26 protein-coding genes are annotated in these 41,662 nt (G+C 51.2%); 6 read left to right on the forward strand and 20 right to left on the reverse strand.

Annotation, left to right across the window (positions count from 1 at the left end; translation table 11 throughout):
- Both KKH67_00810 and KKH67_00815 read right to left on the reverse strand, forming a co-directional pair.
- Positions 1 to 977, reverse strand: a 977-nt coding sequence (locus tag KKH67_00810) for an AMP-binding protein (GenBank protein ID MBU1317712.1), incomplete at its 3' end; no start/stop codon positions are given.
- A gap of 41 nt (positions 978 to 1,018) precedes the next feature.
- Positions 1,019 to 2,479, reverse strand: coding sequence for a DUF362 domain-containing protein (locus tag KKH67_00815; GenBank protein MBU1317713.1), 1,461 nt, complete (start codon positions 2,477 to 2,479; stop codon positions 1,019 to 1,021).
- 238 nt (positions 2,480 to 2,717) lie between these two features.
- Here KKH67_00815 and KKH67_00820 point away from each other — a divergent pair, with 238 nt between their 5' ends.
- Positions 2,718 to 3,917 carry a metallophosphoesterase gene (locus tag KKH67_00820; GenBank protein MBU1317714.1) on the forward strand — a complete coding sequence of 400 codons (1,200 nt, stop codon included), beginning with the start codon at positions 2,718 to 2,720 and terminating at the stop codon, positions 3,915 to 3,917.
- Between the two features lie 83 nt (positions 3,918 to 4,000).
- Here the strand turns inward: KKH67_00820 and KKH67_00825 are convergent, their stop codons facing one another.
- From KKH67_00825 to KKH67_00910, 18 genes are all read right to left on the reverse strand, one after another.
- Complete coding sequence (locus tag KKH67_00825; protein ID MBU1317715.1) at positions 4,001 to 4,366, reverse strand: response regulator; 366 nt, start codon at positions 4,364 to 4,366, stop codon at positions 4,001 to 4,003.
- Positions 4,335 to 5,510 (reverse strand): GTPase HflX, encoded by a 1,176-nt coding sequence (gene hflX, locus KKH67_00830; GenBank protein ID MBU1317716.1) that lies wholly within the window; start codon positions 5,508 to 5,510, stop codon positions 4,335 to 4,337. Before hflX ends, KKH67_00825 begins: the two co-directional genes overlap by 32 nt.
- Positions 5,511 to 5,651: 141 nt before the next feature.
- Entirely contained in the window at positions 5,652 to 5,897 is a 246-nt protein-coding gene (locus KKH67_00835) for an RNA-binding S4 domain-containing protein (protein MBU1317717.1), read from the reverse strand.
- Between the two features lie 6 nt (positions 5,898 to 5,903).
- Positions 5,904 to 7,196, reverse strand: coding sequence for a peptidylprolyl isomerase (locus tag KKH67_00840; GenBank protein MBU1317718.1), 1,293 nt, complete (start codon positions 7,194 to 7,196; stop codon positions 5,904 to 5,906).
- Positions 7,183 to 8,883, reverse strand: a complete 1,701-nt coding sequence (locus KKH67_00845; GenBank protein MBU1317719.1) for a peptidylprolyl isomerase — start codon at positions 8,881 to 8,883, stop codon at positions 7,183 to 7,185. Before KKH67_00845 ends, KKH67_00840 begins: the two co-directional genes overlap by 14 nt.
- Positions 8,884 to 8,958: 75 nt before the next feature.
- Complete coding sequence (mfd, locus tag KKH67_00850; GenBank protein MBU1317720.1) at positions 8,959 to 12,342, reverse strand: transcription-repair coupling factor; 3,384 nt, start codon at positions 12,340 to 12,342, stop codon at positions 8,959 to 8,961.
- Between the two features lie 204 nt (positions 12,343 to 12,546).
- Complete coding sequence (locus KKH67_00855; GenBank protein ID MBU1317721.1) at positions 12,547 to 14,874, reverse strand: M28 family peptidase; 2,328 nt, start codon at positions 14,872 to 14,874, stop codon at positions 12,547 to 12,549.
- Positions 14,875 to 14,936: 62 nt separating this feature from the next.
- Positions 14,937 to 16,931: a hypothetical protein gene (locus tag KKH67_00860; GenBank protein ID MBU1317722.1), complete on the reverse strand. Its 1,995-nt coding sequence runs from the start codon at positions 16,929 to 16,931 to the stop codon at positions 14,937 to 14,939.
- Between the two features lie 77 nt (positions 16,932 to 17,008).
- Entirely contained in the window at positions 17,009 to 20,191 is a 3,183-nt protein-coding gene (locus KKH67_00865) for a choice-of-anchor J domain-containing protein (protein ID MBU1317723.1), read from the reverse strand.
- Between the two features lie 434 nt (positions 20,192 to 20,625).
- Positions 20,626 to 21,786 carry a thrombospondin type 3 repeat-containing protein gene (locus KKH67_00870; GenBank protein ID MBU1317724.1) on the reverse strand — a complete coding sequence of 387 codons (1,161 nt, stop codon included), beginning with the start codon at positions 21,784 to 21,786 and terminating at the stop codon, positions 20,626 to 20,628.
- Between the two features lie 2,657 nt (positions 21,787 to 24,443).
- Positions 24,444 to 26,783, reverse strand: coding sequence for a M28 family peptidase (locus tag KKH67_00875; GenBank protein MBU1317725.1), 2,340 nt, complete (start codon positions 26,781 to 26,783; stop codon positions 24,444 to 24,446).
- A 95-nt stretch (positions 26,784 to 26,878) separates the two neighbouring features.
- On the reverse strand, positions 26,879 to 29,704 hold the full coding sequence (locus KKH67_00880; GenBank protein ID MBU1317726.1) for a dockerin type I repeat-containing protein: 2,826 nt from the start codon (positions 29,702 to 29,704) through the stop codon (positions 26,879 to 26,881).
- Positions 29,705 to 30,444: 740 nt separating this feature from the next.
- The gene (locus KKH67_00885; GenBank protein MBU1317727.1) at positions 30,445 to 31,410 is read right to left on the reverse strand and encodes an RluA family pseudouridine synthase; all 966 of its coding nucleotides are present in this window, start codon (positions 31,408 to 31,410) and stop codon (positions 30,445 to 30,447) included.
- Between the two features lie 76 nt (positions 31,411 to 31,486).
- Positions 31,487 to 32,068: a signal peptidase II gene (gene lspA, locus KKH67_00890; GenBank protein ID MBU1317728.1), complete on the reverse strand. Its 582-nt coding sequence runs from the start codon at positions 32,066 to 32,068 to the stop codon at positions 31,487 to 31,489.
- A 7-nt stretch (positions 32,069 to 32,075) separates the two neighbouring features.
- A complete protein-coding gene (locus KKH67_00895) occupies positions 32,076 to 32,462 on the reverse strand; it encodes a TraR/DksA C4-type zinc finger protein (GenBank protein ID MBU1317729.1) in 387 nt (128 codons plus the stop codon).
- Between the two features lie 14 nt (positions 32,463 to 32,476).
- Positions 32,477 to 35,653, reverse strand: coding sequence for an isoleucine--tRNA ligase (ileS, locus tag KKH67_00900; protein ID MBU1317730.1), 3,177 nt, complete (start codon positions 35,651 to 35,653; stop codon positions 32,477 to 32,479).
- A 4-nt stretch (positions 35,654 to 35,657) separates the two neighbouring features.
- The gene (locus tag KKH67_00905) at positions 35,658 to 36,482 is read right to left on the reverse strand and encodes a purine-nucleoside phosphorylase (protein MBU1317731.1); all 825 of its coding nucleotides are present in this window, start codon (positions 36,480 to 36,482) and stop codon (positions 35,658 to 35,660) included.
- Between the two features lie 8 nt (positions 36,483 to 36,490).
- Positions 36,491 to 37,219 carry a YggS family pyridoxal phosphate-dependent enzyme gene (locus KKH67_00910; GenBank protein ID MBU1317732.1) on the reverse strand — a complete coding sequence of 243 codons (729 nt, stop codon included), beginning with the start codon at positions 37,217 to 37,219 and terminating at the stop codon, positions 36,491 to 36,493.
- A 489-nt stretch (positions 37,220 to 37,708) separates the two neighbouring features.
- Between KKH67_00910 and KKH67_00915 the strand changes: the two genes are divergently transcribed.
- From KKH67_00915 to KKH67_00935, 5 genes are all read left to right on the forward strand, one after another.
- Complete coding sequence (locus KKH67_00915) at positions 37,709 to 37,924, forward strand: hypothetical protein (GenBank protein ID MBU1317733.1); 216 nt, start codon at positions 37,709 to 37,711, stop codon at positions 37,922 to 37,924.
- A gap of 49 nt (positions 37,925 to 37,973) precedes the next feature.
- Positions 37,974 to 38,156 carry a zinc ribbon domain-containing protein gene (locus KKH67_00920; GenBank protein MBU1317734.1) on the forward strand — a complete coding sequence of 61 codons (183 nt, stop codon included), beginning with the start codon at positions 37,974 to 37,976 and terminating at the stop codon, positions 38,154 to 38,156.
- A 40-nt stretch (positions 38,157 to 38,196) separates the two neighbouring features.
- A complete protein-coding gene (locus tag KKH67_00925; GenBank protein MBU1317735.1) occupies positions 38,197 to 38,802 on the forward strand; it encodes a thioredoxin family protein in 606 nt (201 codons plus the stop codon).
- 35 nt (positions 38,803 to 38,837) lie between these two features.
- Entirely contained in the window at positions 38,838 to 39,329 is a 492-nt protein-coding gene (locus KKH67_00930; GenBank protein MBU1317736.1) for an FKBP-type peptidyl-prolyl cis-trans isomerase, read from the forward strand.
- A gap of 196 nt (positions 39,330 to 39,525) precedes the next feature.
- A partial coding sequence (locus tag KKH67_00935; protein MBU1317737.1) for a hypothetical protein occupies positions 39,526 to 41,662 on the forward strand: 2,137 nt, incomplete at its 3' end.

The raw sequence follows: 41,662 nt of genomic DNA on the forward strand, positions 1-41,662 counted from the left end.
ATGAATGGCATGGCTCGATTGAGAAAACCAGTCCCGACAATCTCACCTTCGCATCCCGGTTCAGATGACAAATTACCCTCAGCATCCATTATTTCTGTTATGCCATATTGGGGAAAGACATGGTAGCTTGTCGATTTCTCGCATTCACCGGCAAGCACCGCCTTCTCCGTCATGCCATACCAGGAATAGAATCTGGTCCTGAATACTCTCTCGAGCATTTGTCTCAGCTCATCGGTAAATCCCTCGGAGCTGCAGAGCAGCGCAGTCAATTCCGGCAGATCGGTGATCTGATTCTGCTCGATGTATCTGGATAAGATCATCAGCGCCGACGGGTAACCTCGCAGAAATTTCGGTTTTTGCTTCTTTATCACTTTCACATATCGAGCAAGATTCTCATCAGTCATATCAAACGGGGACAAGAGTATTTCGTTGTAGACCGGATTCTGCCTGACAGTCGATTCTCTATCGTTCTTAAATTCAACACCCCGAAATGATACCCGTTTGTCACCGGGTCGATATCCCGCCCGCATCCATTGCGCAACCATATACGCCCACTCAATTTCAGCCACATCATTGTTCAGGAACATCTTCAGTGGATGGCCAGAACTTCCACCGGTGTAGGCGACGTAATGCTTGCCTCTCATGCTCTCAGGCAATACAAAGCTGTCGAGATCACGCTGAATTTCGCTCTTTGTGACCGGCTCAATCTCCCGGAGGATGTCAAAAGGAGGCCTCGAGAGGAGACTGTCGTAGCGTTTGTAATGTGGTACGTATCGGATCGCCAAATTCAGAAGTCTCGCCAGTTCTCGTTCCTGATAAGCCCTGTATTGATCGTGTCCCCACTTATCGGAAGCCACCAGAAACCGAAGGGTCCGTCTGTATGCCGCACCCATGCGAAATCCGAATGGTATCAGCCGAACAGATTCCTTCACAGGGCGGGGAGCCTTGAGATAAAGATTCTTGAATTTGATAATCATCGGTCCGCTGTCACTCCGACAATCGTGAAGCCGGTCAAATATTATCGGTCAATTTCTATATGCCCCTGCCAGCCGAAATGCGGCCTGAAATTCATCACGGCAGCTCGATCGATCTCACTGATGTTACCTTGCCAGCTACTGACATTGCTCGCTATATCTATCGTATCGAGAGTTTCCCCGGTTATCTTGAGACTGTCGAGCATGAAGCCGCCATTGATGACAGCCAGCTTGCGCGGATCGAGCCCCATTATGGTCGCGGCAACGGCATCCACGCAAACAGGATCGGTTCCGAACGCGAGAACCCCCGCAGCTACAGGATCAACATCTATCGGACCGTCACCTTCGCCTGCTACAATCCCGTCGATTATAGAGATATAGCGCCTTCGCTCAGCGTCTGACCGCCGGAAAGTTCCGTCGGAGTTGCCATATATGAGAATACGGTTCAAGTCGAGACACATCCTCCACGCGGTGTCGTTTCCGTACCAGTTTCCTGACCGGACCACATCAGTGGTCTTTCCCAGAAACCGCTGGCCGATTCTTTTGGCTTGTCTGTAAGCCCAGGGACCGACGCCGGGAGCTGTGAGCGCCGCCTTTCGAAATGTCCTCAGACCAGCCGCTTCGAGACTCCTTCCGATAGTGCCATCCGGAAACTGATCGCCGCCCGATGACGGTGTCCCCTCAGTGTAGTGTGGCAGGAAGTTCTTGTCGCCATTTATACCGACCAGATTTTTGAGGCTGATAGTGACACCGGTTTTCTTGTGAGTCTTGAGTTTCGGCAGGTTGATGAAAACATCACACTTGATCGCTGAGCCCGATATTACATACTCCTGCCTCGATCCGGAATGATGGATGTTGATTTCCGATGTATCGTAATCAGCGCCATAATAATGCCCTTCACCTGCATGACCAAAGAAGAGGCTGTCTTTGCCGAGATCGAACTTCACGTATCCTTCCGGATCGCCCACAAGATCTCTGCGAGACACGATGACATCATCTACCGATTTCCATTCGAACTTACGCAAATCTACGAGATCGAACTCGACGCCCTTCGATTTGTAGAACTGTTCCAATTCGCGAAGATCAAGCAGTTTGCATATTTCGGCGAAGGACGAGTCAGTCTGAGGAGCGTCCGCAATCACAATCTTGCCTATCCCCTCAAGCGCCTTCACCACATAATCGCAGACAGCCCTGATCACTGACCCATGCGTCATCATATAGAGCCAGCCTTCCGGATCCCTCGGATGATTCTCTTTGATCAGATTCGGTTTTATCAGGACAGTTTCGCCCGGACTGATTAACTCTCCCAATGGATTCCAGGAGGGCTGATTCTGATTGACCTTGTCGAGACCTTGCAGCCGGAATAACTCCCGCACCCCCCGGTAGATATAATTCGGCTCTTTCCCGATCTCAGAGAATATCATCTCCGGATAATTCTCTGATGGGTGGAACGGTGCTGCCCCGGGATAGAAGGCATCCTTATTCTGCCAAACAGATACCAACATATACAGCTCTTATAAGATTACTCAACGCATTCGGCAATATCAATTGTGCATCATAAGAGAGTTATCGAATAGATCGGGATATCCGATTTCGAGGCATGTTCGTCAAAACGCCATATCGCTTCCTTGCGGAAGATGATACAACTGAGTATCATGGCGGCGAAGTGTTGAGAGAAGTGAACTCTCCGCCGTCGATTCTGTTGCGGACGGAGACGATCTTACTGCTTAAGCAGAGGTGTTAATGCGGTTTGCACTATTTGGATTCGGAGTAATCGCCATAATCGGAGCGCTGGTAATTCTCCAGCTTCAATTTCTCAACAGGAACTGGTGGAATGTAAAGCTGATCAGGCGCCTGGTCTGGGTTGTGATAGTAATGGCGTTTCTCGGGTGGACCATATTGGGGATCGGTATGTACCTATCTTCCAATATCGCGATAGCCATCGGCGCAATTTGTGGATCACTGATGCTTGTGACTCTGGTCGCGCTGATAATATCTCTCCCATTCTCGGGAATTCTGAACACTATAGCGAATCGTCTGAAAAAGCGTGATCGTGCGTATGATGGAGCGGTCTCGGCCGGGCGACCCGTGAGCCGACGCACTTTCCTGCATAGAACCGCAGCGGTTTTTCCCATGGCCGCGCTCGGAGCCGGCTCAGGCGGGTTTGCAGCTTCGTTTTCAAATGTGAAAGTGTTCGAACTGCCGCTCTACTACAGCGATCTCCCCCCGCAGCTCGATGGCTTCAGAATTCTACATTTGTCGGACCTCCACCTCGGTCGATATTTCCAGTTGACAGATCTCGAGAATGTTCTGACAGATGCAGAGCAGTTCAGACCGGATCTCGTGCTTCTGACCGGCGATATATGTGACGTGCCGAAGCAACTTCCAGAGACTTTGCGAATGATATCCGCGTCGAAACCGCGCGCTGGTTGCGCCGCATCTATTGGCAACCACGAGTACTATCACGGTTTGAAGCTATCTTTGGATGTTCATGCCCACAGCGATGTACCATTATTCATAAACAATGGCTTTACTCTCGATATCGATGGAGCAGGTCTGTACCTGTGTGGTGCGGACGACCCGGCACGGCTTTTCGCGGACATCGACGACTTCCTGGGCGACACGGTCCGTCGGAGCCTCGACGGAGCACCATTTGATGCATTCAAGATCATCATGTCTCACCGTCCTCGCGGATTCGTCATGGCCGCAGATCTTGGAACGGAACTTACTCTCTCAGGTCACACTCACGGCGGCCAGATCGCCTTCCGCGGGAAATCCATGTTCGAGACCACCGATCCGCCAAACTTCTACTGGGGTCACTATAGAAGAGGCGGCTCACAGCTTTACACATCTTCCGGAGTTGGGCACTGGTTTCCGTTCAGACTCGGCTGTCCTGCCGAAGCGCCGGTGATTGTGCTACGGAATTCTGAGCAACTGACATAGATCGATGCAGAGCTGTCTACCGACTTATTCTGCAGATATCGAGTGAATTGATCTGATGATCGCATCCAATGCGATCGGAGGAGTTACGCGTTGAAGAACTTCTGTAGAACGCGTTCGATGTCGTCCATGCGAAATGGCTTGTTTATAAACTCGTCAGCAAGTTCCGCAAGCATGGTGTCCTCTTCTTCTGCAAGATTGTACCCGGATATGACGATAACAGGCAATCCCGGATACTTCTCCTTGATGGTCTGGAGAAGTTGTGAACCAGACATCTCAGGCATTCTGAGATCGGTAATCACCATTGAGAACTCACCCTTGGAAAGCATTTCAAGAGCTTGCACACCCCCAACTGCCTGCTCCGAACTGAAATCAAAAACGTCGAGCATATCGGACAGGAGTGCCGACATGTTCGGGTTGTCATCTACGATCAGCACTTGATTCTTGTTCATCCCGGCTTCCTTGATGCAATACTTTTCCCTTAGAGTTTTCGGCCAGATATGCAATTCTCTTAATCAGGAGATCGAGACCGATTCTTTTGGTCGCCGAGATAAAGAACTTATTCGATTCAGGCACAACAAGTTGACCGAAATCAAGATAGGCCTCGGATGAGGCGTCGATCTTGTTAAAAACTGTGATTCTCGGGATTGTCTGCGCTCCCAGCTCTGTAAGCACCTCATCGACATCAGAAATCCTTCTGACATAATGCGGATGCGCGAAATCGACGACGTGAACCAGAAGATCCGCATATCGAACCTCGTCAAGAGTCGCGCGAAATGACGCAACCAACTGATGCGGCAGTTTCCTGATGAATCCAACCGTATCGGTGAAGATGACTTTCCGCCCATCACCAATATAATAAGCTCTCGATGTTGAGTCGAGTGTGCAGAACAGCATGTTCTCGACCCATACTTTCTCATTTGTGAGCGCGTTAAAGAGAGTTGATTTGCCGGCGTTCGTATATCCGACGAGGCAAACATTGAAGAGATTCCTTCGCCGCCTGCGCTGAACCTCCCTCGCTCTGTCGATCTTCATAAGACGATCCGAAAGAGCCTGAATCCGTTTACGTGTCAATCTACGGTCACTCTCAAGCTGCGTTTCACCCGGCCCCCTTGTGCCGATTCCGCCAACATGTTTCGAGAAATGCGACCACTGCCGAGTAAGTCTGGGGAGCATGTATTCAAGTTGTGCCAGTTCGACCTGCACCTGAGCTTCATTGGTTGTCGCACGTCTTCCAAATATATCCAGGATGAGCGCGCCACGATCGATTACCTTGACGTCGAGTTCCCTCTCGAGATTCCTCACCTGAGCCGGCGAAAGCTGATCATCAAACACAACCAGATTTCCGCCATGCTCGGCTATGCCGTCACCGATCTCGTTGACCTTCCCCTTACCTACAAAAAACGTCGGATCGATCCGGGCTCTATTCTGTGTGACTGTGGAGACAACCTCGGCTCCGGCCGAGATAACCAGTGAGGAGAGCTCGCGCAGCGACTCCTGGAATTCGAAGTCAGACGCAGGCGGAACCTTCACGCCAACCAGAATCGCTTTCTCAACGAGCTGATCTTGCGTAGGGTAGTACAAATACCTCCTCATTCAACAATGTGACCAATACTGAGCACAGATAGGTGCCAGCCCAGCTCCAGCAGCTACCGTAATATACTGAAAATGCCAAAATTCGTTACAACTTTCTGCGTGGCAGGAGGCCGGAAATGTGATCTCATCGATGTCTGTAATTCAGATCAATCTCTTGTAGAACTTCTCGCATTCATCTTTGCGTACCGACCGCATAGGTATGTCGATCACCTCGATATCTATTTTGTTTTCCCCTGAGGTCACTCTGATGATGTCACCAATCCTAACCGGATGAGCAGGCTTTACAGACTTTCCATTAATCTTTACCTTTCCGCCTTCAATCATCAGTTTGGCCATAGTGCGCCGCTTGACAATTCTGACGGTCGAAATGTAGTCGTCGAGACGCATCGATGGCTACCGGATATCGACATAGGTTTCACTTCTGATCTCGGCGAGAAGTGAGGCGACGACAGTCTCGGTCTTCTGTCGCCTGGCAAGATCCTTAAGTCTCTCTCGGTCCTCATCAATGCTCCATGTGCGCGATTTCTGTCTGTCGAGCACCTTCAGCACGTGAATGCCGAACTGCGATTCTGTCGGCGGGGAGATATCGCCGACGTTCAAACCCCCTATTGCTTTAGCGAACTCCGGGGTCAGATCAGAAGTAACAAACCAACCGAGTTCTCCGCCCTGTTTCTTCGTTTCCTCGTCGACAGAGTATTCTTTGACAAGTTCTCCGAAATCCGCCCCGCCTTCGGCAAGCGACCTCAGACTGTCGGCAAATCTTATGATTGCTGCCTTATCGGAATCGGTAGCCTTTGCCATACAGAGGATGTGCTGGCAGCGGACACGGTCTCCCTGTTTGTCGATGCACTTTATGATATGGAAACCGTATTGAGTCCCGACAACGTCCGACACATCTCCAATCGGCAGCGCAAACGCAACATTCTCGAATTCCGGAACAAGATCGCCCTTGCCGAAGTATCCGAGATCCCCGCCATCGGCGGCCGACGGGTCATCGGAGTATTCTTTGGCAAGCTGTTCAAAATCGGCGCCGGCATCGAGCATTCCCTTGATACTGTACGCTTTCACCCGGGCCGAATCTATGGTTGCCTGGCTTGCCGTGACCCTTAACAGAATATGTGCGAGTTTGACTGCCTCAGGTTGGAGTGGGAGGCTGTCCTTGTATCTGCCAAAGAACGTCTGCAATTCAGTTGGAGAGATTGTGACCTTTGCCAATTCACGGGAGATGAGCTTGTCCTTATAAAGCTGATTCCGCATTTCTTCACGGAACTTGGTCTTCAGTTCCCGGTAGGTGAGACCCTCTGTGCGCATCTGATTCTCGAATTCCGACTGAGACGAAAACCTGCTCTTGAGTTCCTGGAGCTTGAGGTCGAGAGCCTCCTCTATTTGATCAGAGGATACCGTGATAGAGGTGTCCTTCAATGCTTTTACCAGGATGAGCTTGTCGTTCACCATCTGTTCGAGCAACTGCTCCTTCAGCTCCGCCGATTCTTCAGGACTAAGCCTCTGCTGCTGCTGCATTGCGTACAATTGCGCCTGGAAATCGACTTCCGACTTCAGAATCACATAGTCTCCAACGACAGCGGAGATCTCATCAATGACCTCGCTCGATGCCGCAATGCCCGACATGATCATTATCGCGGCAGTCACAAGGATCGCAAACCTCACTCCGTTAATTCTCTTCATACTTATCCTTATCGATCGTCTTCCATATCAAATCATAATTGACATCAATAGTGGTCTCGGCTCTCCGCTTCGACAGCCAGCTTTCCAGTGCAGTTTCACTCCGTTCCTTAGCGAGTCTGGTCCGGATCTCCTCGGCCACCTCTTCGATCGTGCTGGTCTTGGGGCTCTCAATTCCCTCGACCTTTATGATGGACCACTTATCGCCGTCCGTCTGAAATGGTCCCTTGACCTCTCCGACTCTCATATTCCCGGCGTTAGCGAAAATTGTCGGGTATTTGTAACCCGGGACAGCGCCGAGATCACCTTTCAGCTCTTTCATCCCAATTCGAACTGTGTGTTGCCCGGCGAGCATGCCGAAGTCCTGCCCCTTGTCGATCAATCTCCGCAGAGAGTCAGCCAGCGCCAAATCGCCGATCTGAATTTCCCGAATGTTGATCTTCTTGGGAATCACGAACTCATCTGCATGCTGGTCGTAATAGTCATATATGTCCTGATCGATGATTTCAGCAACATTTCCAGCGATGACATCGCGCATCCTGTCGGCCATGATATCTTCCTTGAAGGAATTGATCAGAGTCATGTAACTCTCGGTCTTGTCGAGTTCCTCGCGCTGTGCTTCATTCGACAGGAATATTTCGAGATTCAGATTGAAAATAGCATTCTTGATTGCCTCGACATCTTTGAGCTCCGGCCGATCGTTGACGGGCCAACTGCCGATACCCTTGAAATACTCCTCGACAGTCATTTCCCCACCCTTATAGTAGGCAAGTATCTCTGACTTCTGATATTCCTGCAGCAGATCATCATCTACCATGGACTTCCTGAAGTACTTACCACCGATTGTATCGGGATACATCTTATCCACTAGAGTCACAAGCGATTGGTGAGTTGCCTCATCAATCCTGATCTCCACTCTCTGTATGAGACCATCCAGATACTCGGCCATGACTTTCTGACGTTTCCGGTCCTGCAGTCTCCCTCGAAGCATACTCTGAAGCTGATCGAGCGGTCCCGGATCAGATTCGCGTTTGTCTACCATCATAGCAAGGTGCCATCCGGACATCGTCTCAAACGGTCGCGAAATCTGTCCCTTAGACATCTTGAATACCTGATCCTGGAAATCTTCAAGGAATACTCCCCACCTCTGATATCCGAGGTCTCCACCATTCATTGCACTTCCATGGTCAAGGGAGAAATCCCGGGCGACCTGTTCAAAATCAGCCCCGGCGGTGATTGCTCCATATAGCGAGTCTGCGAGATCCTTGCGATCCACGAGAATATGTCGAACACGGACTTCTTCTTTAAGCTTCTCATAAAAATCTTTGATCTCGGCGTCAGTGACTTCCATCTTCGAGAGGATTTTCTGCTTGAAAAGCTCATCCAGCACGAACTTAGGCTTCTGGATCTCCATTATTTCCAGCACTTCTTTGTCAATATCTAGATCATTCTGGTAGGCACCGATCACCAGGAGCCGGACATCGATCAGGGAGTCGACATAATGCTTCTTGGCTTCGAATTCGTCGTCGGCAGATGCAAACCGCTGAGGAAATAGTTTGTCAAAATCATGTACCTGACCGAGAGTTATCTGACTACTTCCCACAGTCGCCACTACATCATCCTGGCCAGATCCGCAGCCGTTCAGGAGAAACAGAATAATAACGAGTGTCGATTTAATTACGCAATTCATTTTGGCTCCTTCAGTCTTACAATTGTCTCAGGCGTTGTTTCCGCATAATCGGTTACAATAGATTATTGAATTTAGCTAAGCGATCAGATTTTGCAAGACGTTTTTCACATGCTGATGCCAAACAGGTTGCTCTCTATCAGAAAAATCTACCAGAATTTCGAATGTGTCCCCGGTCAGAAATTCGAGAGGATCAGATACCTGGGCGGCAAGCGAGGCAATTTTCCCCTTCCCAGGCGCGACATCTCCGGCATAACTGATTCTCAGATGGCCTTTCTTGAATACGACCTTCTTGATTCCCGCACGCGCGGCCAGAATTTTGACTTCAGCCATCCGGATCAGATTGGAGGCTGAAGTCGGAAGCGGTCCGAATCGATCTGCCAGTTCAAGTTCAATTTCATTGAGTATTTCGTAAGTATCTGCTTGGGCCAATCGCTGATATATGTCAACCTTCTGCTGGCTGTCAGGAATATATTCGTTCGGAATGAACAGATCCAGATCGGTGTCTATTCGTATATCAAGCGATGGCTTCGGTTCGTCGCCCCTTATTTCACAAACTGCTTCATCGAGAAGCTTCAGATAGAGATCAAAACCGACTTCCTCTATAAAACCGTGCTGCTGCGACCCGAGAAGGTTTCCAGCTCCGCGAATTTCGAGGTCTCGTAGCGCAAGATGAAATCCTGATCCAAGTTCCGTGTGCTGTTCAATCGCCTTCAGACGTTTCCTTGCGGTTGGCGTCAAGAGACGCGCAGGTGGAATCAGAAGGTAGGCAACGGCTTTCAGCGAAGACCTTCCAACACGCCCCCGAAGCTGATAAAGCTGCGCCAGACCGAAATGATCCGCCCGATTGATTATGATCGTGTTAACTGACGGTATGTCGAGGCCTGATTCGATGATGGACGTCGACAAAAGGACATCATAGTCCTTGCTCAGAAACCGGTACATGACACTTTCAAGCTCTTTTTCGGGCATCTGGCCATGTCCCACACAGATCCTGAGGCCGGGAAGAAGCTTCTCCAGGTATTTCCGTATCGACTCAATTGTCTGCACTCGATTGTGGACAAAGAAAACCTGTCCTCCCCGCTCAACTTCCTGCAGAACCGCTTCTTTGACAGCATCCGGCTGAAATTCCACAATCTCCGTTTTAATCGGAAGTCGGTCCCTGGGCGATGTGTTTATCACCGACATGTCCCGCGCTCCGAGAAGCGACATCTGCATCGTACGTGGTATCGGTGTCGCCGTCATCGTAATGACGTCAACAAGTCGCTTGAGCTTCTTGATTTTCTCTTTGTGCGTCACTCCGAACCGTTGCTCTTCGTCGACCACAAGCAGCCCGAGGTCTCTGAAAGCGATATCCTTGGAAAGGAGCCGGTGAGTTCCGATGATCACATCCACCTTACCGTCCGTCAGATCCTTGATGATATCCTTCTGCTCTTTTCGAGTCTTGAATCGAGAGAGCATTTCCACTCTGACGGGGAAATCCCGAAGCCTGTCCATGAATGTGATCATATGCTGCTGTGCAAGAATCGTTGTAGGGACTAGCACAGCCACTTGCTTGCCCTCGCTGACGCATTTGAATGCCGCTCGTATAGCAACCTCGGTCTTGCCGAAGCCGACATCGCCACACAGCAGTCGATCCATCGGGTGGGGGGCGATCATATCCTTCTTTATATCATCGATAGCCGTCAACTGATCAGGTGTTTCATCGTACGGAAAGGATGCTTCAAGCTGTCTCATCCAGGTATCATCAGGCGAAAATGCGAAACCGGGTTTCGACCTTCGCTCTGCATAGAGCTTGATCAGTTCATCGGCTATGTCTGCAATAGCCTTGCGAGTGCGTGCCTTCACCTTCTCCCAGGCGGTCCCGCCCAGTTTGGTCAGTTGCGGTTTCCCTTCCTTGCCGACATACTTCTGGACTCGATTGAATTCCTCGATGGGTACATACAGGCGGTCGTCTCCCAGATACTGAATCAGGAGGCAGTCGCGCAATCGCTTGTCGACCGTAATCTCCTTGAGACCCTTGTATCGACCTATGCCATAATCAACATGCACCACATAGTCACCGACATTGAGGTTCGTGTATGATGAAAGCGCGATGCCTTCTTTGCTCCGGCGACGTTTGAAGCGATGATACTTGCGCGCAAATATCTGGTGATCGCACAGAAGAACGAAATTCTCTGACGGAAAGGTAAATCCTTCACTGATGTCGGCGACCATCAATGTTGCACGATCCGCCCTGTCTTCGAGGATATCTTCCATACGATCAAGCTGTATTTTATTATCGCATGCAATGAAGACCCTCTTGCCTTCGGAAGCATACTCGGTGAGTCTACCTCGGAGCAGCTTCATCTGAGCGTTGATGACAGGGTGGTCCACTGTGCCGAATGCAATCGGATTAACTGCTCCGCTCGAGAATGAGATTTCGCTGATCGATCGCTTTCGGTTGATTAGCTCGGTAACAGCCTCCGGGTTGAAGAATATTCTATCTGGAGAGGGAAACATCTCACGCGTGAAATCGGCCTCCTCGAATCTAGTTCCGAATTCCTCCCACAGCTTGTCGACTTCATGTGTAATGCTACCCGGTTCTACCAGATAGAGAACAGTATCGTCTGTCAAGTATTCCGAAAGATAGTGGCGCCTGTCGGTGAAGAGGCTACAAGCCCATTCCAGGCCGGGATAGTCGATCCCGAAACGGAATTTCTCCCGGAGAATATCTGCGGCAGACTCGTTTTTGATTGACGAAAGCGCTTCTTCCAGCTTGTGGCCATCCAGGATGATCTCACGTTGAGGAAGGAGCTTCACCGAATCAACTGTAGCAATGGATCTCTGCTTGCTGACGGCGAAGTATCTGATAGATTCGACAAAATCTCCGAAGAATTCGATTCGCACAGGATGCTCGGTGGTGTGAGGGAAAATATCGATAATCCCGCCCCGAACCGCGAAATTGCCCACTTCCTCGACAATCGGATATCTCTCATAGCCGAGCTTCACCAATCGCTTGACTACGTCGTCCATCGCGATTTCCTGATTGATCTCGACCAGCAGCGATGAGGCCTCCAGATCGGTCGGTGAAATGGTCGGCTCCATAAGCGCGCGCACAGAAGTCGTAAGGACGAGGTTCTCCGATTTCTGGAGTTGCGCAAGTGTCTCGAGCCTTGATCCGATGGTCTCGGGCAGCGGAGGCTTCCACTGATACGGTCTTATTCCCCAGTCAGGAAAGTGATATGCAATCCTCTCCCCAAGAATCTCGTTGAGATCGTTACCGACACATTCTGCTTCGCGTTCGGTTCGTGTGATGACAATGTACTTGCCGGGACTCTCCTGAAACCTTCCGGCCAGCAGATATGACCGCGCCGAGCCGGAAAGCTGAGAAACTGCACCACTTCCCTCAGAGAGCCATTGCTCGGCTAAAGCCCTGTAGGGCTGCGACGCCTTGAACAGATTCAGTACCGTTTTTGTCATATTCGATCGAAACAAACGCAAAAACCCCACTGCCCCTGAACTGTGGGGGTGGGTTGTACAACTTGCGGCTGCTGTCTGCACAGCCATTCATTACTGCCGGAATATAGCGGCCGTTTTATTAAAGTCAAGCAGAGCTTCGTTGATTAGGTCAAGTCCGCGATCACAGATCGCAACCACGCAACTCAGGAGATTCCGCAGACTGGACTAAGGGCAGTCGGAACAGGGAGCGGGTCCCCCTGCGAAGATGTAGTTTATGAGATAAACAACATCATCAATATCAATCGCGGCAGAACAGTCGGCATCACCCAGCTCAATGGGATCGGGAGGTGGACCACCGGCGAAAATATACTGAATCAGGAACACGGCATCATCAATATCGACCGCGCTGCTCCCGTCAGCATCACCGCATATGAGGGGGGCATAGTTGCATTCGAACGATGCTATAAACACGGCATCAACGGCTGCTTCAACAAAACTGGCATCACCAACATCGGCAGCCGAGAAAAGTATCCGAGTCTGTGCAGAAGGTGTCACAAAATCCCCGGTCAAAAACTGATGTATGTACCATCCTCCGGACGCCTGATCGCCACCTCCAATCGTTTGTACGAAATGCCAGCTCATTCCGCCGTCATTCGATATGTAGGTCGCGAGAGAATCCGGAGTGCCCCCCCACTGGTCGGTATAAAACCACTGGGCCCATCGGATAAGAGCGCTTCCAGACGACAAGTCAATAAGTGGGGACCGCAGCCATGTTGAGCCATTGTCGACATCCGGGTTGATCACACTGTTATCTGTCAGATAGCAGTAGCCATCGCCATTGAAGTCGCCCAAGGGGGCATTAGAGGTCCCGATGGGAAGAGGCCTGACTCTCTCCCAGAAGCCATCTGTGGCATTTCCACTCACAAACCAGCCCTTGTTCGTCTGAAAGTCATCCTCAAAAAATATGTTGTTTGAAGTTGCCACAATCGGAGCATAAGGATGATCAGGTTCAGGATCATAGAATGTCCCGCTCACGGCTTCTTCGACGCTGAAATAGAAGGTAATGCTATCGCCGCACAACAGATCAGGCAAACTCACTTCGTAGTGATCGGGTGACATCTCGCTAAGCGGCTCACTCTGCAGTGGCGCTCCATTGACAGAATAGTGCATCATCTCACTGCCGGGCACCACCTCACCATAGTTAATTCCTGTCACGTTGACTTCCAACGTTGAGCCACCCGGCGCCACGAAATACGGTCTACCTGCAGGATACGCAAATTCGACAGCAGGCATTGTCTCGTTCAGCATCGCGGTATAGCAGGTCGCAAGTGATGCCTTGACCAGCTTGGTCATATAATCAAAACTGAGATAGCTCGTACTGTCATGCGACGAATGATAGACGGAGGAGAAATTCCATTCGGCAGTATACACGACTGAGTAGCCGTTCAGCACGAACGGATAATGATCTGAGCCTCCACCGGCCATGAAATAAACAGTCGTCAAACCAAGCAGAGAGTCAGCCAAATCACCCCAGAGTTCGGCATATGTCACGTCAAATCCATGTATAGCAGCTACCGAATCTGAGTTCTCATAATGTGCAATCATATCAGAATTGAACATGCAGAGGATGGTGTCGCCGCGCTGGTACGCGTCATCAGCATAGTGATATGAGCCAAAGAGCCCCTGCTCTTCGGCATCAAACCCGATAAAGACGAAAGTGACTTTTGTCTCGATGTTAGCCAGCACTCTGGCGATTTCCATTGTCGATACAGTGCCCGAAGCATTGTCGTCAGCGCCGGGCGATCCCACGGCGGCGTCACGATGTCCGCCGACAATAATATGCCTGCTCGGATACATCGATCCTATCTTGTATGCAATCACGTTCTTACACACCTTCGGCTCGCCATAGATCATCTCGGTAAACGTGTCGATTGCCACCGAGTCGTAACCGAACTCCTGAAACTTTGCGAGTATCCAGTCTGCTGAAGCATAGTTGGAGTCGGTGCCCGAAACTCGTCTGTAGAATGCCTGTAGGCGCTCCGTGAAGGAGATCAGCGAATCGGTGCTTACGAGTCCAATCAGAGAGTCAAGATCCGCACCCATGGTCAATGATCGCGAATCGAAGAATTTCGGCTCGATAAACTCAATTCTCAAATTTCGGGTCAGAATGGGCGCAAGGTCGAGCTGTTCACCACTGCGCGAGAGCTCTCTGAAATTCGCCATGAGGATTCTGAGGCTACCATCCTGATAGACCAGAGGATATTTGCCAACATTGCCTTCGTCTCGTCTCATGTCGAGCGCGAGTTGATCGACAGTAACTGCGGAGGCAACGTATCGATACACAAGGCCGGATGCCTGAATATCTGCGACTGCATCCGCCTCGGCAAGAACGAGGTAGCCATCACCGGTTCTCACTATCGGCTCTACAGCAATAGAAGCGAGCAACTCTGCATCAGAGTGGCTCGCCACTATAACTTTGTACAGATCCGCAGCGCTGCTCATTCCGACAAATACAGATAGCAACACAACCGTCAGAAGCAGTCTACGCAACATCTGCACTCTCCCGAACCGGGTAGGTTCAGCCGCAGGCCATCATGCGTACCAGATCAACGCGATTATTGACAGCCGGAGCAGGGAGCTGCACCGCCTGCGAATATGTAGCCTATAAGATACACTACATCATCTATGTCAATATCAGTCGAGCAATCGACATCGCCTGTTTCGATCGGTTCCGGAGCCGCGCCGCCGGAGAAAATGTATTGCACCAGAAACACGCAGTCGTCGATATCGACCGATCCGCTGCCATTGGCGTCACCACACACAAACTCATCGCACTCATACCGGATTACAGAGACGTCATCGATTGCAGCCTCGACTACAGAGCCGCCCATAGTATCCGGCACATCAAAACGGAGTCGTATCTGTGGAGTCGGGGTAACAAAGTCGCTCACCTGGAAAACACTCTCGTACCACCCACCCGATGCCTGTTCAACAGGGCCTACCGCCTCGACTTCAGCCCAGTTCTGACCATCGTCATTGGAAATGTAGATGTAGAACAGATTCTCGTGGGGGTTGCCACCGAGGTCATTCGAATACCAACGTGCATAATGTACCGTGGCATCACCGGACGAGAGATCGATCACAGGTGATATCAGCGTGGTCGTTCCAAGATCGACATCAGAATTGTCATCCTCGTTGTCTGTGAGATAGCAACTGCCAGAGCCATCGAAATCCACGGCAGGGTCACCCCTGTCACCGCCCCCTACAGGGACTCCGCGATCCCACTGACCATCGGCTGCGTCACCAGAGACGCTCCACCCCTCATCTGTATCGAAATTGTCAGTGAGTGCGATTCGGATAACGCTTGCGGGAAAGACGCTGAAAGTCTCCTCCGGCGCCTCGAATGGATCTGTGAATACGCTTGCAGAAATGTCTTCAGCACTGAAGTAGAATTCGATGTCCGATCCGCAGTCTATCGCCGGCAACATCGCGGTGTAGTAGTTTGGCTCGCTCTGCTCCATGTCCACAGAGACTACCGTCTGACCATCGATTGAGTAATGCACCTGTCCTGAACCGGGGGATGGCGTTCCGTTATAGATGCCGGAGACCACGACATCAACCGGTGTAGGCTGGCCCGGCATAACAGTTTCCGGAAGGCCATTGGGATATGTGAACGACAGTTTCTGCCTGCCGGCATAATCGACATAACTTGCGGCGTAGCCGATGTTCGAACATCCGTACTCAATCCGCATGTAACCGCCATCCTCGCCCCAACCCTGCCCCCAGGAATTGCGCATGTACCAGACGCCGTTGGTCCCCTGGGAATCATCCCATCCGACAAGCGTGACACCATGATTGACCTGACTGCTTGTGCAGGAGTTGAATATGCCGCCATTGTAGGCCTGCATTGCGTAGTTCGCAGTCACCGCCACAGAGATTGGCCCGTGATCCAGAATAGCCTGCTTGATCGAGCTCACACTCGGCACGCTGCTCTGAGAACCAACATACGCCCATGATTCAATCAGGTACTCATGCGGATATGGGCAGCCACATGGCAGATCCGACGCCGCGTACGGGAAGTCAGACTCATAAACCGTGCCCGTACCGCCACAACCATCGGTCTTCCATTGGTGATAGTCGTGAGCCCACCATCCACCGGAGCAGTCCCATCCATCACTATTGCAGCTGACAAGCCACTGCTCTGACAGATCCACTGTCGACCCGTCTTTCAGCTTTATATTGCACTCAAGCGGCCCGACAGTCGCAAATGCCCAGCAACTGCCGCATCCTCCCTGATTCTTTACCGGTGGAAGCGTTGTCGAATCTCTCCAGTCAAACTGAGATGGCAGGACTCTGGTCGGGGTGCATGGGTCAAACGACGCCGATTCAGCCCAATTTTCCGGTTCTACCAACCCGCACAGTTCTTCGAGAGAATACTGCGTCGCAGAATTCTCACCGACTGTGAAGGTCCAACCTTCCTCCTCGGCTTGCTCCTGCAGCGCTTTAGTATCCACCTGAGCAGCCGCGCTCGACCAGAATGATAGAGCGATCAACGCTAGTATCACACTAAAGAAAATCGTGGAGCTGTCTGTTCGCTGAGTGCATTTCATTTTGACATGGTCCTTTCGATATCCGTCGAAGCTTGCCTCGATGATATCAGTTTATTCCGATGATCCTAATCTCCAGTCTATGGTGTGCAGTCTGCGCATGGCTCGGAGCCGGATGCGAAAATGTACTGAACCAAATAAACAACGTCATCGATATCACAACCGCCAGAACAATCACAATCGGCGGACTCCTCTGGATCTGGCGCTACTCCGCTCCCGAAAATATACTCGAGGACAAATACGGCGTCATCGATGTCGACGGCTCCGTTGCCGTCGGCGTCTCCGCAGATGAAGTCGCACGCGTCACCGATTTGGTCACCGTCGCCATCGGTCTGGTCCGGATTCTCGACAAAGATGCAGTTATCGCACGAGTCTCCGACTGAATCGCCATCAGTATCTTCCTGAGCAGGATTGTTGACTGATGGACAATTGTCTTCTGCGCAGGTGTTGGCCGGATAACCAGGATCACCGAAACCATCTTCATCAATGTCGGTGCAAACGTCACAGCTATCGCCTTCACCATCTCCGTCAGCATCTTCCTGATCCGGATTGTATACAGACGGACAGTTGTCGCTGCCGTTAACAATTCCGTCGCCATCTGAATCGGGCGATTCGTCACAGACATATGCTGACAATTCGACGCCATCGATATTCCACCCGCAGTATCTCCAGCCGCTATCGGTGCTACCCATCGTCCAGCGCAGATACACGGTCGATTGACCGTCTGCGTAGGCAGATATATCAAGTTCCATTTCGACCCAGGATGCATCGGTTATTGTTCCTGAATTTTCCCAGATGGTAGTCCATGTGGAGCCGTTGGTGCTGATGCGAATGTAGGCATGATCGTAGGTAGGTTGCTCGACACCAAGCCAGCGGTAGAATTTCAGTGACACATCACCCATTCCGGAGCAGTCAATCGCCGGGCTGGTCAGATGTCTCTCTGGCATGCTGTTTTCATAGTCGCCGTTGAGATTGTATCCGAACACATTCGGCAGAACGTAACCACTCGAGGGATCAGGGCCACCGTATTCACCACCGCCACCAGTCGGGACACCGCGCGCCCACTGGCCACCCGAGATCGTCCATCCCTTATCAGTCTCGAAATCATCATAAAATATCTGCGCGATCTCTGTGACGGCAATTACCTGATTCGGTGAACTCGGATCGGGATTGTATATCCTGCCATGTGTCGCCTCTTCTGCGGAGACGTAGAATTCGAGAACGTCCCCGCATGAGATTGCAGGAAGTGTAGCCTGATAGTGGTTCGGCAAGGATTCTGTCATTGCAACCGTCGTAACTGGACTGCCGTTGATAGAGTAGTGAAGCTGGCCGGTGCTCGGCACAGCAACTCCATCACCGATTCCTTCAACAACGACATCAAACGAGGACGGTACGCCGGGGCTGACCAGATCCGGGAGTCCTGAGGGATACGTAAACCCGATACTCGTCACACCGCGGAACCGTATCGTTGGATCGCCGAACACATTCAGCTCGTAGTAAACCCACCGCATGTAGTCATCACTGATTCTGTAGAGGTTATCCTCTTTGGAATCCTGGTTAGCTTTGCCGATTTCCAATTTGCGTTCTGACACATTGAAGATGGCATCCCAGAACTCGCGGTTATACCTCTGAGAAGCGCCATCGGTCGAGTTGAACTGGCCGAATCCATATCGTGCGTTCATGATGACCATGAAAGCACCGTGATCGGTCTTGATATTTGCTGTTTCCGCCCAGCACTCCGTATCGTCAAAATGACCCGCGAGGCAGGTCTGTGAGTATACGAGACAGTGATCGTTATTCGTGAGTAGGTTCATGATATCAGGATTGTAGAACTTCATAGCATAATCGGGACTGCCGTGACCGAGATGGTTTACTACGTGCAAACCGCCGTTTATGCGACCGGCCAGTTCCGTCTGCGACCAGATGTAGTTCTTCTCGTACAGGCTGTCGATATTGTAGATGTTTGAGGGTATGCCGACTGTCGTATATCCGTGCATACTCGAACCGTCGACCAGTTCATTCATATACTGATTGGCATACTCGGCGTCGCCTCCGAATCCGAGATATTCACCAACAAGCAGGAACTCCTGCAGATACGGATCAGCTGTAGTCAGGTAGCCGAGCGTCTTGCTGACGAAGCGGTCAGCTTCTGTGGTGTTGCCAACCGAGGCACGTCCAATATAGACTTCCGCCACAAGGTCTACATCACCACCACCGGGACCGTCTGTCGGCTCACCCCAGTATGAATCATTATCGTAATTCCATGTTCCGTTCAGACATACGAAGTAGAGATCGCCCGGCATGGAATAATCGGCCTCACCCGATGGGTAGCTCATGCGGACAAATAGGTTCTTCGCAGGAATCACATCGTCGTCGCCGCCAATTAGAACATAGTCAATACCGCTGAACTGATATTGACCGGTAATATAGGAACGAACGGCATCCGGATCGTTGCCGCCAACGTCCGTTGTCGTCTTGATTTCAGTCGACATTCCATGGGCGTCATGATATGCCTTTAGAGGCTCAAATGATGCAACCAACTCAGGTGTTGTGAGAATCAGATAGTCGTATGCCTTGTCAGCCTTGAGTCCGGTAGCTGCGTAAGATACTGCTGCTTCAGGATTGTCGATCCTGCTGAGTATTTCCGTCTGATCCGATTCGAGACCGCGGAAGAGAGAATTCGATTTATCTGAATCGATGATGTTCACCACCACAGTCAGGTTCGGATAGTAATAGAGTTCTCCCTTGGAGGGGATGTACTCGACAGGCTGGAGCATCAGAATCAGCATGTCGTATCCACGGAAATTCTGAACGCCAACTTCATGGTAGCGCGATGCAGGGAATGGGTTGTCGGAGCTATAGATTTCTTCATTGGGAACAGGTGCAATCGGATCAATCGGCTCCCCGATCAGTTTCCCCTGCTCTGATACAGGCTCGACCATGAAACCGTCGCCGAGGAAGACCCTCTCTCCGGCAATGATCTCGATGCTCTTTACCTCTGAGCCGTACGGTAGCAATATGTATGCGCCGCTTGCCGGCAGAGCAGGCTGGCCAATGTTGCCGGAATTGGGCGCGTCCGGCATCGCCAGACGATGATAGAAGTCGCCCATAATCCTGACTTCTTCGATTGCCGGGCTGTCGAAGGAATAGTCGATCTTGAGTTGGTCGGATGCGGAATGAGCGACCGGAGCCAGAATGAAGGCTCCAAGCAGCAATGCGGATGCCACTAGAGAGAAGCGAGTAAAGGGAGCGTGCGCTTTCATGGGTTTTCCTCCTATGCAACCAAGCCCCATGCATGTGAACAGGTATGTTGTTATCAATTAATCTTCAAAGAGATGCCTCATGCTCTCACGTCAACAAAAAAGAGAGATTCGTCCGTCTACTAATCGTGTATGGAGATTGCGTACATCTCATCACTGTGTGATCCTTGCGGCTGAGAGAATAGCAGAAGACACCGACCGTCGGCACTCCGGAGACAGGGAATACTGAGTCAATGTATGTCCATCGCTTCTGCTCAGCATGGAGTAACAAATATAAGTTAACAATTTCGACGTATTAGTCAATGGATAAATGGGGAGTAAACTGCATGATTTGAAGTGAACTGCCCGGCACAAAATACCGGGAGCAGAGAATATCTGCTCCCGGTAATCTATCGATTGTGTGCCTCAATGGGACGCAGTATGTCGATTTCTACTTCCTACGGACATTCGGCACACGGTTCCGGACCGGAGGCGAATATGTAGCTTATGACATAAACAGCATCATCAATGTCGACAGCACCGCTGCAATCAGCGTCGCCAGCTTCCATCGGATCCGGAGCCGGGCCACCTGAGAAGATGTACGATATCAAAGCCACTGCGTCGTCGATATCGACTGAAGCCGACCCGTCACAGTCGCCGCACATCCAATCGCAGGCATCGCCGATCAGGTCTCCATCGGAGTCTGTCTGATCCGTATTCGGAACATCGATGCAGTTATCGCAGGAATCGCCAACCGTGTCACTATCGGTATCCTCCTGTAAGGCATTGGCAACCGAAATACAGTTATCGCAAGCGTCACCGACTTCGTCGCCGTCACCATCATCCTGGCTGGCGTTTGCCACGGTCAGGCAGTTGTCGCAGGCGTCGCCGACTTGATCACTGTCTTCATCTTCCTGTCCATTATTTGACACCCCCGGACAATTGTCGACAACGCAGGTGTTCGCCGGGAATCCGGGATCACCATAACCGTCGCCATCGGAATCCGTGCAATCGTCGCAGACATCGCCTACACCGTCTTCATCAGCGTCAGCCTGATCGGGGTTCGGTGTGCCGGGACAGTTGTCGAGTGCGCAGGTGTTAGCAGGATATCCGGCATCACCATAGCCGTCGCCATCGAGATCGGTGCAGACATCGCAACTGTCACCTACACCATCAGCGTCCGCATCCTCCTGATCCGGATTGTACTTCGATGGGCAATTGTCGACCGGACATGTATTTGCCGAATATCCGGGGTCGCCAAATCCATCACCATCTGTGTCGGTGCATTCGTCGCAAACATCGCCAAGACCATCTCCATCAGCATCCGACTGAGTCGGATTCGGGACGGACGGGCAGTTGTCAAGTATGCATGTATTATTGGGATATCCCGGATCGCCATAGCCGTCGTCGTCAAGGTCGGTGCAGACATCGCAGCTATCACCGATTCCGTCGCTGTCTGCATCTTCCTGATCCGGATTCTGGACCAATGGGCAGTTATCCAATGCATCGATAATGCCGTCTTCATCCGTGTCCGCAGTCGATTCACACTCAAACGCGGAGACTTCGAGATCATCGATATTCCAACCGCAATACTGCCAGGAGCCATCTGATGTGCCCATGGTGAAACGGACATAGACAGTAGCCTGGCCGTCAGCGATAGATGATATATCGAACTCTTGGTAAGTCCATGCAGCGTCGCTGACTTCTCCAGAATTCTCCCATATCGTCGTCCAGGTGCTGCCATTCGTGCTGACACGTACGTAAGCATGGTCATATGAAGGCTGTTCTACTCCGAGCCAGCGCCAGAATTTGAAGCTCACCCCGCTCATGGCGCTGCAGTCCATTACCGGACTTGTAAGATGCCTCTCCGGCATGCTATTTTCATAGTCGCCGTTCAGATTATAAGCAAAGCATTTGGGGCTGTTGTGGCCTCCAACAGGATCGGGATTGCCATACTGACCGCCACCGCCTGTCGGGGCACCGCGAGCCCAAAGGCCGCCGGACACCGTCCAGCCCTTATCAGTCTCGAAATCGTCCTCAAATGCAACCGAAATCTGCGTCGCAGCAAAAGTGACATATGATGCCGCTGGAGCATACTGGGGATCGCTGACAGTGCCGTAACCGGTTGCCTCGGCGCTCACGTACCAGTTGATAGTCTGCAGGCATTCTACCGCAGGCATCATGAACTCATATTGGTTCGGGGCCAGTTCAGTGATTGTTCCGGCCTGATATGCTCCTCCATCGATCGAATAGTAGAAAGCACCAGTACCCGGCACCGGATCGGCAGAGATCGATGTAACATTGAACAGTACCGGTGTTTCGACATTCGGAAACACGTAGGCAGGCTTACCACTTGGATATACGAACTCGATGAGTGCAAGGTCGGGACAATCCATATTGTGGGCGCTAAATCCCGCGCAGATTTGATTGTAGTTCGGGGTGCCGTTCCCGAGGTTCGCGTCATCATCGTCGAGCGTCAGGAAGTCGATCGTGATCTGGGGCGTGATTTCCGTGCCGCTGTGCAGCAGGATTGAGTTGATCGTCAGATTAGCAAGCGTGTCCATGTATGTGGTAGGATATTTCCAAACAAGCGCATTCCGGGTATCCCAGATGCAAGCGGAAAGCAACTGACCGCAGTCATGAATGCTTCCGCTGCATGGATACTGATAGTCATTGTCGGCGTTCCTGAGCGGCTGCGAACATTGTCCGTCGCCATAGAATCCGTAGCCAAGCCCGGGATCGTCAGAGTCCAGGATTGAAATACAGTCACTCATGCCCTCACCATACTGTCCCTGACCACTGCCGGCAACTTCGATAAGATGGTGGCCATACTCATGGTGGATAACACTCTGCCATGCCGTATTCGGATACTGACCGCCGGCGCTGCAGAAATTGATCGAATAGTCCCAACTATCATACCAGGCATTTCCGGGGCAGTAGCCGTCGGTGCGGTTGACGTACACATCCATCTCAGTATGAGTCGAGACATCAGGATAAGTCGGGTTGAACTTCATTACGCGATCACGAACCACATTCGCCTCGACATAGGCATTTACCTGCGCCCTGTAAGACTCCGTATTCATTGAATTGTGCACGAAATCAGCGTGCGCGGGAGGTGTGATCGACATGGTCAGTTCGGCATCGGCACCGGTATAGTTAAACACTCTAAACCACTGGCCCCAGATCTTCGATGATACATCGTAGGGAGGTGAACCAAAGTTCTCAATAAAGAAATGGCCTTTGTGATCGGTATATCCGACCGCGCCACTGACTTCGACTCGGGCGTACTTCATCACCTCGACCAGTTCAGGTTCGCAGTCTTCTTGCGCATCACCCTGAGACGCCATGCCCTTGACTGTGCCGGTTACCGTCTCGAAGATGATACCGTTCTCTTCAAAGAGAATCTTCCCGGTAGCGGCATCAGCCACAAATAGCCATCGTTCCGGAAAATCGCTGAGTCCCCAGAATTGGATGGCGCGAGTCGGCTCATAATCGAAACTGTCGTGCCCGGCGAAGATCACCTCTGTCGGTTCGGTAAATTCGGTAAGGCTCGGGTGATCGATGAGGGCTTCACTCTTAGCCAGATCAAACTGATATGCACCTTTGTTGGCGGCGGTGAAATCGCCCAAATTCCTGATTGCTGACGATGCCAGCACGAGAGGGTAGTCAGCCCCGTTGCGAACCAGCAGCCTGAGATCAGACCTGAACACAGGCAGACCATCTCGATACTGTTTGTAATACACGAGAGTGAATTTGTAGTCACCAGTCAGTTCGTTATACATCACTCCGGTGGAATGATTGTCGTCCTTGAGCAGGCTTCCCGGAACAAGTTCCTCAGGCAGCGCACCGAGAACTGCGGAATGCTGTAGCCTAAATGATTCGGCAGTGGCTTCAGGGCTACTGCCGCTTCCAAATGAACGTCCATAGATGCGCGTAACACGATCATCGGTTTTATAGACCTTCAAATTCGGGTACTGCGCACTGAGAAGGCTAAACGCCTGTGTGCTTTCAGCAACAGACTTCTTGGCATAACCGTCAGTGGCAATGCCGAGAGCGAGTGTTGTGAGAAATGCGAGAAATACCACGATAGTGTAGCGTTTCACAATGATCTCCCTCCAGTTTGAAGCGTGATGGTTGAAATATCTATCCCAACTCTGGCAGGTGACTTCACCGGCCCTCCGTGATTCTTTGAGATCCGTTCTCCTTTCTCAGACTATGTTGCGTCAATTCATAATGTCGATCCAAGTCGTCGCATTCCATCTTTGAAAAAGAATGCTCAGCAATCAGCGCACGGCACCGGTCCTGAGGCAAAGATATAAGTTATCAAATACACCGCATCATCGATGTCGATGGCGCCCGTACAATCAGCATCACCCGCCTCGATCGGATCGGGGGCCGGTCCGCCGGCAAATATATAGGCTATCAAGAAAACGGCATCATCGATATCGACTTCGCCGGAACTGTCGGCATCGCCGCATACCCACTGCTGAGAGCTACATTCGAACGACAAGACGGAGAAGCCATCCAGCCCGGCTTCAACAATACTCTGCGGATCATCATCATTGGCCGTGAATCTAATCTTCATAGTCGAAGTCAAATCGACACCTGCCGCAATCAGCTCCGCCTCAGTGATTTCGTGATGGCGCCAGGTCAGGCCTCCATCTGTATCATGATTCGCGATTTCCGTCCAGGTTCCGATACCGCCCTCGCTATTGATCTCCACAAGCAGTTTATCGATTCCGCCTGCCACATTGGTCAGGAATAGGAAGTACTCATAGCTGATCAGTCCACCGTTGGACATATCAAACGTCGGTGATGTAAGCCTGACAGCGCCACCATCGACATCGGTATTTCCGGTTTGGTTCTGCGTGAGAAAACATCGCCCGCTGCCATCACCGTCGGTCACCGGATCATAATCCCAACCCGGATCGTTGACTGGTATCCCTCGCTGCCAATCGCCGCTGGTCGCCCCAAGATTCGAAGCAATCCATCCCTGATCAGTCTCGAAATTGTCGTCAATCGAAGCTATTACACTCGTGGCAATCCACGGAACATTCGGATCCGAGGGGGGAGGATCGTAGTACATACCGGAGTAAACGTCCTCTGCGCTGACATAGTATCCAATCTGCTCGTCACACGTGACTGCAGGCAGTTCCGCCTGGTACAGGTTCTCGAAAATCTGTGTCAGTGCGACGCTCGTGACCGGCGCGCCGTCGATTGAGTAATTCAACATCGCGGTTCCCGGTACAAGTTCTGCGCCGTTGACAGGATTGAGCTGTAAATCGAAGGGGGTTGTGACATCAGGCTCCAGATAGAATGGCACTCCAGCCGGATATGCGAATTCGATCCGGGGAGCCGTTACATCCTGCATGACGGCGTAGACCGTTGCCAGAGACGCCTTAACGAGCTTCGTCATGTAGTCAAAGTCCATATACGACGTGCTGTCCCGATAGGAGTGATACACAGTCGAGAAAATGTACTCATGCACGAACGTAACAGTGTATCCATTCTGGGCGAACGGGTAGTGGTCAGAACCGCCGGAACTTCCAGCCAAGACACCGCTTATGCCAACCAGCGAATCTGCCAGTTCCTGCCACAAGATCGAATAGCTGTTGTCGGAACCATAGAATAGATTCGCCTGTGTTGTGTTCTCGTAATGCGCAATCATATCCATATTGAGCATGTAGTCTATCGTGTCGCCGTTTGCAGCGGCGTTATCGGCATAATGGTAGGCCCCGAGCAAGCCCTGTTCTTCACCACTGAAGGTTATGAAGATAAACGTCATAGTAGGTTCAGAACCAGCCAGCACCCTCGCGATTTCGAGCGTCCCGGCTGTCCCCGAGCCGTTATCATCGGCGGCAGGAGAGCTCGACACCCCATCCCGGTGCCCACCAACCACGATATACCGATTGGGTCGCAGTGTGCCTACTTTGACAGCAATAGTGTTCTTGACAATAGTCGGACTGCCCGATATGCTGGTCGTGAACGAATCTGTATAGACAGAATCATAACCAAAGGACATGAACTTCTCTTTGGTCCATTCAGCAGCCGCGTAGCAGGAATCACTTCCGCTCAATCTTCTGTAATATGCCTGAAGCCTTTCAGTATAGGAAATCAGTGAGTCCTCTGAGACCAGGCCAATCAGCGAATCAAGATCCACACCGGCAGCGAGCAGAGCTTTGTCGAACCTCCGAGGCTCATTGTATTCTATTATCATGGGACGAATCGAAACCGGTGCCAGATCAATTTGGGTTTTCGACTGAGACAGCTCTGTGAATTTTGCTCGAAATATCCTGAGATTATCCTCTTCATATACGAGCGGATACATGCCGACATTCCCGAGGTCGAGGCGCGTATCTACGGCAAGCTCATCTTTGGTAATGTCCCGTTCGATAAGCTCAAACTGAGTCCCAGTTTCATCGAGGTCCCGTATTTTGTCCGATTCAACGAGTACAAGATAGCCGTTGGAGAGCCGCACCACAGGCTCAATGTCCAGGGCGGCAAGTCGCTCAGCGACGGCATGACTTGGGACGAGTACTCTGTAAAGGTCTGTTCCTAGGGCGTTGGCCGTTCCCAGAAGCAGAATCAGTGCAACCAGACTGAATCTTTTTGACATATCCATTCTCCTCACATGTTGTCAATCCAACAATCACGCCGGATCGCGATGCTCAGTCCTGCAACATCTCCCGTCGCAGGACTACCAGCCACAGCTTACGGACACGTAGAACAGGGTTCAGGTCCCTGAGCAAATATATAAGCGATCAGGAAAACCGCATCATCGATATCAACCGCACCTGAGCAGTCGGCATCTCCCGACTCAAGCGGGTCAGGCGGTGATCCACTCGCAAAAATGTACTGTATCAAATAAACCGCATCATCGATATCGATGGCTGTCGACCCATCCGCATCACCACAGATATATGTAATCTCGCACGTGTATGCCACGACCCCAAATGCATCGAGCCCAGCTTCGACAATCGAGCCGGCGCCAAGATCCGATGCGACAAATCGTACCTGCATGTTGGTCGTAGGCGTCACATACGCATTGACCCAGAATCCGCTCTCGTACCATCCACCGGAGGCCTCATCGACCGGGCCGACGATCTCGACATTGGTCCAGCTCCCACCGCCATCGCTTGACACATCGATGGTCATCTCATCAGCATATGGCGAGTCGCCCATATTATTGGAATACCACCTTGCATAGCTGATCCTGGCATTGATCCCCTCGAGATTCAGAATCGGAGAATAGAGGGTGGTCGAACCATCATCAACATCCGAATTTCCGTCCGTGTTATCGGTCACATAGCACATGCCGGAGCCATCATAATCGTTAGCGGGATCACCTCGATCACCGCCTCCGACAGGATCTCCCCGCTGCCACTGTCCATCAACAGCAGAACTCGATACAGTCCAGCCCTGGTTGGTCTGAAAGTTATCCTCGAAGAAGACATCCGATCCCGTAGCGACTACAGCAGAGAAAGAACTTGCCGGGGCGTCAGGAGGATCCGATACCGTTCCACCCTCGAGAGTCTCTGCCGTAACGTACCAACTGATGATACTTCCGCAATCGGTTGCCGGAAGCACGACCTCGTACTGATTCGGACTCACTTCGTCCATCACTCCGGGCAGGAAAAGCCCACCGTCGACGGAGATGAACATCGCACCTGTGCCCTGAATCGGTGTACCTGCAACTGCATTAACATTCACTGGAATCGTTTCAGTCTGATTCGGGTTCACAATCTCTGGCTGACCGCTGGGGTACTCAAATGACACATATGCCAGCGCAGGGCAATCCATGTTGTGCGCGCCGAAACCGGCACAAATTTCTTCGCGATGCGGAGTGCCGTTATCGATATTGGCATCATCATCATCGAGAGTTAGCCAATCGATAGTGATTTGAGGTGTAATCATGTTACCAGTGTGCAGCAGTATTGAGTTTATCGCAAGATTTGCGAGAGTATCCTGGTACTCGCCACCGGGATAGGTTACCATCAATTCATTACGTGTATCCCACACACAACCTGATAAGAGCTGTCCGCAATCATGAATTTCGCCGCCGCACGGATACTGCTTTGTATTGTTTGCATCTCTTAATGGTGTGGCACAATCGCCGAAGAATCCGAATCCTGTTCCGGATTCATCCGTAATCAACAACCCCATCACGTCGCCGAGGCCTTCGCCATATTGCCCCTGACCGCTCCCTGCCATATTCACCAGGTGATGCCCGTACTCATGATGTATCACTGTTGACCAGGCGGTATTGGGATAGCCACTTCCCGTAGCACAGAAATTCAGAGATTCATCGCCCGGATCGTACCAGGCATTCCCGGGACAGTATCCATCGTTGCGATTGACATACACGGGGAAGCCCGTCTGAGTCGAAACCGCGGGATAGAACGAATTGTGCTGCAGAGTCAGGTCGCGTACTACGTTAGATTGTATATAAGCATTGACCTGGGATCTGATATACTCAGTGTTTGAAGCATTGTGAGTGAAATTAGCAGGATCGGGAGGGGTGACAATTTGTGTCATGTCTTCCACACTTCCGAGATAATTGAAGATTGTGAAGAACTCTCCCGTCATAGGTGATTCGACTGTAACAGGGGATGCGAAGATCTCCTTGAACAGAAAATCACCGTAAATGTCAGTGTACTTCTGGGAAGCGCCTATGTTGACTTCAGCATACGGCATTGCCATAAGTATCTCATCTTCGCAATGCTCCGCACCGCTTCCCTCGGTCGCCAGTCCGCTCACATTTCCGGGCACATCCTCGAAGATGATCCGATCTTCTTGGTACAGGATTTCGCCGGTGCCGGCGTCGGCTACAAACAGCCATCTCTCGGAATTATCGTTAAATCCCTCAAATACGATGGCGTGAATCGGCTCAGAATTTATGTCGTCATAGCCCGCCCATATCACCTCTTTAGGTTCTGTGAATTCTGTCAAAGTCGGGTGCTCGATACTTACGATGTTCCTCGATGTCCCTATATTGATTCCAGACCGATTGGCGGCACTGAAATCACCCAGATCACGCAGTGCAGATGCTGCAAGAACGACAGGATAGCCCGGCTCATTGCGGACAAGTAACCTGACGTCGGCCCTGAAGACCGGCAGGCCGTCCCTGAACTGCGAGTAATAAACGAGAGTGAATTTCGATTCACCGGTCTGCGAGTTGTACATAACCGGCTGAGTGTGTCTACCGTCAGCAAGACGACTGACGGGCAGCAGGTCGCTCGCCTCGGCGCCCAGGACCGCCGAATAGGCAACTCTGAACTCCTCTGCGGCATCTTCAGGGCTGCTTCCGGAGCCAAATGCCCTGCCGTAGATCCGCGTAATTCTCCCCTCGTCACTTCTGTAAGCATTCACTGCAGGATAATCAGATTGCAGTAGCCTGAATGCCGCCTCAGCCCGGGCATTGCTCGCCGCGGATAGGTCGCTTAGGGCGCCGAGAAGCAGGACTGTGCATAGCAGGATGCCAATCATTGCGGCTGGCCTTGTTCGGACTCCGACGCCAGTAACATTCAGTAATTCCACTCTTCACTCTCCCATAGTTGGTCCCGGTTGCAGGACAGTTAACTGCACGGTTTATCAATCAATTGAGGTTATTTCCTGTAGGGCGACAACACCCTTGCTCATCAGTTGGGCACGGATCATTGCTGTAGCAAGAAAACGAAAGCTGATCCCGGCCAGCAATAGCCAGAAGCCACAGACACCTGCATATTTCGATGAATTGTAACTCAGTCTGGTTGGAGACTCTGTGTCGATGACGTCTGACCTTCGCTTATCAGTCGCGGGCAACGACCTGCAACAGGCGTGCAACAGTATTTCTTCGACTATCCATTTCTCTTGCAAAGTCATGAGTACTATTTCCCAGCAAAGGCTGGTAGTTTTGCGGGGCCAAGCACTCGAGATTGAAAGGCGCGTACAAATCACCGTCCGACGGGCAGTATACTACCGAGAATCAAACTCCAATGAAGAGTCAGTTAAGCTGCTTGCGAACAAGAGTTGCGTTATGCGTATGTCCTTTGCTCATGCACGGATGGGACAAAAGTCCGGTAAGAAAATTATAATGTGAGTGCTTGCCATCCGCTTGAACTAAGATCAATATAATCATTAATAGACCCACGTCAACAAATAGTTTGTCCACGCATGAAGCATGCGAGACTTGACGTTGCATGGTCGCAACAGTATCTGGGACAACCGGCTGCTGGGAACGTACGCGGAGAGCAATGGTCTCACCTTCCCGAAACTGTAGCGGCCTCTCTCATAACAGCTTACGATGAACTGGACAACAGAGACTCAACCTGCTGCATATCGCCGGGAAGTGCCGATTCAAACGTGACCAAAAGCCTCGATACCGGGTGCATGAACGACAGCTTGAACGCGTGGAGTGCCTGGCGATCTATGTTTTGCAGAATCTCCCTTGCCATTGCACGGTGTTGATCAAACATGCCCCGCAGCGCTTTTTCCCTGCCACCATAGTCGGGGTCCCCAATGACCGGATGGCCTGCGTGTGCCAGATGCACTCGTATTTGGTGGGTTCTGCCTGTAACGAGCTGTAGCTCGAGTTTCGCGGCGAATTCGTATTGCGCAATGACATCATATTTGGTAGTCGCAGGACGTGAACCGGAATCGGTCACCGCCATTCTCTTGCGATCCTTCCTGGACCTGCCGATCGGTGCCTCGATCGTACCATTCTCTTCCGGCATATGTCCCCAGATAAACGCAACATACCGGCGTTTTATCCTCCGTTCCTTCATCTCGTCTGCCAGGAATGCGAGCGACTTATCACTCTTCGCAACAACTATCAGGCCGGAAGTCTCCATATCGAGGCGATGAACCAGACCGGGGCGCAGTTTACCGGAGATGCCTTTGAAGTCCTTCACATGATGGAGAAGAGCATTGACGAGTGTGCCGTCCCAGTGCCCCGGTGCTGGATGCGACACCATTCCGACAGGCTTGTTCACTACGATGATTTCATCGTCCTCGAACACAACATCAAGCGGGATATTTTGCGCTACGAGGTGAAATTCCCTGAGTTCAGGAATGACTACATCAATTTCGTCACCTTCATGAGGTCTATATGATCCTCTCACATCGCACCCGTTGACCGTGACATGGCCTTCCGCAATCAGCTTCTGAATGTAGGTTCGGGAGATGTTTGGAAGCTTCGACTGGAGATAGTGGTCCACTCTGCGGAAGTCATCATCCGGCTCAACCAGGAAATTGTGCTGCTCCATGTATGACTCCTGCTATCGCGTTCGTACGCTGAAGCTCATCGATCGGGTTGACTCAGACGCGGAGTAATCGCTAATGCTACGGGCTTTCGGTGCCTGCTCCCCGCTCCAAGTCCGACTCAGGACTATTGCCATGCTGACGACTGAACACAAGAGACAGTATAATTATAGCCATGCCGACAGAAATAGCGGCATCGGCGACATTGAAAACCGGCCAGCGCGTCATGTACAGGCCTACGAAATCTATATCTGGAACATCAATGTCTGCAAAGTCTACGACCGTCCCGAGCCGGATGCGGTCTATCAGATTGCCTATAGCGCCGCTCAGTATGGCCGCCAGCGATAAATCCACCAGCCTGCTCGCACCCAATCCCCTCCAGAACACATAAACCACTACCGCAATCACGACGAATGAAGTAACGATGTGGAATGTATTCGATCCAACAGATACTCCAAACGCGCCCTTCGGATTGAGCACGTATGTCAAGCGAACAGTATCGCCGAATATCGAAAGTGATTCGCCGGGAACGAAATTTGACTGGATGAGATATTTGGTCAGGATATCAAGAAGAAGTAGCAGAAGAGAGACAGACAACAACAGAAGAATGTATCTATTGCTGCGCCGGTCGCGTGACAGTGCATCTGAGCCTAGACCCGTCAAGGTTGTCTCATTGTCTCTTCTTGGAATCGCTCTCTTCCTCCTCTTTACACTTGATACAAAAGCGCGCATGAGGAAGAGCGGTGAGCCGCGCCGTTCCTATCTCAGAATCGCACTTTATACACTTGCCATAGGTCTTGTCCTTAATGCGGCGCAACGCCTCATCAATGTGGTAGAGAAAACGCTGGCTCTTGGAGGCAAACATGAATGTCTTCTCCCTCTCCATAGCATCCGTCCCCTGATCCGCCATGTGATAGGAGTAGCTCGAGTGATCACCCGTAGCCTCCTTGGTTGTTGCATCCGCCACAGATCCTCGAAGGAGCCCCATTTCGTGAAGGACTTCCCTTCTTCTCTCCAGAAGAAGCTTTTCGTACTTCTTCATATCACGGGTGCGCATAAAACCTCCATGAACTATACCTTTTTCACTCGGATAACTGCGTGATGGCCATTAATGTTCCACTCTTGAATGAACCAATCTTGGCCACCTGTGAACGTAGGCTCGTAGACGAGCGAATCTGCAAGAGTCTCTCCTTTGATGTAATCAGCGCATCCCGAAGCTGACGAAACAACCGGCTGCGACGAATCATAAGTCACATTGATCCGGTCGACCACATCCAAGCCGTGTCCCTTCCTCATATTCTGAATCTTGTTGACCAGCTCGCGAGCGAAACCTTCTGAAATCAGATCGTCCGTCAAAGTTGTGCTAATCGCTACTACAATACCGGAATCTCTTTCGCTGGCATAACCATCGCGATCGACGGACTCTATCTCGATTTCGTCGGTTGTGAGAGTGATGTCATGCCCATTCAGCGAAAGCGCCAGTTTGCCCGTTTTCTGGAACTCGCTCAGTGAAGCATCGGATAGCGAACTGATAGCATCTTTGGCCCACCCGATCTTCTTGCCGAGTTTCGGCCCAAGCAGCTTGAAATTAGCCTTGGCTGTCAGCGATGTGACTTCTGAAGCATCATCGGAGAATACAACACTCTTGACATTCAACTCCTCAGCAATGATCGGCTTGAGGTTATCCAGATCATCAGCCGACAAATCATCCGGCAAAATCACCCTTAGTTCGGCAAGTGGCTGCCTGATCTTCAGATTAACCCTTGTCCTGGCCGCGCGAGCAAGATTCACTATCTTCTGAGCTGCGCCCATTCTCTTTTCGAGAGCGAGGTCAATCGCAGCTATATCCGCCACCGGGAAATCCTCCATATGGACACTCTGATTAGCATTCGGCTCGAGTTTAGCAACCAATTCACGGTACAGAAACTCTGTGAAGAATGGCATCACCGGGGCGGCCAGTTTTGACACAGTAACGAGACACTTGTGCAGCGTGGCATACGCGCGGTACTTGTCGGAATCACCCGCCGCCGCCCAGAATCTCCTCCTGCACCTGCGTACGTACCAGTTCGAGAGATCATCCACCACAAACGAGGCGATTGCACGCGTTGCGGGAGTCAGATCATAGCCTTCAAACCTGTCATTTACATCTTTGACGAGACTATTCAGCGCCGAGAGAATCCAGCGGTCGATCTCAAGAGCCGGTCCGGCCTTCTCTTCGAGAAATGTCAGCACAGGCTTCGAAGCATCCCCTCCCCGCTCGTACACCTTGTCGAGATTGGCGTACAGAGAGAAGAACGAATATGTGTTCTTCAACGTCTGCAGGAACTTCCGCTCCATTTCAGTCAGCGCAGCTTGATCGAAACGTGTCGGCAGCCACGGCTGCGAAGAGGCGAGCAGATACCAGCGAAGAGAATCTGCGCCGTTCTTGTCGAGGACTTCCCAAGGATCAACGATGTTGCCTTTCGATTTCGACATCTTCTGGCCTTCTTTATCGAGAATGAACCCGATAACGATCACATTCTTAAACGCTGTCGACTCTTTGAAGAGTGTCGCAATCGCAGTCAACGAGTAAAACCAACCGCGCGTCTGATCGGTCCCCTCGGAGATGAACTCAGCGGGAAACAGACTGCCGAAATTGCCATTGTTTTCGAATGGATAATGATGCTGAGCAAACGGCATAGCGCCGGAATCGAACCAGCAGTCGATCACCTCCGGAGTGCGTACCATCGTTCCGCCACACTTGCACGAAAACGTGACATCGTCAACGTACGGTCTGTGCAAATCGATGTCGTCCGGAACATCCGAGCCGTGCTCCTGCAATTCCTTTATCGAGCCGATCGAATCGAGTTCACCACACGAATCGCATACCCATATTGGCAAAGGAGTCCCCCAGTACCGTTCGCGGGAGAGTGCCCAGTCGACGTTGTTCTCCAGCCACTCGCCGAAACGTCCACTACCGATTTCCGACGGATACCAGTTTACCTGCCTGTTCGAACGTAAGAGGTCATCCTTGTGCTCGCTCGTTCTGATGTACCACGATTTCCTTGCATAGTACACGAGCGGTGTATCGCAGCGCCAACAGAAGGGGTAGTTGTGCACGTACTTCTCTTTCTTGAAGAGAATCTTCCGCTCTTTCAAATTCTTTATGATGTGAGGGTCGGCATCTTTAATGAACATTCCCGCCCAGTCGGTGACTTCGCTCTTGAATGTGCCGTTCGGCTCCACTGCCTGCAGAACCGGTAACCCGTACTTCTGGCCTACGGAGTAATCATCTGCGCCGAAAGCGGGCGCCATGTGGACTATGCCGGTGCCATCTTCAAGAGTCACGAAATCGGCGTTGGTTATGAAATACGCATTCTCAATCGAATCTTTGTAATAGTCGAAAAGCGGTTCGTACTTCTTGTGCTCCAGTTCAGAACCTTTCATCCGACCGACTACCTTGAACTCGTCGTTGATCACGCTGTTGGCGAGCGCCTCAGCAAGAATAAGATCCTGCCCTTTGTACTCGATGCGGATGTAGTCTGCGTCGGAATGAACCGCCAGTGCGACGTTTGAAATCAATGTCCAGGGCGTTGTTGTCCAGACAAGGTAATACAGGTTGTCCTCGTCGGCAGATTTGACTTTTACAAACACCGACGGGTCCGCAACTTCGCTGTAACCCTGCGCAACTTCATGAGACGACAGTCCCGTCTCGCAGCGCGGACAAAACGGAAGTATCTTATGGCCCTGATATATCAATCCCCGCTTGAAGAAATCGGAGAGGATATACCATACCGATTCGATATAGGAATTATCACAAGTAACATACGGCTTATCGAGATCGAGCCAGTAGCCGATGCGAAGCGTCAGATCATCCCACTCCTTGAGATACTTGAAAACAGACTCCCTGCACGCCTTGTTGAATGGCCCGATGCCGTACTCCTCCACAGCGGCCTTCGAATCGAGCTTGAGAGCCTTCTCAACTTCGATCTCAACCGGTAGGCCATGTGTGTCCCATCCTGCCTTGCGATCCACACGAAAGCCCTTCATCTGCTTATAACGACAAACTGCGTCTTTCACAGCTCTGCCTATGACATGATGAATGCCCGGCCTGCCGTTTGCCGTAGGCGGCCCTTCGAAAAATACAAACGGAGGAGCGTCTTTTCTCATCTCATGACTTCTGTGGAAGACATCTTCGGTGGCCCAGAAGTCTAATATCTTCTTCTCAAGATCTGGAAATGAGAAGTCTTTTCTCAGTTCGTCAAACATGGTATCAGTCTATTCTCCTGACCACCGACTCTATGAGCCGTGTCAAGTTTGGTTCAGCTTCCCTGGCTGTTCCCAGTATTTCATCGACGCTCACAGCCTTCATCGCATCAGGAACACCCATGTCGGTTACAATCGAAAAACCAAGTACTCTCGTTCCCTGGTGCCGAGCTGCAATCACCTCCGGAACCGTGGACATGCCGACAACATCAGCCCCGATGATTCTCAAATATCTATACTCGGCAGCGGTCTCTAAGTTCGGTCCCGTCACTGCCGCGTAGATGCCTTTGCTCAGCTTTATTTTCTCGTCTCTCGCACAATCTTCGGCCAATCTTGCAAGATCCTTATCGTAGCAGTTGAACATATCCGGAAAGCGGCTCCCTATGTTGTCATGATTCACGCCTATCAGCGGACTGCCACCTAGAAGGTTTATGTGATCGGTTATCAGGACGATCTCGCCAAGTTCGAACTGCGGGTTAAGACCGCCGCTTGCATTGGAGACGACCAGCGTCTTGACGCCAAGAGCTCTCAGCACACGGACGGGATATGAAACCTGCTGGATTGTATAGCCTTCATAAACGTGAAATCTGCCCTGCATGGCGATGACCTTCTTGCCTGCGAGCTGCCCGAAAATCAGCCTGCCTGCATGAAATTCCACGGTCGAAACCGGAAAATGGCTGATGTCCTCATACGATACGGATGCAGATTCATCAATTCTGTCGGCAAGAGTGCCGAGTCCGGTGCCGAGTATAATTCCGACTTCCGCCGTGAAATCGGTCTGCTTCCTTATATCCGCAACGCTGCGCTCTATCTGGTTCATCAGTTCGCTCATAGCTGCGCTCAAGCTCTCGATCCGAAAAGTGAAGTTCCTATCCTGACCATATTGCTGCCTTCCTCAACGGCGATCTGATAGTCCCCGCTCATTCCCATCGATAGGTACGACATTTCGACATTGGACAATGCATTCTCTTTGACTTTGTCGAACAGTGCCTTCGTGAGCCTGAAACTATGCCTTATCCTTGTCTCATCTTCAGTGAGCGGCCCGATTGTCATCAATCCCCTGAGTCGCAGATTATCCAGTTTCCCGATGTTGTCAACCATTTGCATCACATCATCAGGATCGATCCCGAATTTGGTCTCTTCGCCTGAGGAGTCAACCTGCAACAGAATGTCTACCGGTGTTGTAGCCTTAGCATTAATGGCTTCCGCAAGTTCGTATGAATCCACAGATTGTATCATATCGTACAATTCTATCGCCTTGCCTATCTTGTTTTTCTGCAAATGACCTATCAAGTGCCATCTGCAGGAGGCTTTCACAGCCGGTTTCTTGGTCGCGCTCTCCTGCACTCTGCTCTCCCCGATGTCGGTCAAACCGGCCGCTACAGCTGCATCGACCGCCTCAGCTGGAAACTTCTTAGTGACGGCAATGATAGTCACAGTTGACCCCGTCCTGCCGACCTTCTCCAGGCATTCAGCGATGTCGCACCGTATCCGCGCGACATTCTCCATCAGTTCATCATACGCGACCATGAAGCCTATGAAAATAATCCAATAGCGCTGGTATGGCAACAAATATTTGCTTCGGAAGTTTGCTTCGGAAGGGAACGCGCTGCGTCACCAGGAATTCCGGCACCTATGAAGAACACACTGCAAGTCACGATCCCTCCCTGTGACCTGGAAAGCAGCGACTAGGTCCCTGCGCTAGTCAGGATGCCCCGACTTCCTGTATCTAATGCTCCCGTCTCAGAGCTGAGATCGTGTTTCCATCTCAGTCAACCGAATCGGCTGAGATTATCTTGAATATCTCGCCATCGCCATGGTCGAGAACATGAATCTCACCGCCGGCGTTCTCTCCTGGTAACGCTATTTCCACCAACAGGATGCTAATCTCTTTTGAATATTGCAGGTGCCAACAGAGTTCCGGAAATCCTGTCCTGACAACAATTCACGCCGGGGCTTACTGAGAAAAGTTCTTGCAATTTTCGATTTTTCGTGAATCATTTGAACCAATCTGCCGTCCAATGGTAAAGTGATGTAACAGATTGGAGGTTTTTCGAAATGATAATGACGGTTTTGAAGCTGGTTATGGTAGCCGCCTATGCGGGCCTTGGTTATCTATACTACTACCTGGCTGGATGCGAAGGCGTGTCCTGTCCGCTCACATCAAGTCCAGTGGCGTCAAGCGCTTACGCCGCTGCGCTCGGCACTCTGATAACATTCGGACTGGTGCCCTTATTCCGGAAAAAATCGGATGAAGAATCTGGCAAAGATTAGACTTGGCCGCCGCTGAATCGATCTTATATTAGCGCTGAGGTTTATGACAATGCCGATGTTTGAGTTCAAATGCAGCAAATGCGGGCATGATTTCGAGGAGCTTGTGTTCTCAAGCACGCCGTATAGTGCACGTTGCCCGAAGTGTGATTCACCTGAAGTCGAAAAGAAAATTTCAGCATTCTCTTCCGGTGGATCTCCGAAAACCGGAGGAGGTTGCAATCCATTCGGCTGAGGAACGGGTTAGACTCCGGCGGTCGCCGGACTGGAAAACCATGAAACAACCACTCGCGACATTCATAATTCTCGGTCTTCTGCTCATGATTCATTCATGTGGAGAGAGTTCTGATACTGCAAAGACGAGTGAACAGAGTTCGGTGACTACTGCCGACAATCCTGAGAATCGAGCACCGAAGCTCAAAATCGGGGAACCTGAAGTTCGCGATTATATCAAATGGTATGACTACGATGAGGGAATCGAGAAGCTTACCGGAACGACTAAGTACGGGATACTCTACTTCGATACCACAGACTGCGGTCCGTGTCGATGGATGGAAGATTCTTTGTTCAGCATTCCCGAGATCATAAAGGCCGTCAACAAAGATTTCATTGCAATCAAAGTACAAACGGGACGCAATGATACACTCCACTATCAAGGACGAGCCTTCGCCGAATCCTATCTCAGGAAAATATTCCTGCTGTCCGGATATCCGACCACAATCTTTATAGAGGGAGCAACCAACCAAATGGTAGGTGGTCAGGCGAGCATCATGTATCCGGACCGTATGCTCAATATGATGAGCTACATGACTTCCAAGGCCTACAAGTCAATGAAGTTTGACGAGTATGTGGAGTTCAAGGAAGAACAGCAATCAGAATAATATCTTGATCTGACAAACCGACGAAGGAGAACTACATGAGAGCACTGATCGCGATACTGTCAGCACTAATTTTGATGCTGATCATCGGATGTGGTGGTGCAGAGTATGTATCCCCGGAACCGGAGAAGCCTGCCGTGCCGTTTGAAGCCGCTCGTCCTGCCGGGAATATCACCTACTCGACCGGTGACACAGTCACGACTGAAAGCGGACTGAAGTACGTGGATGTCGTTGTCGGTCTCGGATTGTCTCCTGAGAAAGGTCAGACATGCATCATGCACTATACCGGATGGCTTACTGACGGCACCAAATTTGATTCATCTCGCGACAGAGAGCAGCCGTTTGAGTTTCCGATCGGATTCGGCCGAGTGATCAGGGGATGGGAAGAAGGCATTGCATCGATGAAAGTCGGTGGTCGCAGAATGCTGATAATCCCTTCGAACCTCGGCTACGGTTCACAGGGTGCTCCACCAGCAATTCCGCCGAATGCGACGATTATCTTCGATGTCGCGCTGCTTGGGCTGAAATGACTGGTTCAGTCAGTGGCAGACGTATTATCTGCCGGAAAGCACTTAATATATTTCGTATCGAATCCGCAGGGGTTCGTCCTATCTGATTATCCACAAATTCCTTCAACGTCTGGAATTAGGTTTCTGGATCATTCAGAAACCGTTTGACGCAAGTCTTCGTCGAGTGTACATTGCTGGAAGAAAAAAAGATGTAAATATGCAGAACCAGTTCTCAGAGAATCCATCGAGGCGTGCTCTGTCGCAGGCGATTCTTGCCGCGGTCGCTATCACATTCATATTACTCAATCCTGCCTTGCTGAGTCAGGATAGCAACTCGGGCAGCACAGTCGCAATACAATACGGCGATTTAGTCGATAAATCGGCTATCACTCACAGCGGTGAGACCGTTGGTGAGATTATCCCGAAGCTCCCCCGGTATACAGATGAACTGAAGGGAGTGGTTCAGCAGTATCTCGAGCCATTCTCGATTCTGTGTCATGATGTGCTGCTGTCCAGAATCGGACCTGACTCTCTGCCGCTGCTCAATATTATCGCTCACTATCCGGTCGGATCTGAGCAGCCCGCCTGGGCGGCTCTCTTCCGCGAGGGACATTATCAGCTCTATTACAATAAGGATCTGATTCGCCTGTTCATCAAAGGCAGTGACCCAGCAAGCAGTTTCGAGATTCACCAGTCAGTTGTGAGACACGCAATCAGAGAAGTCATCAACAGCGAGCACACATCCATCAAGAACGTGGAGATTTATGCGTTTGAGAATGATTATGCAAAATCGGAAATACGACTCAACACAATCCCGACCAGGTTTGACGTCGACAGCATTGACCTTGCCCCAAGGCGAAAGCCCATGGATCTGGCTGGAATTGAGGAATTTCTGGATCAGGGTGTCATTCTCAAGGCAGTTGAAGTCGATGAGAATAGCGACCTGCTCTTCTATGGCAAGAAGGCGCAGCCGCAGACCATTGCAGGCTACCCGATTTCGTTATCAGATATTGCCGTGATTTACCGGTCCGTATTCCATTATGGTTACAATGCACCTTACATTAGCCTTGACAATCATGAGGACAACAGATATGCGAAGGTCAATTTCGGCGGACACCTCGAGAATACTCGCGCCGGATACGTCGTGCTCGAAGCCGACAAGCTCTTCAAGTCGCTGAGTACCGGGCTCGATCCCAACACGCATGAACTCATTAAGGCGAGAATTACCGAACACGTACCCGACTTTCTGACGGAGGACGAACGCCAGTTAGTCGAACAGGGTGGCATGGGCCGGACAAGAATTCGCTACTGGTTTTACCCCGATTCAATCGGAACCGTGACAGACGGCAATACAGGGGCGGTGCTTACGGATCAGTTCCTGGCAGATGCAGAACGTATGGATGCCAATGTCGATTTGAGCAGAGCTGTCAGGGAGACGATCGACCACCTAAATGACAATTTCAGCCAGTACGAAAACGCAGAAAACACTTACCGGGAACTAAGCAATATCGGCGGAATAATGGCGCTTGTCATCTGGGAGAGGGAGATGAACATGAACGAAAGAGTCGAACTGGACGACCTGCTCTCCGTGAGACTACCAGCGTTCTCGACTCCCGACAAAACGAAGAAAATGCTCGCAGTTACCGCCATGGCGTATCCTGACGGTGAGGTCTTGACTGACCAAAGTGTCAGAGAACGAACCAGTGTGTACCATATTTCTCATCTTCTTGATCAATGCAGCGCATCCACAACGGACGATGAGTTTCTCGAAATCGCGAATGCCTTCACCTCTGGTATTGACATTTACGATCTCGCCCCGCTCGCTTACAAAGAGATGCGAGCAGATGTGGAGCGCTACGACAGCCTGCTCGCATTGTCAGAATCGGAGGTACAAGCGCTTGTTGCTGAGATAGACAGCATTAGGAAAACGCTGGACAGGAGCGATTCCGACGCAGTTAACCGGTTGAATGAACTGATTGACAGATACAACATCTTGCTTGAGAGTCGCGAGCCTTATCTTTCTGCCCGCAACGAGCTGGCTGATCAACTGAACAATGCACAACTGACCCGCAGGTCTATCGCTTCGGTTGGAGGTGGAATTAGTCTCCGTCCGAGTGACTTCAAGAGAGTGACTCACAACGCCGGTGCACCGAGAGTGAAAGAAATCTCAGATTTCAAGAGCCGTGTCGAGACTGCTGGGGGGCATGCCGTGAAGGGAGATTGGATACGTAGCGGTTCCGGCTCACGAGGGTCACCTCCCCCGGACACCCCCCCACCAACCGGACTGCCGCACCACCCATACGGCCACCCGGATGAAGCCGATAGCCCGCAAGAAGCGATTCAGGTTTCAGCAT

Source organism: Candidatus Zixiibacteriota bacterium, from assembly GCA_018820315.1.
Taxonomy (GTDB): Bacteria; Zixibacteria; MSB-5A5; order JAABVY01; family JAHJOQ01; genus JAHJOQ01.

Bases quoted from the DNA above. Each gene is read 5' to 3' on its own strand.
- KKH67_00815 (MBU1317713.1), bottom strand. From the start codon at position 2,479: ATGTTGGTATCTGTTTGGCAGAATAAGGATGCCTTCTATCCCGGGGCA.
- KKH67_00820 (MBU1317714.1), top strand. From the start codon at position 2,718: ATGCGGTTTGCACTATTTGGATTCGGAGTAATCGCCATAATCGGAGCG.
- KKH67_00825 (MBU1317715.1), bottom strand. From the start codon at position 4,366: ATGAACAAGAATCAAGTGCTGATCGTAGATGACAACCCGAACATGTCG.
- hflX (MBU1317716.1), bottom strand. From the start codon at position 5,510: ATGAGGAGGTATTTGTACTACCCTACGCAAGATCAGCTCGTTGAGAAA.
- KKH67_00835 (MBU1317717.1), bottom strand. From the start codon at position 5,897: ATGCGTCTCGACGACTACATTTCGACCGTCAGAATTGTCAAGCGGCGC.
- KKH67_00840 (MBU1317718.1), bottom strand. From the start codon at position 7,196: ATGAAGAGAATTAACGGAGTGAGGTTTGCGATCCTTGTGACTGCCGCG.
- KKH67_00845 (MBU1317719.1), bottom strand. From the start codon at position 8,883: ATGAATTGCGTAATTAAATCGACACTCGTTATTATTCTGTTTCTCCTG.
- mfd (MBU1317720.1), bottom strand. From the start codon at position 12,342: ATGACAAAAACGGTACTGAATCTGTTCAAGGCGTCGCAGCCCTACAGG.
- KKH67_00855 (MBU1317721.1), bottom strand. From the start codon at position 14,874: ATGTTGCGTAGACTGCTTCTGACGGTTGTGTTGCTATCTGTATTTGTC.
- KKH67_00860 (MBU1317722.1), bottom strand. From the start codon at position 16,931: ATGAAATGCACTCAGCGAACAGACAGCTCCACGATTTTCTTTAGTGTG.
- KKH67_00865 (MBU1317723.1), bottom strand. From the start codon at position 20,191: ATGAAAGCGCACGCTCCCTTTACTCGCTTCTCTCTAGTGGCATCCGCA.
- KKH67_00870 (MBU1317724.1), bottom strand. From the start codon at position 21,786: ATGGGCACATCAGATGGCTCCTGGCAGTATTGCGGTTGGAATATCGAT.
- KKH67_00875 (MBU1317725.1), bottom strand. From the start codon at position 26,783: ATGTCAAAAAGATTCAGTCTGGTTGCACTGATTCTGCTTCTGGGAACG.
- KKH67_00885 (MBU1317727.1), bottom strand. From the start codon at position 31,410: ATGGAGCAGCACAATTTCCTGGTTGAGCCGGATGATGACTTCCGCAGA.
- KKH67_00895 (MBU1317729.1), bottom strand. From the start codon at position 32,462: ATGCGCACCCGTGATATGAAGAAGTACGAAAAGCTTCTTCTGGAGAGA.
- ileS (MBU1317730.1), bottom strand. From the start codon at position 35,653: ATGTTTGACGAACTGAGAAAAGACTTCTCATTTCCAGATCTTGAGAAG.
- KKH67_00905 (MBU1317731.1), bottom strand. From the start codon at position 36,482: ATGAGCGAACTGATGAACCAGATAGAGCGCAGCGTTGCGGATATAAGG.
- KKH67_00915 (MBU1317733.1), top strand. From the start codon at position 37,709: ATGATAATGACGGTTTTGAAGCTGGTTATGGTAGCCGCCTATGCGGGC.
- KKH67_00920 (MBU1317734.1), top strand. From the start codon at position 37,974: ATGCCGATGTTTGAGTTCAAATGCAGCAAATGCGGGCATGATTTCGAG.
- KKH67_00925 (MBU1317735.1), top strand. From the start codon at position 38,197: ATGAAACAACCACTCGCGACATTCATAATTCTCGGTCTTCTGCTCATG.
- KKH67_00930 (MBU1317736.1), top strand. From the start codon at position 38,838: ATGAGAGCACTGATCGCGATACTGTCAGCACTAATTTTGATGCTGATC.